Origin of the sequence: Streptomyces sp. NPDC005866, assembly GCF_040629895.1 — a bacterium.
In the GTDB taxonomy this organism is placed as follows: domain Bacteria; phylum Actinomycetota; class Actinomycetes; order Streptomycetales; family Streptomycetaceae; genus Streptomyces.
This window is the reverse complement of record NZ_JBEXWP010000013.1, coordinates 113,015-170,119: the sequence shown is the minus strand read 5'-3', so window position 1 is coordinate 170,119 and position 57,105 is coordinate 113,015. Positions and strand designations below refer to the sequence as shown.

Annotated in this window: 49 protein-coding genes, 1 tRNA gene and 6 pseudogenes (2 of these 56 only partly in view); 32 read left to right on the top strand and 24 right to left on the bottom strand. The window is 69.5% G+C overall.

The features are described from left to right. From ABZ396_RS21065 to ABZ396_RS21055, 3 genes are all read left to right on the top strand, one after another. Positions 1-56 carry the 3' end of a RidA family protein gene (locus tag ABZ396_RS21065; RefSeq protein WP_358917768.1) on the top strand. The gene continues 412 nt to the left of window position 1, outside the view, so only the last 56 of its 468 coding nucleotides appear in the window; its start codon lies off the left edge, out of view; it ends in the stop codon at positions 54-56. Positions 57-162: 106 nt separating this feature from the next. Beyond that, the gene (locus ABZ396_RS21060) at positions 163-1,053 is read left to right on the top strand and encodes an NUDIX hydrolase (RefSeq protein WP_358917770.1); all 891 of its coding nucleotides are present in this window, start codon (positions 163-165) and stop codon (positions 1,051-1,053) included. Then, positions 1,050-1,880 carry an MBL fold metallo-hydrolase gene (locus ABZ396_RS21055; RefSeq protein WP_358917772.1) on the top strand — a complete coding sequence of 277 codons (831 nt, stop codon included), beginning with the start codon at positions 1,050-1,052 and terminating at the stop codon, positions 1,878-1,880. The genes ABZ396_RS21060 and ABZ396_RS21055 overlap by 4 nt, the downstream gene beginning before the upstream one ends. A 20-nt stretch (positions 1,881-1,900) precedes the next feature. Here the strand turns inward: ABZ396_RS21055 and ABZ396_RS21050 are convergent, their stop codons facing one another. Further along, complete coding sequence (locus tag ABZ396_RS21050; protein WP_358917889.1) at positions 1,901-2,728, bottom strand: nucleotidyltransferase domain-containing protein; 828 nt, start codon at positions 2,726-2,728, stop codon at positions 1,901-1,903. A gap of 43 nt (positions 2,729-2,771) precedes the next feature. Further along, entirely contained in the window at positions 2,772-3,446 is a 675-nt protein-coding gene (locus tag ABZ396_RS21045; protein ID WP_358917774.1) for a Crp/Fnr family transcriptional regulator, read from the bottom strand. A gap of 393 nt (positions 3,447-3,839) precedes the next feature. Here ABZ396_RS21045 and nth point away from each other — a divergent pair, with 393 nt between their 5' ends. From nth to ABZ396_RS21030, 3 genes are all read left to right on the top strand, one after another. Next, complete coding sequence (nth, locus tag ABZ396_RS21040; RefSeq protein ID WP_358917776.1) at positions 3,840-4,811, top strand: endonuclease III; 972 nt, start codon at positions 3,840-3,842, stop codon at positions 4,809-4,811. Positions 4,812-4,908: 97 nt separating this feature from the next. Continuing rightward, positions 4,909-5,616 carry a CoA pyrophosphatase gene (locus ABZ396_RS21035; protein WP_358917778.1) on the top strand — a complete coding sequence of 236 codons (708 nt, stop codon included), beginning with the start codon at positions 4,909-4,911 and terminating at the stop codon, positions 5,614-5,616. Between the two features lie 13 nt (positions 5,617-5,629). Continuing rightward, positions 5,630-6,829: a MarP family serine protease gene (locus tag ABZ396_RS21030; RefSeq protein WP_358917891.1), complete on the top strand. Its 1,200-nt coding sequence runs from the start codon at positions 5,630-5,632 to the stop codon at positions 6,827-6,829. A gap of 4 nt (positions 6,830-6,833) precedes the next feature. On the opposite strand, the gene ABZ396_RS21025 is transcribed toward ABZ396_RS21030, so the two are convergent. The 6 genes and pseudogenes from ABZ396_RS21025 to ABZ396_RS21000 form a co-directional block, all read right to left on the bottom strand. Further along, positions 6,834-7,013 (bottom strand): hypothetical protein, encoded by a 180-nt coding sequence (locus ABZ396_RS21025; RefSeq protein ID WP_358917780.1) that lies wholly within the window; start codon positions 7,011-7,013, stop codon positions 6,834-6,836. A gap of 127 nt (positions 7,014-7,140) precedes the next feature. Beyond that, the gene (locus tag ABZ396_RS21020) at positions 7,141-8,061 is read right to left on the bottom strand and encodes an alpha/beta hydrolase (RefSeq protein ID WP_358917782.1); all 921 of its coding nucleotides are present in this window, start codon (positions 8,059-8,061) and stop codon (positions 7,141-7,143) included. Next, complete coding sequence (locus tag ABZ396_RS21015) at positions 8,058-8,543, bottom strand: phage holin family protein (RefSeq protein WP_358917784.1); 486 nt, start codon at positions 8,541-8,543, stop codon at positions 8,058-8,060. Before ABZ396_RS21015 ends, ABZ396_RS21020 begins: the two co-directional genes overlap by 4 nt. Before the next feature lie 51 nt (positions 8,544-8,594). Next, positions 8,595-10,066: pseudogene (gene nhaA / locus ABZ396_RS21010) on the bottom strand (Na+/H+ antiporter NhaA). Positions 10,067-10,269: 203 nt separating this feature from the next. Next, positions 10,270-12,228, bottom strand: coding sequence for an acetate--CoA ligase (gene acs / locus ABZ396_RS21005; RefSeq protein ID WP_358917786.1), 1,959 nt, complete (start codon positions 12,226-12,228; stop codon positions 10,270-10,272). Positions 12,229-12,413: 185 nt separating this feature from the next. Continuing rightward, positions 12,414-14,867, bottom strand: coding sequence for a SulP family inorganic anion transporter (locus tag ABZ396_RS21000; protein ID WP_358917788.1), 2,454 nt, complete (start codon positions 14,865-14,867; stop codon positions 12,414-12,416). A 338-nt stretch (positions 14,868-15,205) separates the two neighbouring features. On the opposite strand from ABZ396_RS21000, the gene ABZ396_RS20995 reads away from it, so the two are divergent. Continuing rightward, positions 15,206-16,468, top strand: coding sequence for a hypothetical protein (locus ABZ396_RS20995; RefSeq protein ID WP_358917790.1), 1,263 nt, complete (start codon positions 15,206-15,208; stop codon positions 16,466-16,468). 46 nt (positions 16,469-16,514) lie between these two features. Here ABZ396_RS20995 and ABZ396_RS20990 read toward each other — a convergent pair whose 3' ends face one another. Next, entirely contained in the window at positions 16,515-17,495 is a 981-nt protein-coding gene (locus ABZ396_RS20990; RefSeq protein ID WP_358917792.1) for an ATP-binding protein, read from the bottom strand. A 101-nt stretch (positions 17,496-17,596) separates the two neighbouring features. Between ABZ396_RS20990 and ABZ396_RS20985 the strand changes: the two genes are divergently transcribed. Beyond that, complete coding sequence (locus ABZ396_RS20985) at positions 17,597-18,421, top strand: oxidoreductase (protein ID WP_358917794.1); 825 nt, start codon at positions 17,597-17,599, stop codon at positions 18,419-18,421. 398 nt (positions 18,422-18,819) lie between these two features. Here ABZ396_RS20985 and ABZ396_RS20980 read toward each other — a convergent pair whose 3' ends face one another. Further along, a complete protein-coding gene (locus ABZ396_RS20980) occupies positions 18,820-19,656 on the bottom strand; it encodes an HAD-IB family hydrolase (RefSeq protein ID WP_358917796.1) in 837 nt (278 codons plus the stop codon). Positions 19,657-20,226: 570 nt separating this feature from the next. On the opposite strand from ABZ396_RS20980, the gene ssd reads away from it, so the two are divergent. Together ssd and ABZ396_RS20970 are read left to right on the top strand one after the other, a co-directional pair. After that, positions 20,227-21,324: a septum site-determining protein Ssd gene (gene ssd / locus ABZ396_RS20975; RefSeq protein WP_358917798.1), complete on the top strand. Its 1,098-nt coding sequence runs from the start codon at positions 20,227-20,229 to the stop codon at positions 21,322-21,324. Further along, positions 21,321-22,193, top strand: a pseudogene (locus ABZ396_RS20970) (TadA family conjugal transfer-associated ATPase); the annotation flags it as partial. The gene ssd and the pseudogene ABZ396_RS20970, both read left to right, overlap by 4 nt. Before the next feature lie 117 nt (positions 22,194-22,310). Here ABZ396_RS20970 and ABZ396_RS20965 read toward each other — a convergent pair. Next, positions 22,311-22,535 (bottom strand): winged helix-turn-helix domain-containing protein, encoded by a 225-nt coding sequence (locus ABZ396_RS20965; protein ID WP_358917800.1) that lies wholly within the window; start codon positions 22,533-22,535, stop codon positions 22,311-22,313. A 179-nt stretch (positions 22,536-22,714) separates the two neighbouring features. Here ABZ396_RS20965 and ABZ396_RS20960 point away from each other — a divergent pair, with 179 nt between their 5' ends. The 3 genes from ABZ396_RS20960 (at position 22,715) to ABZ396_RS20950 (ending at position 24,191) form a co-directional block, all read left to right on the top strand. Continuing rightward, positions 22,715-23,065 carry a hypothetical protein gene (locus tag ABZ396_RS20960; protein ID WP_358917802.1) on the top strand — a complete coding sequence of 117 codons (351 nt, stop codon included), beginning with the start codon at positions 22,715-22,717 and terminating at the stop codon, positions 23,063-23,065. Continuing rightward, entirely contained in the window at positions 23,058-23,297 is a 240-nt protein-coding gene (locus ABZ396_RS20955) for a hypothetical protein (RefSeq protein ID WP_358917803.1), read from the top strand. The genes ABZ396_RS20960 and ABZ396_RS20955 overlap by 8 nt, the downstream gene beginning before the upstream one ends. 150 nt (positions 23,298-23,447) lie before the next feature. Next, positions 23,448-24,191 (top strand): hypothetical protein, encoded by a 744-nt coding sequence (locus tag ABZ396_RS20950; RefSeq protein ID WP_358917805.1) that lies wholly within the window; start codon positions 23,448-23,450, stop codon positions 24,189-24,191. A 182-nt stretch (positions 24,192-24,373) separates the two neighbouring features. Here the strand turns inward: ABZ396_RS20950 and ABZ396_RS20945 are convergent, their stop codons facing one another. The 8 genes from ABZ396_RS20945 to ABZ396_RS20910 form a co-directional block, all read right to left on the bottom strand. Further along, positions 24,374-24,535: a hypothetical protein gene (locus ABZ396_RS20945; RefSeq protein WP_358917807.1), complete on the bottom strand. Its 162-nt coding sequence runs from the start codon at positions 24,533-24,535 to the stop codon at positions 24,374-24,376. A gap of 951 nt (positions 24,536-25,486) precedes the next feature. Continuing rightward, the gene (locus ABZ396_RS20940) at positions 25,487-25,684 is read right to left on the bottom strand and encodes a hypothetical protein (protein ID WP_358917809.1); all 198 of its coding nucleotides are present in this window, start codon (positions 25,682-25,684) and stop codon (positions 25,487-25,489) included. Between the two features lie 86 nt (positions 25,685-25,770). Then, the gene (locus tag ABZ396_RS20935; RefSeq protein WP_359185376.1) at positions 25,771-27,252 is read right to left on the bottom strand and encodes a phage major capsid protein; all 1,482 of its coding nucleotides are present in this window, start codon (positions 27,250-27,252) and stop codon (positions 25,771-25,773) included. A 122-nt stretch (positions 27,253-27,374) separates the two neighbouring features. Beyond that, positions 27,375-27,578, bottom strand: a complete 204-nt coding sequence (locus ABZ396_RS20930; protein ID WP_358917812.1) for a hypothetical protein — start codon at positions 27,576-27,578, stop codon at positions 27,375-27,377. A 5-nt stretch (positions 27,579-27,583) separates the two neighbouring features. Then, positions 27,584-27,898, bottom strand: a complete 315-nt coding sequence (locus ABZ396_RS20925) for a hypothetical protein (protein ID WP_358917814.1) — start codon at positions 27,896-27,898, stop codon at positions 27,584-27,586. Between the two features lie 755 nt (positions 27,899-28,653). Then, a complete protein-coding gene (locus ABZ396_RS20920) occupies positions 28,654-28,920 on the bottom strand; it encodes a hypothetical protein (RefSeq protein WP_358917816.1) in 267 nt (88 codons plus the stop codon). Between the two features lie 259 nt (positions 28,921-29,179). Beyond that, the gene (locus ABZ396_RS20915) at positions 29,180-29,374 is read right to left on the bottom strand and encodes a hypothetical protein (protein WP_358917818.1); all 195 of its coding nucleotides are present in this window, start codon (positions 29,372-29,374) and stop codon (positions 29,180-29,182) included. A gap of 212 nt (positions 29,375-29,586) precedes the next feature. Then, entirely contained in the window at positions 29,587-31,137 is a 1,551-nt protein-coding gene (locus ABZ396_RS20910) for a recombinase family protein (RefSeq protein WP_358917820.1), read from the bottom strand. Positions 31,138-31,197: 60 nt separating this feature from the next. Here ABZ396_RS20910 and ABZ396_RS20905 point away from each other — a divergent pair. The 6 genes and pseudogenes from ABZ396_RS20905 to ABZ396_RS20880 form a co-directional block, all read left to right on the top strand. Further along, positions 31,198-31,509: pseudogene (locus tag ABZ396_RS20905) on the top strand (ATPase, T2SS/T4P/T4SS family); the annotation flags it as partial. A gap of 104 nt (positions 31,510-31,613) precedes the next feature. Next, entirely contained in the window at positions 31,614-32,465 is an 852-nt protein-coding gene (locus tag ABZ396_RS20900) for a type II secretion system F family protein (RefSeq protein WP_358917893.1), read from the top strand. Further along, on the top strand, positions 32,462-33,241 hold the full coding sequence (locus ABZ396_RS20895; RefSeq protein WP_358917822.1) for a type II secretion system F family protein: 780 nt from the start codon (positions 32,462-32,464) through the stop codon (positions 33,239-33,241). Before ABZ396_RS20900 ends, ABZ396_RS20895 begins: the two co-directional genes overlap by 4 nt. 56 nt (positions 33,242-33,297) lie before the next feature. Then, the gene (locus tag ABZ396_RS20890; protein WP_358917824.1) at positions 33,298-33,477 is read left to right on the top strand and encodes a DUF4244 domain-containing protein; all 180 of its coding nucleotides are present in this window, start codon (positions 33,298-33,300) and stop codon (positions 33,475-33,477) included. Positions 33,478-33,505: 28 nt separating this feature from the next. Continuing rightward, entirely contained in the window at positions 33,506-33,826 is a 321-nt protein-coding gene (locus ABZ396_RS20885) for a TadE family type IV pilus minor pilin (RefSeq protein WP_358917826.1), read from the top strand. Further along, on the top strand, positions 33,823-34,209 hold the full coding sequence (locus ABZ396_RS20880) for an Rv3654c family TadE-like protein (RefSeq protein ID WP_358917828.1): 387 nt from the start codon (positions 33,823-33,825) through the stop codon (positions 34,207-34,209). Before ABZ396_RS20885 ends, ABZ396_RS20880 begins: the two co-directional genes overlap by 4 nt. On the opposite strand, the gene ABZ396_RS20875 is transcribed toward ABZ396_RS20880, so the two are convergent. Continuing rightward, the gene (locus ABZ396_RS20875) at positions 34,160-36,628 is read right to left on the bottom strand and encodes a DEAD/DEAH box helicase (RefSeq protein WP_358917829.1); all 2,469 of its coding nucleotides are present in this window, start codon (positions 36,626-36,628) and stop codon (positions 34,160-34,162) included. The two genes, ABZ396_RS20880 and ABZ396_RS20875, sit on opposite strands and share 50 nt — an antisense overlap. A gap of 83 nt (positions 36,629-36,711) precedes the next feature. Here ABZ396_RS20875 and bldG point away from each other — a divergent pair, with 83 nt between their 5' ends. From bldG to ABZ396_RS20820, 11 genes are all read left to right on the top strand, one after another. Further along, positions 36,712-37,053, top strand: a complete 342-nt coding sequence (gene bldG, locus ABZ396_RS20870) for an anti-sigma factor antagonist BldG (RefSeq protein ID WP_010986038.1) — start codon at positions 36,712-36,714, stop codon at positions 37,051-37,053. Between the two features lie 238 nt (positions 37,054-37,291). Continuing rightward, positions 37,292-37,726, top strand: a complete 435-nt coding sequence (locus tag ABZ396_RS20865; RefSeq protein WP_358917830.1) for an ATP-binding protein — start codon at positions 37,292-37,294, stop codon at positions 37,724-37,726. Between the two features lie 327 nt (positions 37,727-38,053). Continuing rightward, on the top strand, positions 38,054-40,462 hold the full coding sequence (locus ABZ396_RS20860; RefSeq protein ID WP_358917832.1) for a sodium-translocating pyrophosphatase: 2,409 nt from the start codon (positions 38,054-38,056) through the stop codon (positions 40,460-40,462). 242 nt (positions 40,463-40,704) lie between these two features. Beyond that, a complete protein-coding gene (locus tag ABZ396_RS20855) occupies positions 40,705-41,319 on the top strand; it encodes a small secreted protein (protein ID WP_358917833.1) in 615 nt (204 codons plus the stop codon). 53 nt (positions 41,320-41,372) lie between these two features. Then, a complete protein-coding gene (locus ABZ396_RS20850; protein WP_358917835.1) occupies positions 41,373-42,902 on the top strand; it encodes a class I SAM-dependent methyltransferase in 1,530 nt (509 codons plus the stop codon). 290 nt (positions 42,903-43,192) lie between these two features. Beyond that, entirely contained in the window at positions 43,193-43,390 is a 198-nt protein-coding gene (locus ABZ396_RS20845; protein ID WP_358917837.1) for a hypothetical protein, read from the top strand. A gap of 255 nt (positions 43,391-43,645) precedes the next feature. Then, on the top strand, positions 43,646-46,483 hold the full coding sequence (topA, locus tag ABZ396_RS20840; RefSeq protein ID WP_358917839.1) for a type I DNA topoisomerase: 2,838 nt from the start codon (positions 43,646-43,648) through the stop codon (positions 46,481-46,483). 160 nt (positions 46,484-46,643) lie between these two features. Then, a complete protein-coding gene (tmk, locus tag ABZ396_RS20835; protein WP_358917841.1) occupies positions 46,644-49,943 on the top strand; it encodes a dTMP kinase in 3,300 nt (1,099 codons plus the stop codon). A gap of 170 nt (positions 49,944-50,113) precedes the next feature. After that, a complete protein-coding gene (locus ABZ396_RS20830; RefSeq protein ID WP_358917843.1) occupies positions 50,114-51,319 on the top strand; it encodes a DNA polymerase III subunit delta' in 1,206 nt (401 codons plus the stop codon). 155 nt (positions 51,320-51,474) lie between these two features. Then, entirely contained in the window at positions 51,475-53,094 is a 1,620-nt protein-coding gene (locus ABZ396_RS20825; protein WP_358917845.1) for an alpha/beta hydrolase, read from the top strand. A gap of 108 nt (positions 53,095-53,202) precedes the next feature. Further along, positions 53,203-53,276 (top strand) — tRNA-Thr (locus ABZ396_RS20820). 46 nt (positions 53,277-53,322) lie between these two features. On the opposite strand, the pseudogene ABZ396_RS20815 reads toward ABZ396_RS20820, so the two are convergent. Beyond that, positions 53,323-53,635: pseudogene (locus ABZ396_RS20815) on the bottom strand (tyrosine-type recombinase/integrase); the annotation flags it as partial. A 164-nt stretch (positions 53,636-53,799) separates the two neighbouring features. On the opposite strand from ABZ396_RS20815, the pseudogene ABZ396_RS20810 reads away from it, so the two are divergent. Both ABZ396_RS20810 and ABZ396_RS20805 read left to right on the top strand, forming a co-directional pair. Beyond that, positions 53,800-53,988: pseudogene (locus ABZ396_RS20810) on the top strand (transposase); the annotation flags it as partial. Further along, positions 53,988-54,259 (top strand): annotated as a pseudogene (locus tag ABZ396_RS20805) (Uma2 family endonuclease); the annotation flags it as partial. The pseudogenes ABZ396_RS20810 and ABZ396_RS20805, both read left to right, overlap by 1 nt. A 97-nt stretch (positions 54,260-54,356) precedes the next feature. Here the strand turns inward: ABZ396_RS20805 and ABZ396_RS20800 are convergent. The 3 genes in view from ABZ396_RS20800 to ABZ396_RS20790 are tightly spaced (at most 45 nt apart) and all read right to left on the bottom strand, a layout consistent with a single transcriptional unit that may run on beyond the window. Next, positions 54,357-54,896: a sigma-70 family RNA polymerase sigma factor gene (locus tag ABZ396_RS20800; RefSeq protein WP_358917847.1), complete on the bottom strand. Its 540-nt coding sequence runs from the start codon at positions 54,894-54,896 to the stop codon at positions 54,357-54,359. A 45-nt stretch (positions 54,897-54,941) separates the two neighbouring features. Next, the gene (locus tag ABZ396_RS20795) at positions 54,942-56,084 is read right to left on the bottom strand and encodes a beta-ketoacyl synthase N-terminal-like domain-containing protein (protein WP_358917849.1); all 1,143 of its coding nucleotides are present in this window, start codon (positions 56,082-56,084) and stop codon (positions 54,942-54,944) included. Then, on the bottom strand, positions 56,081-57,105 hold the 3' portion of the coding sequence (locus tag ABZ396_RS20790; RefSeq protein WP_358917850.1) for a beta-ketoacyl-[acyl-carrier-protein] synthase family protein. Its footprint extends 199 nt past the window's final position; 1,025 of the gene's 1,224 nt are visible here — the last part of the coding sequence; its start codon lies beyond the right edge, outside the window; it ends in the stop codon at positions 56,081-56,083. The genes ABZ396_RS20795 and ABZ396_RS20790 overlap by 4 nt, the downstream gene beginning before the upstream one ends.

Here is a 57,105-nt window from a genome sequence, read left to right as displayed (position 1 = left end):
TCCTGCCGCTTGACGCGCCGGTCGAAGTCGAGGTCCAGGTCGAGCTGCTGCCGTAACGGGATCAGGCCGCTGCCGTAACGCCACCCGGCCGCCGCCGTGGCACCCCCGGGTGCCCCGCAAGCCCCTCTCGAACATTCGCTCCCCAAGGGATAGCCTCCGGTAATGGCCGATGGACAGTGGTATCCCCCGGAGTGGCCGGACCGCATCCGCGCGCACGCGGAGGGCACCCTCGTACCGGTGTCCCCGAAGCGCGCGGCGACCGTGCTGCTCCTGAAGGACACCCCAGGCGGTCCCGTCGTCCACATGCTGCGCAGACGCGCCTCCATGGCTTTCGCCGGAGGCGCGTACGCGTACCCGGGCGGCGGCGTCGACCCGCGCGACGACGACCACCAGATCCGCTGGGCGGGCCCCACGCGCGCGTGGTGGGGGCAACGGCTCGGTGTCGACGAGGCGGGCGCCCAGGCGATCGTCTGCGCGGCCGTGCGGGAGACGTACGAGGAGGCGGGCGTCCTGCTCGCGGGCCCGGCCGCCGACGCCGTGGTGGGGGACACCACCGGGGACGACTGGGAGGCCGACCGCGCCGCCCTGGTCGCCCGTGACCTGTCCTTCGCCCAGTTCCTGGACCGGCGGGGCCTGGTCCTCCGATCGGACCTGCTGGGCGCCTGGACGCGCTGGATCACCCCGGAGTTCGAGACCCGCCGCTACGACACATGGTTCTTCGTCGCCGCCCTCCCGGAGGGCCAGCGCACCCGGAACGCCTCCACGGAGGCCGACCGCACGGTGTGGATCCGCCCGGCGGAGGCGGCCGCCGGATACGACAAGGGCGAGCTGCTGATGATGCCGCCCACCATCGCGACCCTGCGCCAGCTGACGCCGTACTCAACGGCCGCCGCGACGCTCGCGGCGGCGCCCGCGCGGGACATGACGCCGGTGCTGGCCCGCGCCCGCCTGGAGGGCGGCGAGATCGTCCTGGCCTGGCCGGGCCACGACGAGTTCACCAAGCACATACCGACCGCCCCCGCCGCCGGACCCACCGCAGGAGGCTCCGCATGACCAACGCAGCAGCCCTGCCCGGCCGGCCGCGCGGCGGCGTCCTCTCGGGTCCCGCAACCCCGCGGGCCGTCAACGTGCTGGCGCCCAACGCCTCGGCGATGACCCTGGACGGCACCAACACCTGGATCGTCGCCGAGCCCGATTCCGACCTGGCCGTGGTGATCGACCCGGGCCCGCTGGACGAGGGCCACCTCAAGAACGTCGTCGACACGGCCGAGAAGGCCGGCAGACGCATCGCGCTCACCCTCCTGACCCACGGCCACCCGGACCACGCCGAGGGCGCTGTCCGTTTCGCCGGGCTGACCCGTACGCGCGTGCGTGCCCTCGACCCGGCGCTGCGCCTGGGCGACGAGGGACTGGCGGCCGGTGACGTGATCACGACCGGCGGCCTGGAGCTGCGGGTCGTACCCACCCCGGGCCACACCGCCGACTCCCTCAGCTTCCATCTCCCGGCCGACCGCGCGGTCCTGACCGGCGACACCATCCTGGGCCGCGGCACGACGGTCGTGGCCCACCCGGACGGCCGTCTGGGCGACTATCTGGACTCGCTACGACGGCTGCGCTCCCTGACGGTCGACGACGGCGTCCACACGGTCCTGCCGGGCCACGGACCCGTCCTGGACGACGCCCAGGGTGCCGTCGAGTTCTACCTGGCCCACCGCGCCCACCGGCTCGCCCAGGTGGAGACGGCCGTCGAGAACGGCCACCGCAACCCGGCCGAGGTCGTCGCCCACGTCTACGCCGACGTGGACCGCTCCCTGTGGCCGGCCGCGGAGCTGTCGGTACGGGCCCAGTTGGACTACCTCGGCGAGCACGGGCTGATCTAGTCCCGGCCCTCGGGTCTGGTCTAGTCCCAGCCCTCGGGTCTGGGGTGCTTCACGCCGTGCACGCGCGCGTACTCGTCCGCGAGCCATGGGCCGACCTCGTCGACGTACGACCGCAGGACCGCCCGGTCGCCGACCGGTTCGTACCCCAACTCGGCGGCGCGGCACAGCTGTTCGGCCCGCTCCGGGTAGTAGCCGGCGAACACCTCGGCCATCTCCCGCAGATCGCTGGTCCAGCCGTTCCAGCGGGGCATCACGAGAGTGAAGCCGGTGCGTACGAGATGCCGTGACATGAAGCGCACCAGGGGCCGCAGGGCCTCCTCGGTGTCGCCCGCGGCCGCTATCCGGTCGCGCCAGCGTGGCAGCCGGCGGGCGAGGTCGCCGTTGGTCTCGCGGGCGAGCAGGGAGTCGGGCCGGTAGCGGGGCAGGAACTCCGCGAGGTCCTCGCCGAGCAGCGGGGTGCACTGGCAGGCCACGAACCAGCCGATGTCGTACCGCTCCAGCTCGCTGAGCACCCGCGCGCGGGAGTAGAGCAGGGTCCCTACGCCGTCGATCTCCGGGAACTCCTTGTCGACGGCCTCGCCGAGGGCACGGGCCGCGTCCCGGTCGGCGTCGGCCGGCTCCTCGCGCAGGACGGCCACCAGGTCCAGGTCGCTGCGGCCCACGCGCGCGGTGCCGCGCGGGACCGATCCGTAGAGGTAGGCGCTGTCCAGCCGCGCACCGAAGACGTCCAGGAGCCGGTCACGGGCGGCCGCGACCACCGGGCGGAAAACATGCGGCACGCGTGCCTGCGAGCCCTCGCGCTCGATGAAGCCCAGGGTGTCGAGGCCTCGGGCCGGGGACCGTTTCAGGCATGAGCAACCACATATGAGCCCGGCCACCCCAGAACGGCGGCTACCGGGAACGCTTTGCCAGACGCTCGACGTCCAGCAGGATCACGGCCCTCGCCTCCAGGCGCAGCCAGCCACGCTGAGCGAAGTCCGCCAGCGCCTTGTTCACGGTCTCGCGGGACGCGCCGACCAGCTGGGCCAGCTCCTCCTGCGTGAGGTCGTGGACGACGTGGATGCCCTCCTCGGACTGCACACCGAAGCGGCGCGAGAGGTCCAGCAGGGCGCGCGCGACCCGGCCCGGCACATCGGAGAAGACCAGGTCGGACATGGCGTCGTTGGTCTTGCGCAGCCGGCGGGCGACGGCGCGCAGCAGGGCGGTGGCCACCTCCGGGCGGGCGTTCAGCCAGGGCTGGAGGTCACCGTGGCCCAGGCCCAGCATCTTGACCTCGGTCAGCGCGGTCGCCGTCGCCGTACGCGGGCCCGGGTCGAACAGCGACAGCTCGCCGATCAGCTCGCCGGGGCCGACGACGGCGAGCATGTTCTCGCGGCCGTCGGGGGAGGTGCGGTGGAGCTTGACCTTGCCCTCGGTGACGACATAGAGCCGGTCACCCGGGTCGCCCTCATGGAACAGGGAGTCGCCACGTGCGAGGGTCACCTCACTCATGGAGGCACGCAGTTCCGCGGACTGCTCGTCATCGAGCGCCGCGAAGAGCGGGTTGCGCCGCAGAACGTCGTCCACGAGTTCTCTCCTTGTCGACCTGCTCAGGGGATCTTGCTCCCCCTTGGTACCAGGGGACCGTGCTCCCCATCTTGCCGGACGATCCAAACAGTGTGATCTGTCACAAGGATGCCGCACAGGTGTCCCGAGGTAAGCGGCAGGGGTCCAATCGGGGGCCGATCTTCCGGGTCCGGGGCGGATGTCGGTGCCGGGCTTTAGGCTGGCCGGGTGTCCAAATCGCCGGTGAGAACACAGGCCAAGGGGGCTGGGCGGGTGGTTGAACGTCGTGATTCCGCTGTGGGCGAACAGGGGTCCGATACTGCCCCTGCCGAGCCGAAAAAAGCTTCAAAAGCGGCAAAAGCAGTAAAGAAGGGCGCTGCCGCGAAGACTCCGGCCGCGGCGGCCAAGAAGGCAGTGGCGAAGGAGGCCACGCCGAAGACGGCTGCGCCGAAGAAGGCGGCGGTAGCGAAGAAGACGGCACCGGCGAAGACAGCGGCGGGGCAGACGGCTTCCAAGCGGGCCGCGGCCGCGTCCAAGCAAGCCACCTCCAAGCACGCCGCCGCGGAGAAGGCCGCCGCCGAGGCGCCGCTGGTCGCCGGGAAGTCCGAGTCGCACGTCGCCCTGGTCCGCCGTGCCCGTCGGATCGACCGCGAGCTCGCCGAGGTGTATCCATACGCCCACCCCGAGTTGGACTTCGAGAACCCCTTCCAGCTCCTGGTCGCCACGGTGCTCTCCGCCCAGACCACCGACCTGCGCGTGAACCAGACGACCCCGACGCTGTTCGCGAAGTACCCCACCCCCGAGGACCTGGCCGCGGCCAACCCGGAGGAGGTCGAGGGGATCCTGCGGCCGTGCGGGTTCTTCCGGGCCAAGACCAAGTCGGTGATGGGGCTCTCCAAGGCACTGGTGGAGCAGTTCGGCGGCGAGGTGCCCGGCCGGCTCGAAGACCTCGTCAAGCTGCCCGGTGTCGGCCGCAAGACCGCGTTCGTTGTGCTCGGCAACGCCTTCGGCCGCCCTGGAATCACCGTGGACACGCACTTCCAGCGCCTGGTCCGCCGCTGGCAGTGGACCGCGGAGACCGACCCCGACAAGATCGAGGCGGCCGTCGGCGCGATGTTCCCCAAGAGCGACTGGACCGACCTCTCGCACCATGTGATCTGGCACGGCCGCCGGATGTGCCACGCGCGAAAGCCCGCCTGCGGGGTCTGCCCCATCGCGCCGCTCTGCCCGGCCTACGGCGAGGGCGAGACCGACCCGGAGAAGGCGAAGAAGCTGCTCAAGTACGAGAAGGGCGGCTTCCCGGGCCAGCGCCTCAAGCCCCCGCAGGCGTATCTGGACGCGGGTGGCAGGCCGGCGCCGCCGCTGGGTGCCGTATCAGAGACATGACCTAGGGACCTTCTGAGGGGCCAGGAACGGAACGATCAAGGAGTCTTCGGGCGTTGGAACGGGCAGGCGGGGGCAGCAGGGCAGGACGGGGGATGCCATGACACACAGCGGCAAGGCGCACACCGGGGATCCACGGGCGGGCGTGGCGCTCAGCAAGGACGGCCTGCCGGAGTGGCTGGACCCGGTGGTGCGGGCCGCCGAGACGGTCCAGCCGGTCCAGCTGAGCCGCTTCCTGCCGCCGGAGAACGGCGCGGGACGGCAGTCGGCCGTGCTGATCCTGTTCGGTGAGGGCGAGCACGGGCCCGAGCTGCTGCTCATGGAGCGGGCCGGCTCGCTGCGCTCGCACGCCGGGCAGCCGTCGTTCCCCGGTGGCGCCCTCGACCCCGAGGACGGCGACCCGAAGGCCGACGGGCCGCTGCGGGCCGCTCTCCGCGAGGCCGAGGAGGAGACCGGGCTCGACCCCGCCGGTGTGCAGCTGGTCGGGGTGCTGCCCAGGCTGTACATCCCGGTGAGCCACTTCGTGGTCACCCCGGTGCTGGGCTGGTGGCGGGAGCCGAGCCCGGTGGGGGTGGTCGACCCGAACGAGACGGCGAGGGTCTTCACGGTCCCCGTGGCGGATCTCACGAATCCGGCCAACCGGGCCACCGCCGTCCACCCCAGCGGCCACCGAGGCCCGGCATTCCTGGTCGAATCGACCTTGGTATGGGGGTTCACGGCCGGGGTGATCGACCGCTTGCTGCACTACGCGGGATGGGAGCGCTCCTGGGACCGCGAGAAGCTGGTCCCGCTCGACTGGCGGTCATGACAGGGTGTCCACCGTGAATGTGCTGGACATCCTGTTGCTGGTCGCCGCCGTGTGGTTCGCGATCGTCGGCTACCGCCAGGGATTCGTCGTCGGCATCCTGTCGGTGATCGGCTTCCTCGGCGGCGGACTCGTCGCCGTCTACGCCCTGCCCGTCATCTGGGACGCGGTGACCGACAACGCCGAGGTGGGCACGACCGCCGCGGTGGTCGCCGTGGTCGTCGTCATCGTCTGCGCCTCCGTCGGCCAGGCCCTGACCACGCACCTGGGCAACAAGCTGCGCCGGTACATCACATGGTCCCCGGCCCGCGCCCTGGACGCCACCGGCGGCGCGCTGGTCAACGTGCTGGCGATGCTGCTGGTGGCCTGGCTGATCGGTTCCGCCCTCGCGGGCACCACGCTGCCGACGCTCGGCAAGGAGGTCCGCAGCTCCAAGGTGCTCCTGGGGGTGTCCAGAGCGCTGCCCAACCAGGCCGACACCTGGTTCGCGGACTTCTCCAAGGTCCTCGCGCAGAACGGCTTCCCGCAGGTCTTCAGCCCCTTCGCCAACGAGCCGATCACCGATGTCTCACCGCCCGACCCCGCCCTCGCGAACAGCACGGTGGCCACCACCGCCAGGCGGTCCATCGTCAAGGTGACGGGCACCGCGCAGAGCTGCGGCAAGATCCTGGAGGGCACCGGCTTCGTCTTCGCCGACCGCCGCGTCATGACCAACGCGCACGTGGTCGGCGGCGTCGACGAGCCCACCGTCCAGATCGGCGGCGAGGGCCGCAGGTACGACGCCAAGGTCGTCCTCTACGACTGGCAGCGGGACATCGCCGTACTGGACGTGCCGGACCTGCCGGCCAAGGCCCTGAATTTCTCCGCCCAGGACGCGGAGACCAGCGACAGCGCGATCGTCGCCGGGTTCCCGGAGAACGGGTCGTACGACGTCCGTGCCGCCCGGGTGCGTGGCCGTATCACGGCCAACGGCCCGGACATCTACCACCGCGGCACCGTCCGCCGTGACGTCTACTCGCTGTACGCGACCGTCCGCCAGGGCAACTCAGGCGGCCCGCTGCTCACGCCCGAGGGCAAGGTGTACGGGGTCGTCTTCGCGAAGTCACTGGACGACGCCGACACCGGGTACGCCCTCACGGCCGACGAGATCCAGGCGGACATCACCCGGGGCCGTACCGCGAATCAGCAGGTCGGGACCGACAGCTGCGCCCTGTGAGGGGTCAGCCGCGAGTGTGGCGCAGACGTACCGAGACCCAGCGGGCCCGGCGGCGCAGGATGTGCGGAATCCCCACTCTGAGGTCCGTGCCCTGCAGTTGCGGGGCGGCTCCTCGGTGGGAGTTCAGACCGCCTGTCGTACGGCGGTTGCGGGGTGCGTCACTGTAGTCGTGCGTCCAGCCCATACCCCGACGTCTGCCCCTGCCCCAAGGTCGATAACCTCCCGCGTGGGCCTCAATTGGCCTATGCGCGGGGCATGTGGCCGTTCGTAGAACAGGTGTGCAGATCCGGATACCGGGCGCATCGGCGCGGTCACCGATCGGGCTCGGGATCCTTCAGCCAGTTGATCAGTTCGGTGGAGAACGCGACCGGGTCCTCCTCGTGCGGGAAGTGCCCGAGCCCGTCGAACAGCCGCCAGCGGTACGGGGCTTCGACGTACTCCCCGGAGCCGGCCGCACTGCGGGTACGGGCCACCGGGTCCAGTGAGCCGTGCAGATGCAGCGTCGGGACGCGCACCGGACGCTTCATCCGGCGGTTGAACTGGATTCCGTCCGGGCGTGCCAGCGAGCGCACCAGCCAGCGGTACGGCTCGATCGAACAGTGCGCGGTGGACGGGATGCACATGGCCCGCTGGTACGTCTCCACCGCCATGTCCTCCGGCAGCCGCGGCCCGGACCAGTCCCGGATCAGCCGGCCGACCAGCGCGCCGCCGTCGGCTGTGAGGTGCCGCTCGGGGATCCACGGCCGCTGGAAGCCCCAGATGTAGGAGGCGGCGGCGGACTGCCGGCGGTCCCGCAGCATCGCCGAGCGCCAGCGCCGCGGGTGCGGCATGGAGGCGACCGCGAGCCGTCGTACCAGCTTGGGGCGCATGGCGGCCGCCGTCCACGCCAGATAGCCGCCCAGGTCGTGGCCGACCAGCGCCGCGTCGGGCTCGCCGAGGGAGCGGATCACGCCGGTGATGTCGAGCGCGAGGTTGGCCGGGTCGTAGCCGCGTGGGGTGCGGTCGCTGCCGCCGACGCCCCTGAGGTCCATGGCGACGGCCCGGAAGCCCGCGTCGGCGAGCGCGACCAGCTGGTGCCGCCAGGCCCACCAGAACTCCGGGAAGCCGTGCACCAGCATGACCAGCGGGCCGTCACCGAGCTCGGCGATGTGGAAGCGCGCGCCGTTCGCGGCGACGTCCCGGTGTGTCCAGGGGCCTTCGAGCCGTACGGCCGAGGGGGCGGGGTCGGTCATGACGACGAGCGTCCCACAGCCTCGATGGCCGGCACGTCGTCCCTGGGGAGTTCCGGACGCGGATGCGGCTTGGCGTTCTGCAGCACACCCGCCGTCTCCTTCATCGACGCGGCCACCTTCTGCGGGCCCTGGCCCTTCTTGGCCTTCTTCGCGAACACCACGCCGATCAGGGCGAGGACGACGGCCACCAGGACGTTCGCCGCGAACGAGAGCAGGAAGCAGATCGCGAGGTTCCAGTGGCTCCAGGTCCGAATGCCGTACGCCAGCGCGAAGTTGAGCATCGGCAGGGAGAAGAGCAGCAGCACACCGGCCGCCGAGAAGGCGCCGCCGCTCGTCGCGCCCCGCTTGACGTCCTGCTTCAGCTGGGCCTTGGCCAGCGCGATCTCGTCGTGCACCAGCGCCGACATCTCGGCCGTGGCCGAGGCGAACAGCTGGCCGATGCTGCGTTCGGCACCGACCGGGCTGCCGTCGGGTGCGCTCATCGCGGTCTCCCTCTGCGTACGTGTCATCGTCTTTTGTACCGTCTCGTCAGATCATGCCGGACGGTTGCCCTGCTCGCCTGCCCCGTCCGGCACTTCGGCAAGCGCGTCGTGCCTGTGGGGCCCCTCTTCGGCCCCTACTGGGCGCCCTGCCCGGCTTTCTCGGCGGCTATACGGCGGTGTTCTGCGGCCTTGCGGTCGTAGATGTCCGCCATCCGCAGGTGGTACGCCGGGTCGTCCTGCTCGTAGACGTCCGGGATGCCGTCGAGGTCCTCGTCCCGCTCCTCGTCGGCGCAGAGCGCACGGTAGCGGGCGTTGCGTATCTTCAGCAGCACCGTGGCGCACACGGCCGATATCAGTGAGCCGGTGAGTACGGCGGCCTTGACCTCGTCCGTGAGCACGGCGTCGCCGTCGAACGCGAGTTCGCCGATGAGCAGCGACACGGTGAAGCCGATACCGGAGAGCGAGGCGACCGCGAAGACGTCGCCCCAGGCGAGGTCCTCGCTGAGCGAGGCCCGGGTGAAGCGGGCGGTCAGCCAGGTCCCGCCGAATATCCCCACGGTCTTGCCGACGACCAGTCCGAGGACCACCCCGAGCGTCTCGGGCCTGCCGAACACGTCCCCGAGCGAACCTCCGGACACCTTCACGCCGGCGCTGAAGAGGGCGAACAGGGGCACGGCGAGCCCCGCCGACAACGGCCGCACCAGATGCTCGATGTGCTCGCCGGGGGAGTGTTCCTCACCCTTGTGGGTGGTGCAGCGCAGCATCAGGCCCATGGCGACACCGGCGATGGTCGCGTGCACGCCGCTGTTGTACATCAGCGCCCAGATGACGACCGCGAGCGGCACGTACACGTACCAGCCGCGTACGCCCTTGCGCAGCAGCAGCCAGAAGACGGCGAGGCCGAGGACCGCGCCGCCGAGCGCGGCGAAGTCGATCCGGTCGGTGAAGAAGACCGCGATGATCAGGATCGCGAACAGGTCGTCCACGACCGCGAGGGTGAGCAGGAAGGCGCGCAGGGCGCTCGGCAGCGAGGTGCCGATGACCGCCAGCACGGCCAGCGCGAAGGCGATGTCGGTGGCCGTGGGCACCGCCCAGCCCTGCAGGGAGCCGCCGCCGGCGAGGTTGGTGAGGGTGTAGACGAGCGCCGGTACGGCCATCCCGCACAGCGCGGCGACCACCGGCAGCACCGCCGCCTTCGGGTCCCGCAGGTCGCCGGCCACCAGCTCGCGCTTGAGCTCGATGCCGGCGACGAAGAAGAAGACCGCGAGCAGGCCGTCGGCGGCCCAGTGGGCGACGGAGAGGTTCAGGCCCAGGGCGCCGGGGCCGAGGTGGAAGTCGCTGACGGTCTCGTAGCTGTGGTGCAGCGCCGGTATGTTCGCCCAGAGCAGCGCGGCTATCGCGGCGATCAGCAGCAGCACACCGCCGACGGTCTCGGTCCGCAGCGCGTCCCCGACGAAGGTCCGCTCGGGCAGCGAGAGCCGGCCGAGGGCCTTGCGGGCGGGGCTGGTGCGGGGCGCGGACACGGGGACCTCCGGTCGGTGGGCAGAACGGGACTACTTGCCGACCAGACTTCCCGGCACACCTTGAGGAACACAGCTACTTTGCTTAGTTTACCTAAGATGTGGCCGGAGTTGCCAGGTGAGTTTCACGGTAGGGGCAAAAAGGGCGCCCGGCGCGTTTCGCGCCGGGCGCCCCTTCGGGTGGGTCCCCCTCCCTGCGGCGGGGGTCAGTCCTCGCTCGGCGCCGCCGGGAGCTTCGCCTGGATGAAGTCCATCACCGTCGAGTCCGTCAGCGTCGTCACGTCACCGAGCTGGCGGTTCTCGGCGACATCGCGGAGCAGCCGGCGCATGATCTTGCCGGAGCGGGTCTTCGGCAGCTCCGCCACCGGCAGGACCCGCTTGGGCTTGGCGATCGGGCCGAGCGTGGCGCCGACGTGGTTGCGCAGGTCGTTGACCAGGCCCTCGTCCTCGGCGTTCGCCGTGCCGCGCAGGATCACGAAGGCGACGATCGCCTGCCCGGTCGTCTCGTCCGCCGCGCCGACCACGGCCGCCTCGGCGACCGACGGGTGGGACACCAGCGCCGACTCCACCTCGGTCGTCGAGATGTTGTGCCCGGAGACGAGCATGACGTCGTCCACGCGCCCGAGCAGCCAGATGTCGCCGTCGTCGTCCCTCTTCGCGCCGTCACCGGCAAAGTACTTGCCCTCGAAACGCGACCAGTAGGTGTTCAGGAACCGCTGGTCGTCGCCCCAGATCGTGCGCAGCATCGACGGCCACGGCTCGGTCAGCACCAGGTAGCCGCCACCGCCGTTCGGTACCTCGTGCGCCTCGTCGTCCACGACCGTGGCCGAGATACCGGGCAGCGGGGTCTGAGCGGAACCGGGCTTGGTCGCGGTGACGCCCGGCAGCGGCGAGATCATCATCGCACCGGTCTCGGTCTGCCACCAGGTGTCCACGATGGGCGTCCGGTCGGCGCCGATGTGCTTGCGGTACCACATCCATGCCTCGGGGTTGATGGGCTCACCCACCGAACCCAGCACGCGCAGGGAGGACAGGTCGAACTTCGCGGGGATGTCGTCGCCCCACTTCATGAACGTGCGGATCGCGGTGGGCGCCGTGTACAGGATCGTCACCCCGTACTTCTGCACGATCTCCCAGAACCGGCCCTGGTGCGGGGTGTCCGGGGTGCCCTCGTACATCACCTGCGTCGCGCCGTTGGCCAGCGGCCCGTACACGATGTACGAGTGGCCGGTGACCCAGCCGACGTCGGCCGTGCACCAGTACACGTCCGTCTCCGGCTTGAGGTCGAACACCGCCCAGTGCGTGTACGACGCCTGGGTGAGGTAGCCGCCCGAGGTGTGCAGGATGCCCTTCGGCTTACCCGTCGTACCGGACGTGTAGAGGATGAACAGCGGGTGCTCGGCGTCGAAGGCCTCGGGCGTGTGCTCGGCCGGCTGCCGCTCGACGATCTCGTGCCACCACACGTCCCGGGTGTCGTCCCAGGCCACTTCCTGTCCGGTGCGCCGTACGACCAGCACATGCTCGACGTTGCCGGCCTTGCCGACCGCCTCGTCCACGGCCGGCTTGAGCGCGGACGGCTTGCCGCGCCGGTAGCCACCGTCGGAGGTGATGACCACCCTGGCGTCCGCGTCCTGGATACGGGTGGCGAGCGCGTCCGCCGAGAAGCCGCCGAAGACCACGGAGTGCGCGGCGCCGATCCGGGCGCAGGCGAGCATCGCGATCGCCGTCTCCGGGATCATCGGCATGTAGACCGCGACCCGGTCGCCCTTCTGGACTCCCAGCTCCAGCAGGGCGTTCGCCGCCCTGGAGACCTCGTCCTTCAGCTCGGCGTAGGTGATCGCACGGCTGTCGCCGGGCTCGCCCTCGAAGTGGATGGCGACCCGGTCGCCGTTGCCGGCCTCCACATGCCGGTCCACGCAGTTGTACGCGACGTTGAGCTCGCCGTCCTTGAACCACTTCGCGAACGGCGGGTTCGACCAGTCCAGCGTCTCGGTCGGCTCCTTGGCCCAGGTCAGCCGACGGGCCTGCTCGGCCCAGAAGCCGAGCCTGTCAGCCTGGGCCTGTTCGTACGCCTCGGCCCTGACATTGGCGTTCTCGGCCAGGTCAGCAGGCGGCGCGAAGCGTCGCTCCTCCTTCAAGAGGTTGGCCAGGCTTTCGTTGCTCACGACATCTCCCTTTCCAAGGGTGTCCGTTGTGTCCCAGGCCACAGCTCATCAGAACTGGGGGCCTGGTGACAAGGGCCGCCCCAAAATTGGTTTAGACCTCTAGGGCGCGGCAGAGTGTGGCAGGGGCGTGCCCGGCCCGCCGGTGCCGGCCTGGACGGCGCCGACGGGTCCCTGCCGCCCTTTCCTCAGGCCGGGCTGCGCAGTTCCTCCGCGCCCGGCACCCCCTCGAACACCTCTCCCTGTCCATCATCTTCGGCCCGGCTCAGCAGATACGCCTGCGCCTCGCCCACATGGAAGTACATGCCGTGCAGCTCCAGCTCGCCGGCCGCCAGCGCCCGCGCCACCGAGTCGTGCGCCCGCAGATGCTCCAGCTGCTGGACCACATTGGTCAGACAGAGCCGCTCCCCCGTGTCCGCCGGCGCCCGCCCGGACAGCCGGACCCCCGGACGGCCGTCTTCGGCCAGCTGTGCCAGGCTCGGCAGCCCGTGCCGCAGCCACCGGCCGAGCGGAGTGGTGCCGTCCCCGGACCCGGAACTCAGCAGCGCCTGCATCGCCCCGCACCCGGAGTGCCCGCACACCGTGATGGACCGCACCTTCAGCACGTCCACCGCGTACTCGATAGCGGCCGCCACCGAGTCATCGCCGTTCTCCTCACCCGGAAGGGGGACCAGGTTGCCGACGTTGCGCACCACGAAAAGATCACCCGGACCACTGGCGGTGATCATCGACGTGACGAGACGGGAATCGGCGCAGGTGAGGAAGAGCTGCGACGGCCGCTGTCCCTCGCGTGCCAGCCTGGCCAGCTCTTCCCGCACCAGGGGCGCGGTGTCGCGCTGGAACACGCTGATCCCGCGGGCGAGTTCATGACCGGCACCGGCCGGTCTGCCGCCGCCCCACCGGGCGAGGCCCGACCTGACGAGGCCCGGTCTGTGGCCGTGACGCACGCGCGGCTCGGGTTGCTGCCCTTGCTCCGATCCGTGGCCGTGCTCGGGTTCGTGGCCTTGCTCCGGTGAGCGCAAGCCCACGCGGTAGCCGGTCAGCTCGGCTGAGCCGCCCTGCGCGGTGTGGGCCCTGCGCCAGTCCCGCAGTGACTCGTACGCCGCGTGGTCCATGAACGAACCGGCCAACTTCACCACGGCATGGGCGCCTTGGGGTACGAGATGCAGGGCTCTGCTGAGCCGGGGCACCGCCAGGAACGTCAGCTGCCCTCTTACGTGTACGTGATGGACTCCTCCCTTCTCTTCATGGGTGATGCTGGTGCGGGCGAGGCGGTGCAGGGCGACGGCGACGGCCACGGCGACCCCGAGGACCACACCCTCCAGGACGCCGAGGAGCGCCACGCCGAGGGTGGTGACGGCGTACACCACGACTTCGCGGTGGCGGGTCACCGCGCGGATGTGGTGCAGGGACACCATCTGGATGCCGACGGCCATCACCAGGGCGGCGAGCGAGGCGAGCGGGATGAGATCCAGGACCGGGACCATCAGCAGCGCGGCGACTACTACGAAAACGCCGTGCAGCATCGTGGAGTTCCGGCTGACGGCACCGGATTGCACATTCGCCGAACTGCGCACGGCGACCCCCGCGACCGGCAGTCCGCCGAGCGACCCGGAGACGATGTTGGCCGCGCCCTGACCGAGCAGCTCGCGGTCCAGGTCGGACCGGCCGACCCTGGACTGGGGTCCGGGGCGGCCGGCCACCAGCTTGTCCACGGCGACCGCGCCCAGCAGCGACTGCACGCTGCACACCAGCGTGGTGGTGAGCACGGCGGCGACGATGCCGAGCACCGGCCCCTCGGGCAGGCCCGCCAGGGCATGGCTGCTCCAGGACGGCAGGTCGACCCGGGGCAGGGTGAGCCCGGTGAGCCAGGCGGTCGCGGTGGCACCGGCGACGGCGACCAGGGCTGCCGGGACCGTGCGCAGCAGACGGCCCGCTCTGCCGGGGATCCGGGGCCAGCCGAACAGCAGGGCCAGGGTCAGCGCGCTCATCGTCACGGCGGCCGGTTGCAGGTTGGCCAACTGGGCGGGCAGCGCGCGGACATTGGCGAGGACCGAGCTCTGCGGGTTGCCGCCGAGGACGATGTGGAGCTGGGCGACGGCGATGGTGACGCCGATGCCGGCGAGCATGCCGTGCACCACGGCCGGGCTGACGGCGAGCGCGGTGCGGGCCACGCGCAGGCAGCCCAGGCCCAGTTGGGCCAGTCCGGCGAGGACGGTGATGCCGCAGGTGGCCCGCCAGCCGTAATGGTGGATCAGATCGGCGGTCACCACGGTGAGCCCGGCGGCCGGGCCGCTGACCTGGAGTGGGCAGCCGCCGAGCCGCCCGGCGACCAGTCCGCCGACGGCCGCCGCGACCAGCCCGGCCTGGAGCGGTGCGCCGGTGGCGAGGGCGATGCCGAGGGAGAGCGGCAGGGCGATCAGGAACACCGAGACGGACGCGGACAGGTCGGCGCCCTGCACCCGGAAGCGGCGGCGCGGGGGTGTGGGTGGGCTCTGCGGCCGGTCGGCGCTCTTGGTGCGCTGGGGACTTGTGGCTCCGGCTCGGTCTCCGGTCCGGGCCCCAGCTCGGGCTCGGGCTCGGGCTCCGACTCGGGCGAGGCCGAGGCTCTCGGGGTGGGCGGGTACGCAGGCTGATGACATGTTTCCCGTCTCCTCCGGGCAGCGCGGTCGCGGATCAGGGGGTCCCCTCGCCAGAGGGCTGGGGCTCGGTCGCGGCCGTGGGTCACGGCGTGCAGCAGCGGGATGAATCAACACTCAGTAAACGAATCGTAATGCAGGGTAAAGGTCAAGCATGGATTTTCTGTGCAAATGGGGCACTTCTTCACCTTCATGGGTGAAGTGAGCAGTTCATCGGCTTGTCGTATTAATCCCTCTCTCGGGCCTATGCGATCTTTGCGGCGCTGTCGGCGCATACCCGGCACACCGCCATAAAACGCCGTGAGCGGCGTTTGCCGAGAGAAGGAAGAAGGTGGGCGGAATTGGCCGCCACCCAGAGGATCGCCGTCGGCGCCGTGGCCGCCGCGGCCTGTGCCGCGTCGCTGGCGGGTTGCGCGACTGGCACCAACTCCAAGGAAGGGGCGTCCGGGCCGCAGAAGGGAGCGCCGGCGCCCCAGAGCGTGGTCCGTCTGATCGGCGACGGTTCCACCGCGTACACCGGGGCGCAGCCGCATCTGCCCCGGCCGGAGAAGCTCCAGCCCGGTGAGAAGCCCCCGCAGTTCGTGGTGTTCTCCTGGGACGGTGCGGGCGAGGACAGCCAGAAGCTGTTCTCGCACTTCCGCAAGGTCTCCAAGGAGAACAACGCGACCATGACGTACTTCCTCAGCGGCGTCTACATGCTGCCTGAGGAGAAACGTGACCTCTACCGTCCGCCGCAGCACTCGCCCGGCCGCTCCGAGATCGGCTTCAACGACGAGCAGGGCATCGCCGACACCGTCAAGCAGCTGCGGCTGGCGTGGCTGGAGGGCAACGAGATCGGCACCCACTTCAACGGGCACTTCTGCGGCCCCGACGGGGGTGTCGGCGAGTGGTCGGTGGCGGAGTGGAAGAGCGAGATCGCCCAGGCCAAGCAGTTCGTCAAGAACTGGAAGACCAACACGGGCAGGAAGAACGCCTCACCGCTGCCCTTCGACTACGACAAGGAGCTCATCGGCGCCCGCACCCCCTGCCTGGAGGGTCAGAAGAACTTCACCAAGGCGGCGAGCCAGTTGGGCTTCCGCTACGACACCAGCGGTGTCAACGACCAGGTCTGGCCCAAGAAGAGGGAAGGGCTGTGGGACCTGTCCATGCAGCTCGTCCCCTTCCCCGGCCACTCCTTCGAGCAGCTGACCATGGACTACAACTTCATGGTCAACCAGTCCGGCACCTCCACCCAGGGCGACCCCGACAAGTACGACTACTGGGGCGACCAGATGCGCGACGGACTGCTCCAGGGCTTCAACCGGGCGTACAACGGCAACCGCGCGCCGCTCGTCATCGGCAACCACTTCGAGTCCTGGAACGGCGGCACCTATATGCGTGCCATCGACGAGGTCGTCGGGAACGTCTGCAACAAGCCCGAGGTGCGCTGTGTCTCCTTCCGGCAGCTGGCCGACTGGCTGGACGCCCAGGACCCGCAGGTCCTGGCGAGACTGCGCACCCTGAACGTGGGCGAGGCCCCGCGTCAGGGCTGGGCGTCCTTCCTCTCCGGGCATCCCGCCCCGGCCCCGAAGGGGGTGCCCGGGGCGCCGGCGATCAAGCAGTAGGCGGCGGGCCGGGGCCGACGCCCCGCCGGCGGAGTGCTTACCTCCGTCAGACGGGTGCCGCCACTTCCTCGCCGAGCACGAAGCCGGGGTCGATCTGCGCCGCCAGGTCGACCCCGGTGCGCTCATTGCCCCACGACTCGGCGTTCTTCAGATGGAAGTGGACCATCTGTCGGGTGTAGCGCTCCCAGTCCCGCAGCTCGTACGTCGCGTCGGCGGCGACCTTGAGGGTGCGCAGGGCACGGGAGTTGGCGTCCTCCAGGAGCTGGAACCGGGGCGGGCGGCCCTTCTCCATGGCGCGTACCCAGTCCGAGTACCCGACCGTGACCAGCAGGTCGTCCCCGACCTCCGCGCGGAGGAAGTCGATGTCGTCCTGCCCCTGCACCTTGTTGCCGACGACCTTCAGCACGACGCCGAAGTCCCGGGCGTACTCCTTGTACTGGCGATAGACGGAGACCCCCTTCCGGGTCGGCTCGGCGACGAGGAACGTGATGTCGAAGCGGGTGAACATGCCGGAGGCGAAGGAGTCCGAACCCGCCGTCATGTCGACCACGACGTACTCGTCGGGGCCGTCGACGAGGTGGTTCAGGAACAGCTCCACCGCTCCCGTCTTGGAGTGGTAGCAGGAGACCCCCAGGTCGGCGTCCGTGAAGGGCCCGGTGACCATCAAACGGACGGCGCCGCCGTCGAGTTCCACCGGGCGCGCACAGGCGTCGTACACCGGATTGGGCTCCCGCACCCGGACCAGCCGCGAGCCCGCACCGGGCGGGGTGGTCTTGATCATCGTCGCGGCGGAGGCGATGCGCGGGTTGTGTCCGCGCAGATAGTCCTTGATCACGGAGAGCTGCTCGCCCATCGCGGGCAGCGCCGCCGACTCCGTCTCATCGAGGCCGAGCGCGGGGCCCAGGTGCTGGTTGATGTCGGCGTCGATGGCGACGACCGGCGCGCCGGCGGCCGCGAGATGGCGGATGAGCAGGGAGGAGAGCGTTGTCTTGCCGCTGCCGCCCTTCCCGACGAAAGCAATTCTCATGTGCACGAAGAGTAGTCAAGTGATAGCGGCATGTGTCGGCCTAAGTGAAGAAGACCACTCCTTCGTGGAGGGGCGGGCATGAGGTTTGTAGGGTCGTACTCATGAGTACGACAGGTGCGACCGCCGATCCGCTCGCGGCCCTGGGCTCGCTGCCCGGTGTGGCCGAGTCCGTGGAGTCCGTGCGCAAGGCCGTGGACCGGGTCTACGGGCACCGGGTCATGCGACGCCGCAGCAACGCCGTCACTTCCGAGGCCGCGCTGCGCGCCGCCCGGGGCAGCGCGGCGCTGTCCGGCGCCGACTGGGCACTGGAGGAGGTCCGGCGGCGCACAGACTTCGGTGTCGACGACGACGCGCGTGTGGTGGGCGCGGCCCTGCGGCTGACCGCCGAGGCGGGCCAGCTGCTGTCCATCTGGCGGCAGTCACCCCTGCGCGTGCTGGCCCGGCTGCACCTGGTGGCGGCCGCGACCGATGACGACGAGGTGGGCCGGCCGCGCCGTGCCGCTGAAGGCGTCGACGAGCCGCTGATCGAGCTGCCGCTGCCGGACGCCGACGAGGTGTCGGGGCGCCTCGACGGGCTCTCTGGGCTGATCATCGCCGGGAGCTCCGCGCCCGCGCTGGTGACGGCCGCCGTGGTGCACGGCGAACTGCTCGCGCTGCGGCCCTTCACCTCGCACAACGGGCTGGTCGCGCGTGCCGCCGAGCGGATCGTGCTGATCGGTAGCGGCCTCGACCCCAAGTCGGTCTGCCCCGCCGAGGTGGGCCACGCCGAACTGGGGCGCGCGTCCTATCTGGCGGCCCTGGACGGCTATGTCTCGGGCACTCCGGAGGGCATGGCGGCCTGGATCGCGCACTGCGGCCGCGCGGTCGAACTGGGGGTGCGGGAGTCGACCGCGGTGTGCGAGGCGCTCCAGCGCGGGGCGGCGTAAGGGGCTCGCAAGGCTGCGGAAAAGGGTTGCGGCGGTACGAGTCCTCGTACCGCCGCTGGCATGTTCACCCGGTTACCAGGCGTCCTCGAAATGTCGCCCATCAGGTCGGGTACTTTGCCCGTCACCTGGTGCGGCTGGCCCGTAATCGACGGGTCGACGTCGCGTGGGTGCCCGATGTCCATGCTCGGTCCGTGGGGCCAGATGCGTTTTAAAGGTGATCCTCGCGGATGTCCTTTGGTCTCGCGGGCCGCTAACCCCTTTGTACTGCAAGACTGGAGCAAGCGGAACCCCTGCCTGCAGTTCTTTACTTTTGGGTTCAAAGACGTACTAAGTCGAACTAAAGGTGCCAATGGGCCGTCTATGGGCCGAACGGGTGAAAGTCGGGGCGGGTTGCCGGTTCAGACGATCGAGTTCCGGCGCCGGCTCGCGTACCAGACCAGGCCCGCGGTGGCGGCCGCCGCTCCTATCGCTGCCGCGGCGACCAGGGCCGGGCGCGGGGGAGCGGAGATTCGCTGCTTGAGCCGTACCGGACGGTGGAAGTCCAGGATCGGCCAGTCCCGCGCGAGGGCCTCACGGCGCAGCGCCCGGTCCGGGTTCACGGTGTGCGGATGTCCGACGGCCTGGAGCATCGGGAGGTCGGTCACCGAGTCGCTGTACGCGTAGCAGCGTTCGAGGTCGTACCCCTCGGAGGCGGCCAGCTCCCGGACCGCCTCGGCCTTCGTCGGACCGTACGCGTAGTACTCCACCTCGCCGGTGTAGCAGCCGTCGTCGCCGACGACCATGCGGGTGGCCACCACCCGGTCGGCGCCCAGCAGTTCGCCGATCGGCTCGACGACCTCGGCGCCCGAGGTGGACACGATGACGACGTCCCGGCCGGCCCGGTGATGCGCCTCGATGAGGGAGGCGGCCTCGTCGTAGATGATCGGGTCGATCAGGTCGTGCAGGGTCTCGGCGACGATCTCCTTGACCTGCTGGACATTCCAGCCACGGACCAGACCGGACAGGTATGCGCGCGTGCGCTCCATCTGGTCGTGGTCCATACCGCCGACCAGGAACACGAACTGGGAGTACGCGTTGCGCAGCGCCGCCCTGCGGTTGATCAGACCGCCTTGGTAGAAGGACTTGCTGAAGGTGAGCGTGCTCGACTTCGCAATGACCGTCTTGTCCAGGTCAAAGAAGGCCGCTGTGCGGGGCAAGGAGTGGTTTTCCACCCCCTGAGCATAGGGGCCCACCATTCGGCGTAAGGTGCGGCGCGTGGGTTTGCCTGAGAGGGCTCTCGGGTACACCATGGAAGTCACGGATCGTTCGCGACCGTGCTAACCCGGTCCGGCTCCTCCCCCCCCGAGTCGGCCGTGGAGACGACCCCCACTCTCCCCCCCGGTGGGGGTCGTCGCATGTCCGGACGCATTTTTCCTCTCCTCTCCGGGCCCTGAGACCTTGGTTGGGCGGCTGCGGCCGCCCGTCTCGCATACCCGCGATCCGTCACGTTGGGTAACCGTAGTGCTGCTCTGTGGAAGTCGCACAGAGCCCAGAACGGGCCTCACCGGTATGGGTGACAGCGATATTCACAACCATCGAGTTGTCCACAGTTTTGGACCAAGATCCACACGATTTCCGGGTTCGCTGCACCGTGATTCCAGCGCGCTCCGGCGGCGGCGAGTTCATGGCCGGTTCCGATTGTCGGGCGCCAATGGCCGGTTTCTGTCGGCCGTGCATATGGAGGCCGCCTGCCGGCTCTTCACACGTATGGGAATCGCGTGGCCGCCGAGGCCCCGCGCGAGAACGCAGCCAAGGGGGAAGCTCACGTGGCCGGAACTGTCACCCACGAACCACCGTCCGCCGCCTCGGGACGGCCCGGACGCCCGATGATCGTCACCGAGGACGCCGAACTCCTCGATGACCTGTTGCGCCTGTGCGCGGCGGCCGGCGCCAAACCCGAGGTCCACCACGGGCTACCGGAACGCGGCGGCGGCTGGGAGTCCGCCCCGCTCGTCCTGGTCGGCGACGACGCCGCCCGCCGGGTGCGCGGGGCCGCGCGCCGGCGCGGGGTGGTGCTGGTCGGCCAGGACCAGGACGACCCCGATGTGTGGAAACACGCCGTGGAGATCGGCGCGGACCACGTCCTGATGCTGCCCGACGGCGAGCAGTGGCTCGTGGACCGGATCGCCGACGTCGTCGAGGGCGTGGGCCGCCCGGCCCTCACCGTCGGGGTGATCGGCGGCCGGGGCGGGGCTGGTGCCTCCACGCTGGCCTGCGCGCTGGCCGTCACCTCCGCGCGGGAGGGACTGCGCACCCTCCTCGTGGACGCGGATCCACTGGGCGGCGGAATCGACGTACTCCTCGGCGCCGAGACGGCCGAGGGCCTGCGCTGGCCCGCGTTCGCCGCCTCACGCGGCCGGCTCGGCAGCGGCGCCCTGGAGGAGTCGCTGCCGGAACTGCACTCGCTGAGGATCCTCAGCTGGGATCGCGGCGACAGCGTGGCGATCCCGCCGCCCGCCGTGCGCGCGGTGCTCGCCGCCGTCCGCCGGCGCGGCGGCACGGTCGTCGTCGACCTGCCGCGCCGCCTGGACGACGAGGTCGCCGAGGTCCTCACCCAACTCGACCTCGCCGTCCTGGTGGTCCCCGCCGAACTCCGCGCGATCGCCGCCGCCGGGCGGGTGGCGGCCACCGTCGGCATGGTCGTGCGCGACCTGCGGGTGGCGGTACGAGGCCCGTACGCACCGGGACTGGACGACCGCGAGGTGGCCCGGCTGCTCGGCCTGCCCCTGGCGGGCGAAGTTCCCGTCGAACCGGGCCTGTCCCGCCCGCACCGGAAACCGCCGGGATCCGCCGCACGCGGACCGCTGGCCCGCTTCTGCAAGGGCTTCTTGGAGCGCACGCTGGTCGAAGCGGGTGGCGTATGAGGCCCGGCAGCGCGGGCACGGACGGCCCGGCCCTGCTCGACGGGGTCCGGCGCTGGCTCGCCGAGAGCGGAGCCGAACCGACCCCGGCGCGCGTGGCGCAGGCGCTGCGCGCCCAGGGCAGGGTGCTCGGCGACGCGGAAGTCCTCGGCGCGGCCGAGCGGTTGCGCTCCGAACTGGTCGGCAGCGGCCCCCTGGAACCGCTGCTCGCCGATCCCACGGTCACCGACGTCCTGGTGTCCGCCCCGGACCGGGTCTGGGTGGACCGCGGCGGCGGACTGGAACTGACCCCGGTCGCCTTCCCGGACGCGGCGGCCGTACGACGCCTCGCGCAGCGGCTGGCCGCGGTGGCCGGGCGGCGCCTGGACGACGCACGGCCCTGGGCGGACGCCCGGCTGCCCGACGGCACCCGCCTGCACGCGGTCCTGCCCCCGGTGGCGGTCGGCTGCACCTGCCTGTCCCTGCGGGTGGTGCGACCGCGGGCGTTCACGCTCGACGAACTGGTAGCGGCCGGGACCGTGCCACCCGGCGGCGACCGGGTCCTGCGCGCGCTTGTGGCGGCCCGGCTCTCGTTCCTGGTCAGCGGTGGCACCGGCACCGGGAAGACGACCCTGCTGAGCGCGCTGCTCGGCCTGGTGGGCCCGGGGGAGCGGATCGTGCTCGCCGAGGACTCGGCGGAGCTCAGGCCGGAACACCCGCACGTCGTGCGGCTGGAGACCAGACCCGCCAACCAGGAGGGGGCCGGCCTGGTCACCCTGGAGGACCTGGTCCGGCAGGCGCTGCGGATGCGCCCCGACCGGCTGGTCGTCGGCGAGGTGCGCGGCCCCGAAGTGGTGCATCTGCTGGCCGCGCTCAACACCGGGCACGAGGGCGAGTGCCTGCCCTAAGCGTACATGAGAGAGGCGGCTCAGCGAAGAAGCGTGGACACGCCCAACTCCGCTGGTCACAGCCCTAGTTGGCCTCAGTCCCAGCGCCCTTGCGGCACGGGCTCAGCCAGCCACGAAGTACCCACGGCCGCTGACGACGTACACCAGCCCCTCAGCGCGCAGGCTGGCCAGGGCGCGGGTAGCGGTCGACTGCGACACGTCGAATTCAGCAGCAAGCGCCACAGTGCCCGGCAGTCGCTCACCGGGGCGATAGGTGCCAGCGCGAATGCGTCGCCTGATCTCTGCCGCTAGCTGTGGCCAGTGCGGCTCAGCCCTATTGATCTCCACCTAGTCAGCCTGCGAGCAATTCACCCAACGCGCTATCGAGGTAGTCAGGTACCGAGGTAGTCTGAGCAGGACAAAAAGGCGCCCCGGCGGGAAGGGTGGAAGCTTCCGCGCCGGGGCTTACCGACTGGATTGGAGTCGGCATGGCTGAGCCTATCGACGGACAGCGTGGAGCCAACCCCGTGGAGATGCACGAGCGCTTGCGGCGCCTGCCGTGGACGAGCCTGGACGGCAAGGCGGAGTACGTGACACCGGGCGGCGGCGTGATCAACCAGATTGCCGACAGCACCGAAGCCCACATCATCAGCATGGCGCGCGAGGATGCAGCCAGCGCGCTGGTCATATTGGAGCGCCCGGAAGCGAGCCGCGCTGAACTCGCCGAAGTCGTAGGCAAGTTGGCCAGCGCAGTGAATGACGTTGCCCACGTGGCGGAGCTGCGCGGCGAACGGCTCAATGAGCCTGCGTATGACGTGGCGACACGAGCGCTGGCGGCAGCGTTGCGCAAATCGCTCCCAGGGTGGGGACATGAGTGAGCGCACCGTTCCGGAATCAGCTGTCATTTGGTACACGCTGGCAAGCGGCATGCTGGAAACCCCTCTCAGCGCGGACGAGGCAAATTACGTCCTGGCACGCGTAGTTGAGTCGCTGGGAGAGGTGTTGCCGCTAGCGATTGCTGCCGTCGACCCCAGCCGGACCGCTGATCTTCAGTCATGGCGAGAGGCGGCGGCAGAAATCAGCGCGGCAATGCAGCAGATGCGAACATAGGCACGCGCCAGAGAAGCCCCGTAGCGGCTCCAGGAAATATCCAGGGGCACTACGGGGCTTCGTCGTGTGCTCAGCGGCAATTTCGGGCGCTTAAGGCTGGGCTTGCAGAAACGCGTCACACAGCGACGGCATAGGATGCATCATCGTCCTATGCTTGCGAATCTGTTGCCAGGGTTGCGCCACTTCCGTACGCCGTTCGCTGTTGGGGCGTTGCTAGCGTTCCAAATTTGGCTAATCTTCGGAAATTCGTTGCCTGCACGCGGTCAGGCACACGGGATCTTGCACCGCATGTATTCGCTAGGAGAGACAGCGGGAAGGCCGATCGTTACCGCCGTTATTGCTTTCCTGCTTTACCTTATCGGCGACATTGCGAAACTGACATCAGATCAATTCGCGAAAATCACCAAACAACTGCACAAGAAATTCGACCTTCTGTCTTACGAATCGGGCCTCAGACTCGTTCTCTTCGCGATTACGGCTTACCCAATCGTCGCAAACGCGATCCCAACTGAAGAAGTTAATGACTTGGCGCGTAAAATGAGGACGGAGTTCCCTGCGTTGCGTGTACGTCTCATTGCGAGTCATGGAGACATTTACCTAGAACAGGATCGTCTGAACTCGGAGGCCGAGTTTCGGTTGAACGTGGCTCTATTTTCGATTAGTAGTTGGTTCGTTCTAGCCGCCGCCTGGTCACCCTGGTTTCTCTTTGGCCTGGTTGCTTCAGGAATCTTGTACCGAAATGGTCTCCGCGCACTACGCGAGGCTAACTCCCTCATCGTAGAAGCTGTTGTTGGACGACTTATCACATCAGACTTTTACGAGGGTGCGGCACAGCATGCCCAGGGGGGTGACCGAAGTGTACGCGCCCAAGGCAGTGATGATGTGGCGCGCTGAAAACAGCAGACACGTTGCCGACGCGTAGCAGAAGTGCCGGGAGTCAATCGAGCGCCAACCTGTATTCCGCGCTGTAGCTCAAGAACATGGCAGCGAGCAGGGCCGACCATTTCAGGATGGAATCGGTTTTCAATGTCTCATTTTCCAATTTATGGGCCGGAGCCGGCTGAAAATTGGCCCCTCTACGCGGAATCGCCGTCGATTTTCGCCGCGTAGCGTTTCGCCGCATCCGCTGTAAGGAATTCATGAGTGGCATTCTCGGCAGCCACGCGCCGGATCATGTCCGCTTCCGCCTCGCTGAGCATGACGTGCGCCAGCAGGAACGGGATTCCAAGCTGAGGCAACAGCGCCAGCGAATCGGCCAGACCGCCGTACGGGAACGCCTCGCGGGGGCTAGGAGCGTTCTTAGTGTGACGGCGTAGGGCAATGCCCCTGGAAAGCCTCTCGACGAGGCGGTACGATCCTGCGTTATGGACGCAGGACTAGCAGCCGTATGCGGTGCGCTGGCGGGCTCGCTTGGCACAATTGGCGCAGCGCTAGCTTCCGGGCGCGCGCAAAGGGCAGGTGTCGAAATTGCTGCACGCGCAGATCATCGAAAGTCCCGGCGTGAGCCGCGAGAAGCCGTGTACAAGAAGTTCATAGCTTCCGTTGTTGTCTTATTCGACTGGGAGTACTACGACGACGAGCCCAACCAGGATGACGAGCTACACCAGCTATTGCTAGTCATCAGGGATGCATGGTCAGACGTCGCTCTCGCTGGACCGACAAAGATCACAGCTCCGTCTGAACGTGTCGTGGATGCGTGCGTCGCCTTTCGCAGAGCGGTACGAGAGAGAGCCGGGAATGATTTCCGGACACCCAGGACATGGGTGTCCAATGCACGCGACGAAATATCAGCGCAACTTGCCCTATTCGTGGATGCTGCCCAGATAGCACTGGACGATGACGGGTCGCGTCGCCGATTCAGGGGGTAGGCGGTTTCCGCTATTAAAATGGCCGGTCGGCTCGACTAGCGTGCCAGGAAAGCGCCATGAACCGACCGACCAACCAGGCCCGCACAAACCCGAGGTCAATTACGCTAAGTTTGCTGACGGGGCGTCAGGTATGGGCTCGCCGGCCCGGATTTCGCATCTTTATGCAGAAATCGACGGCTATTTAACTAGACCCCCCGGGTCAGAATTTCGCAGTGATGTTTCTCGCCATGGGGGCCGGGTCCCTGGGGCGCAGGCCGCTGGAGTCTCGATGGCGCCCCCCCCTCTCGCATACATATGCGGAATTACCGCATATCCGGTGGCCTAACCCGACTGCGTAGCGTCACCATTCCCGCTGATGGAATGGTCAGCGGTGGCGCCGGTCGGCGCTCCCTGGTGGGTCAGTCGATAGAGCGCCTTGAATGCGCCGAGTACCGCCATGCGCTCGTAAGGATCTCTCGGCGTAACGGTGGTGCTTTCCAGCGTCCGCAGCGCCGAAAGGGCAGCAATGTTTGTTGTCATCGGTGTTCCCCTTCCTAAGAAAGAGAGCCACTGTGTCAGAGCGTTACCCCAACACAGTGGCTCTCAGTTCATGTGTGCGTCAGCGCTTAGGCAAGGACCTGGTTAAGGCCCGTGCCGCTGATAACGCTGATGGACTGCGGGTAACGCGCAGCCTGAAACGCCGCATAGTTGTGCAGTCGCAGGAACAGCGAGAGCTGGTTCGCATAAGTCTGCTGGAAAGCACCCGGCTGAATAACGCCTTCCCACGCATAGACGTCATCGGCCTTAAGGACAATGATCCGGTCCTCGTCGCTGCCCGTGCCCTTGTTGGTCGGAATGTTCGGGTCCAGATAAACCGGCAGACCAGCAAACGTGCCCACCGGGCCCTCAGCGTTCAGATCCGGGCCGAGCAGACCAGGCGCGTTAAAGGCACCGCCAGCCGCAGGCACGATAACCGGCCGGTTGCTGGTGTCGACCTGCGCCAGCGCCCATGCCCAACGGCGAGGGTGCATGACGATTGCCGTGGGCGCTGCGAATCGCGTAGACCAAATCTTGGAAATTGCGCTAGCCACAGCGGTGTAAAGGCTTCCGGTTCCCGTCAGCGTCGTACCGGTGAACGTCACGGAGTTAGTACCGGCCACCGTCAGAATGCCGGTCGGCTGGCCAGCGGAGCCGGAGCCAGTCAGGTACAGCGAATCGAGATTCTGAGCGTACGCGGCGGCCAGATCCGAAAGGATTACCTCATCCGTCCGAATGGGGCTCTGCTCAATCATCTGAAGAGACGCCACCTGCCCACCGGCCACGGTGAAAACCGGGGCGCTGATAGACGTGGTCTGCATGTCAGTGACCTGAATTTGCGTATTCTGCGTGCCCTGAACAGCCGTCGCAGTTCCGCCGGAAACCTTCGGAATATTGATCACGTCCGTGCCAGCGGGCAGCGGATTGGTGGTCACCAGGTCGGCAAAGGTCCGGTGAGGTCGGGCGTAGCGGACGTACTGGTCAACGATCCACGCGGGAGGCACGAATTCGCCGCCGCTACCGTCGGTCGTGTTGATACCGACCGACGATCGCTGTTCGGCGTTGTTCCGCTCCAGCCGCTTACGCGCCTCGCTGTCGCCGGTCTGCGCAACGCGCGCAAGGTCGAGGAAATAGGAATTCCGGCCCTCGCGGGGATAGGTGGTCGGCTCGGTAACGCGGGCGGAAGCGGTCAGCATAGATGCTCCAGAGTGGTTGTTACGGGCGGCAGGGGCGTAGCGGACAGCCATAGGGGCGGCGGCATCGTCAGCGCGCTGCTGCTCTTCAAGTTCGGTAATGCGCTCATCGAAAGCGCGTATTTCAGCCTCGATGCCGTCGAACATCGTGCGCTGACCGGTTGTCATTCCCTTGCTGCGCTTAGCGTCAGCGAGAATGGCGTCCAGGGCATCGCGCTTGTCGCTGCGGCGTGCCTTGATCTGAGCAATCATCGTTGCTCGGTCCATACTTAGTCTCGTTTCTTCGCGAAGAAAGCCGGTACGCCTCGCTACGGCCAGCGGCAGTGTGTGGATTCGCACGGTGCGGCTACGCAGTGCGGCGCCGTAGCTCACGCTCATAAGCGGCACGGCACGGCTTACAGCGGTAGTGGTGCTGGCGTTCCCGATGCTTTCGGGGCGCTGGCGTGAATTCGCTGACGTGCTTGTAGCGTTCGCATGCTGCACAGCGCAGGAGCGGCCAGCTATGCGCGTCGGAATTCGAGGACATTGGAGATCTCCGCGCGCGCAGCGCTGTGCTCGGCAGGCGTAACGCTGCTCAGCTTGTCCACCAGCGTGCGGGCATCATCACGCGAAAGCCCACGACGCATAAGCGCGTCGACAAAATCGCTCTTGGCGTCTTCGCTGCGCTGGTGCATATCGCGGGTGCCGGTCTCAAGATTGGTCATCAGGTTCACCCCCCTGCGGCCGGTCGACGTGCGCGATAGGCCATTACGGCACCGCCCAACTGGCGCTCTACCGTCGCGCGGCGCAGCTCCGTTCCGGCGTTGATCAACATGCAGAGGAATTCGACGTCCGGATTTACCGCACCGTCGACAACAGCGCCGGTTTCCTCGATGTGGTCAATGACCTGATTGGTGAGCCGGTTTAGTTTCTGACGGAGCGTCAGGCTGTATTCCACCGTTTCATCGTCCGGCTGACCAGCGCGCGGAGTCTGTGACGGACCAGGCTTAGGAGAAAAATGGCGCCGCTCAATCTCTTCACTCATATGGGTTGGTTTTCTTTGTTAGTTGGGTGCGGCGCCGCTCAGCAGCGAGCCGGAAAAGAAAAATGCCCGGCGCGGGAATCCCCACTAGGCGGCAACCTGGGGACTCCTGCACCGGGCAAGATCTAGGGTGCGAGGGTTGCCGCTCTCGCTGTCGGGTGGGCAGTGCTCAAGCCCCGGGGAAAAGGAAGCCGTAGGCATCTCTCCCGGGGGCGAGCAATGCGCACCCTCAATGCCACTGGAGCGCAAGCACTTCGCGCGCTGGGCACTTTTGGTACCCAATCCGAAGATCACCGAGAGACTTTACTCAGAGATTGCAAATGCATTGCCTAAACATGGGAATTGCAGCGTGCCAGCGGATAGGGGGTGCAGTGCCGGAAGCGCTGAGAGGCTTTGTGGGCGGCTTGGAGAGGCTGGCCGGAGGCATTGACCGGAGGGGCTGTCAGCGGGCCGGAGAACGGCGCACAGGGCCTCTGCGGGCCACCTCTTGGCATTCCGCCAGTTCCCCGGTTGGTCGGCTGCACAGCGCGGGTGGCCGCTGAGTGGCGAAGTGGTGTTTGTGGTCCTCAGTTTGGGTCCTCTATAGAGTTTCTTATGTCTTATTGATTACACGTCTCAAAACACCACTACATCACTAGGGCACCACTCTGCGCTGTCTGAGCTGGGAAGATAGGAACGTAGATGATGGTGCGTCAGGGGTCGCTTTCGTGTAGCTGCAATTTCCCCGGCTTTAATTCCAGGGATGCTCGGCCCGCCCCTCAGCGGCGCCGGAGATACGCAGCGCGGAAACGGCATGCGTCGCTGTGATACTTCGCCGGTCGGCCGGTCGCGCTGATTACAACGGTCTCCGAGCAATCCGGGTTTCCGCACTCTCGGCCCTTAACCTGCCCGCTGACCAGTACCTTTATCTTCAGGATGGTGTCCCATAGCTCTGCGGCGCTGGCATCCTTAGTGACCAGCGGCCAAGTCATTTCTTCGGCCTGGTCCAGCAGCCGGACAATCTCAGTGGCAGTCGCTTGGTTCATGGCGGGGTCCTTTCTCGGGTTTTCTGCGCTGTTGGCGTACACGAAAGGTGGTCCACGTAAAGCCGTGTGATTCCACGTTGTGCCGTGTGTTCCCACACCGGTTCGTGCAATTGCACGCTTGGGGCGTGTACTGCACGGCATTCCGTGTACATCGGTACTGGAGCGCAAACACTTCCTCGGATTAACGTGGAGAGCGGCCACTGCGACACATGCAAAAAGGGCCCTTCCCGGTTTCCCAGGAAGAGCCCTAACACGTTGATCAGGCAGCCACAGTGCGACGCTTCCGGCGCCTCTCGCCGTTGCGGATATCGGCATTGGCCACGATGTTGCGCGCGATCCTCACCAGATCGTATGCGCGCTCAGCGGCCAGCGGACCGCCCGTAATTGCGCTGTGGGCGCCTTGCTCGGCGCTGTCCAGCAAGCTGCGAAGTGCCTTGATTTCCTCGGCGCTCATGTGGACCCCTCTCCCGTTGGATGCGCCTTGCCCCCTCGCTGGAGCGCAGGCACTTCCTCGTAACTCCGTGGCGCTCTGCGGGCATGAGAGAGCCCCGGACGGGCGCCAGGGTCCATCCGGGGCTGTAAGCGGCTCAGCGAGGCGCACAGGGCATGAGAAAGCCCCGCCGGGCCGGAGGGACCCAACGGGGCTGAAAGAGGCTCAGGGGGCGCCTAGTCGAGTAGGCCGCTTTCCTCCATGGCTACGGCTGCAAGCGCGCCTGTCGCCGGGTCATCGCGCCACCATGCCGGACCCTCGAATTGGACGGAGACCCGCGACGGGTCGAATCGCTTAGGTGCGCCGGGAGTTGCCGGACGGACCACCACGCGCGTTCCCAAGTCGGCCAGCAAGCCCCGGCGCCCTTCCTCGTCGCGCCGCTCCCATTCGTCGGCCACGGTGCCGCCAGCGTCCACCCAACGGCCCTTAGCGTGAGCGGCTTCCGCCTGTAGTTCGGTCTCCCGCTTTTCCAGCGCGGTTAGCTGTCCGATGACTGCCCGTGCCGCAGCGCCGTTCGGGGTGAGACCCGCGAGGTTTCCCGCCAGCCGTTCAATCTGGCCGGATACTTCGGAGAGCTGGAGTACCGCGCTGCCGTCAGCTTCAGCCCAGCGCATAAGTGCCAGGCTGCCGAACCGCTCCAGATAATCGGCGGTCACCAACTCTTCGAGATTCCGGGCAATGATGACGTTCGGCCGGTGAATTCCTCGCTTACCCACGCCTGCCCGGCATACGTAGGTCGAGTAATCCTTGCCCTTCACCTCTCGCCGTTGCCGGTACATCGGCCCGTCACACTCCGAGCATTGCGCAATGTGCAGCAACAGGGCCTTGCCCGTCCGCTCACTGCCACGACCCTTGGCCTTACCGTCGAGAATGGCGCGTACGGCGGACCAGGTTTCAGCGCTGAGGATTTCCGGTCCCGCTGATACCGGCTTGCCCTCAGCATCCAATACCGGCTGATTCGTAAGCGCGCTCCGCTTTTCTCCGGGAACGGACTGCACAAGCCAGCCACGGACGGCGGGGGTATAGAGAACATCCCGTAGCGTCGTTGAGTGCCAGCGCTGCCCGCGCAGCTTCCGCCCGTCCCGCTGTCGGGCATGGTCAGCCGGAGGCAGAATTCCCCGGTCATTCAGGTCACGGGTAAGGCTGGTCAGTGATGCGCCGTGATTGATGAGCTTGTCTGCACAGTCCCGCAGAATTGCCGCCGCTGGCTCATCAATGGTCCATCGCTTGTTGTTGATCGGCCCGCTGACCGTGTAGCCGTACGGTGCGAGTCCCCCCAGGTGGTTTCCGCGTGAGCGGAAATGCTTCTTGCTGTCCGTGATCCGGGCCTTAATCATGTCCCGCTCGTACTCAGCGAAAGCGGCGAGAACATTGATGATGATGGAGGCGTTCTCCGGGGACACCACGCCATCGGCCGTGACAATCGTTGTCTTGGTCGAATTGGCAGCGCGCAAAAGTCGCTGGAATTCCAAGACGCTGCGCGCGTATCGGTCAAGCTTTGCGGCGAGCACGAAATCAGCGCGCGGAAGCCAGGAAAGAACCTCGCGCATTCCGGGCCGGTCTTCCAGGCGGCTTGCTCCGCTGACGTTTGTGTCCGTGGCGATGTGCACCACTTCCCATCCGCGCTGTTCGGCGTATGCCTTACAGGCGGCAATTCGGTGGTCTGGGGCTTCCTCTGCGAACAGGCGGGAGAGTCGGTCGTATATGACGCAGGTGGGCTTTCTCATGGTGTTGTCCCTGGAGCGCAACGGCTTCCCAACCCCGTGGAGGGTTAGGCGAGGCACTCGGGCGGCTGCGGCACGGTGCACGCCAACGCGGCCGCGGACGTCCCCGCGCGCCTGGAGGCACTCGGTACGGCCGCCGGGCTCGACCGGGCCGCCCTGCACAGCCAGTTGGCAGCCGCGCTGTCGGTGGTGCTGCACCTCGTGCGAGACCGCGCGGGCCGGAGGCGGATCGCCGAGGTGCATGTGCTGGAGCGGGATCCCTCCGGGCTGGTGCGGACGGTACCGGCGCTGCGCTGGGGCGCGGAGGCCTTTGTGCGTGAGCCGGGGTGGGAGCGGCTGCGGGGGCTGCTGCGAAGTGACCTGAGTGATCTGTGAGTCCGAAGTGACCGACTGGTCTGTGAGGCCGAGGTGACTGAGTCATCCGGTCTGAAGTGGCCCGAGTTGTCTGTGAGTTGAAAGGGGTTTGTGCGATGGGTGAGATGACGGTGAGCGCGGCCGTGGTGTGCGGTGGGGTCATGGCGTGGCTCCTGGCCGAACGGCAGCGCGAGGTACGGCGGGCGCGGCTGCTGCTAGCCGGAGGCGGGGCGGTGGCGGCCGGACCACCCTCCTGGGAGCAGACGGTCGGGGAACTGCGCCGACTGCGGGGCCGTTGGCGGGGTGAGTGGTGGGCCCTGACCGTCGGCATCGCGCTCGCCCTTCTTGCCGCGTCGGTGCTTCCGGTCCTCGCGGGGGCGGCCGGCGTGCCGGTGCTGCGCCGGCTGCGACTGGCCCGTCGGGCGAGGCGGATCCGTCAGGCGCACGCCGACGCGGTGATCGCGCTGTGCGGGGCGCTCGCCGGCGAGGTGCGCGCGGGACGGCAGCCCGGTGAGGCGCTGGTGCGGGCCGCCCGGGACTCCGGCGGGCTCGGCGAGGCCCAGGCGGCCGTGGTCGCGGCGGCACGCTTCGGCGGGGACGTGCCGGCCGCGCTCGCGATGGCCGCACGCCAGCCGGGCGCCGACGGCCTGCTGGGGCTCGCGGCCTGCTGGCGGGTGGCCGTCGACCAGGGCGCCGGGCTCGCGGCCGGCCTCGACCGCCTGGAGGCGGCCCTGCGCGCCGAGCGGGACCAACGCGCCGACCTGCGAGCCCAGTTGTCCGGCGCCCGGGCCACCGCGGTGCTGCTCGCCGCGCTCCCCGCCCTCGGGCTCCTGCTCGGCTCGGCCATGGGCGCCGACCCGCTGCGCGTACTGCTGCACACCGGGGCCGGGCTGGGCTGTCTGGCCGTCGGAGCGGTGTTCGAGGGCGCCGGGATGTGGTGGGCGGCCCGGATCGTGCGGGGAGCTGAGGCGGCATGAGCGCGGAGGTAGTCCACAGGCTGGGGGTGACGGTCGCGGCGCTGCTGGCCCTGGGCTGGTCGGCGTGGCGGCTGGAGACGGCCAGGCGCCGGCGCTGGGCCCGGCGCAGGGTGGCCGGACTGCTGGCCGTGGAGATGGCGGAGCGGCGATCCGACGTCAGCGGTGCCGTCCGCAGGTGGCTGCCGGCGGCCGGGGTGGTGTGCGGCGGCTGGGTGCTGGTCGGTGGGGTCGCCGGGGTTCTGCTGGGGCTGGGCGTCGCCGTGGGGCTGTGGCAGTGGCGGCTCCGGGAGGGAGACGCGGGACGAGTGGCGCAGGCCGAAGCGTCCCAGGCCGCTCGCCAACTCCCGCTCGCCTCCGACCTGCTGGCCGCCTGCATCGCCGCCGGGGCGGGCCCGGTGGTGGCAGCCCAGGCCGTCGGCGAGGCACTCGGTGGACCTGTCGGGGAAGGCCTCGCGCGGGGTGCGGCGGAGGTCCGGCTGGGCGGTGAACCGGCCGAGGCCTGGCGGCGGTTGGCGGCACTGCCCGGAGCCGCTGCCCTCGCCCGGTTGCTGGAGCGCGCGGACGAGTCCGGGCTGCCGGCGGCCACCCCGGTCGCCCGGCTCGCCGCGGACGCCCGCGCGGAGTGGGCCAGGAGCGCGACCGTACGGGCGCGACGGGCAGCCGTGCTGATCTCCGCACCGGTGGGGCTCTGCTTCCTGCCCGCGTTCATCGCGGTCGGCGTCCTGCCCGTGGTGATCGGGCTGGCGGGCGGGGTGATGCGAGGGGGTGGTGGATGAAGGGGGCGATAGCGGGCCGTCAACAGGAACTTGTTACTGAATTCAAGGGAGTCGAGATGTACCAGAAAATGAGGAAGTTGCTGCGCCGGGACGCGGGAATGGTCACGTCCGAGTACGCGATGGGGATCATCGCCGCCGTCGGGTTCGCGGCGGTTCTCTATGCGGTCGTGACCAGCGGGCAGGTCAGCGCGGAGCTCCAGAACATCGTGAAACGAGCCCTCAGTGCGCGGATGTGAGCCGGGACGCGGGACCGACCGCGGGTTCGTGACCGCGGAGGCGGCCGTGGTGCTGCCGGTGCTGGTGGCGTTCACGATGGCGCTGGTGTGGGGGCTGCTCGTGGTGGCCGCCCAGATCCGGTGCGTGGACGCCGCCCGCACCGGGGCGCGGGCCGCCGCGCGGCAGGACGCCGAGGACGCGGTGGTCGCCGTGACGAAGCAGGCGGCTCCGGAAGGAGCGAGGGTGACCGTCGGCCGGGAGGGCGACCGGGTGCGGGTGACGGTGGTGGCGAGGCCGCCGGTGCTGAACGGGTTGCCGTTCGAGGTGCGGGAGTCGGCGGTGGCGTTGGCTGAGGAGGCCGGGCCGTGAAACACCGGTATGCGGACCGGGGGTCCGCCACCGTCTGGAGCGTGGGGGCGATCGCCGTCCTGTGTGTGGTGTTCGGCGTCGTGCTCGGGCTGGGACAGGCCGTCGTGGTCCGGCATCGCACGGCCGGTGGTGCCGATATGGCGGCGCTCGCGGCGGCGGACCACTGGGCGGAGGGAACCGCGGCGGCCTGTGCCCGGGCGGACCGCGTCGCACGAGCACAGGGCACCCCGCTGACACGGTGCGTGATCGTGGGCGACGTCTCGGATGTGACGGCGGCGTCGGGTGGTGGGCCGTTCACGGCAGAGGTCCGGGCCAGAGCGGGCCCCTCCGCCGCTAGCCCTCCTCCGGTTTCTCCTCCGGTGCCCCCTTCAGCAGCACCGTGAGGAGCCGCACCGCGCCCCTCTTGTGCAACGGATCGTTCCCGTTCCCGCACTTGGGCGACTGGATGCAGGAGGGGCACCCCGCGTCGCACTCACACGCGGCGATCGCCTCCCGGGTGGCCGTGAGCCACGCGCGGGCCGTGTGGAACGCACGCTCCGCGAAGCCCGCGCCGCCCGGGTGGCCGTCGTAGACGAAGACCGTAGGCAGGAGCGTGTCGGGGTGCAGGGGGATCGACACGCCGCCGATGTCCCAGCGGTCGCAGGTCGCGAAGAGCGGGAGCAGGCCGATGGAGGCGTGTTCGGCGGCGTGCAGGGCGCCGCCGAGGATCTCCGGGCTGATCCGGGCCTCGTCGAGCTGGTCCTCGGTGACGGTCCACCACACCGCTCGGGTACGCAGGGTTCGAGGAGGGAGGTCGAGTTTCGTCTCGCCCAGCACCTCGCCGGTGATGAGCCGGCGGCGGAGGAAGGAGACCACCTGGTTGGTCACTTCGACGGAGCCGTAGCAGAGGCGGCCGTCGCCCCAGGGGACCTCGATGTCGGTGTCCAGGACGGAGATGGCCGTGGTGTCGCGGGCCACCGTGGAGTACGGCGGCTCGGCCTGTTCGACCAGCGCGACCGAGTCCTCCAGGTCCAGGGAGCGCACGAGGTAGGTGCGGCCCTGGTGAAGGTGGACCGCGCCCTCGTGGACCGTGGAGTGCGCGGCGCTCGCGTCCACCGTGCCGAGCAGACGGCCCGTGCCCGCCTCGACGACCTGCACCGGGCGGCCGCCCTCGCCGCGGATGTCGGTCAGCTCGGCGGCCCGCTCCCGCCGGGTCCAGTGCCAGGCCTTGGTACGGCGGCGCAGCAGTTTTGCGGCCTCCAGCTGCGGCAGCAGCTCCTCGCAGGCGGGACCGAACAGGTCGAGGTCGTCGTCGGTGAGCGGGATCTCGGCCGCGGCGGCGCACAGGTGCGGGGCCAGGACGTACGGGTTGTCGGGGTCGAGGACCGTCGATTCCACCGGTTGGTCGAACAGGGCCTCCGGATGATGGACGAGGAAGGTGTCCAGCGGGTCGTCGCGGGCGACCAGGACGGCGAGGGCGCCCTGCCCGGAGCGGCCCGCGCGGCCCGCCTGCTGCCACACAGAGGCCCTCGTACCCGGGTACCCGGCGATCAGTACGGCGTCCAGTCCGGAAACGTCCACGCCCAGCTCCAGGGCCGTGGTGGCGGCAAGTCCGAGGAGTTCCCCGGAGTGCAGGGCGCGTTCCAGGGCGCGCCGCTCCTCGGGGAGGTAGCCACCGCGATAGGCCGCGACACGCCGGGCCAGGGAACGGTCGACCTCGGCCAGCCGTTCCTGGGCGATGACGGCGATCAGTTCGGCGCCGCGCCGGGAGCGCACGAAGGCGACCGACCGCACGCCCTGCACGGCGAGGTCGGTCAGCAGATCGGCGGTCTCGGCGGTGGCGGTACGGCGGACCGGGGCGCCCTTCTCGCCGTGCAGCTCGGTCAGCGGGGGCTCCCAGAGGGCGAAGACCAGCTCGCCGCGCGGGGAGGCGTCGTCGGCGATCTCCACTACCGGCAGGCCGGTGAGCCGGCGGGCGGCGACGGCCGGCTCGGCGGCGGTCGCGGAGGCCAGCAGGAAGACGGGGGAGGCGCCGTAGCGGGCGCACAGACGGCGCAGCCGACGCAGCACCTGGGCGACGTGCGAGCCGAAGACACCCCGGTAGGTGTGGCACTCGTCGACGACGACGTACTTCAGGGATTTCAGGAAGGAGGACCAGCGGGGATGCCCGGGAAGTATCCCGCGGTGCAGCATGTCCGGATTGGTGAGCACGTAGTTGGCGTACTGGCGGATCCATTCCCGTTCCTCGTACGGGGTGTCGCCGTCGTACACCGCGGGGCGCACCGCGGTGCCCAGCGGTTGTGAAAGTTCCTTCACCGATCGGCACTGATCTGCCGCGAGTGCCTTGGTGGGCGCCAGGTAGAGGGCGGTGGCGCCGCGGCCGTTGGGCGCCTCGGAGCCTTCCAGGAGGGTGGAGAGGACCGGCACGAGATAGGCCAGGGACTTGCCGGAGGCGGTGCCGGTGGCGACCACCACCGAATCGCCGTCCAGGGCGTGCTCGGCGGCCAGGGCCTGGTGCTCCCAGGGATGCTCGATGCCGCACGCCTGCACCGCCGCGACGACCTCCGAACGAATCCGGTCAGGCCAGACGGCATGCCGACCCGCGCGCGGGGGCAAGTGCTCCGTATGAGTGATGCGCGAAGCCCGGCTCGGCCCGGAGGCGAGCCGGTCCAGGACCGTCCCCGGAGAGAACCCGGACGCGGCCGGAGCCGAGGGTCGATCGGATCGGTGATTTATGGCCATCGGGACCGAGTGTGTCACTGGCGTGACGGACAATGGGGCCAAGGCGTCGTGCACGCCTGCCGGTAAGTGATTGAATGCCATCGCGGCTGGCGTACCGTCCCGGGGGCCGCAAGACGAAGTGTCCCAAGGGGCGACCCGCTCGATAGCAAGGTGCTGGAGGATCCGTGGACCTGTCCCTGTCGACCCGTACCGTCGGCGATCGCACGGTCGTCGAGGTCGGTGGCGAAATCGACGTATATACCGCGCCCAAGTTGCGCGAGCAGTTGGTCGAGCTGGTGAACGACGGGAATTTCCACCTCGTCGTTGACATGGAGGGCGTGGACTTCCTCGACTCCACCGGGCTCGGCGTGCTGGTCGGCGGCCTGAAGCGGGTGCGTGCCCATGAGGGCTCGCTGCGCCTGGTCTGCAACCAGGAGCGCATTTTGAAGATCTTCCGCATCACCGGTCTCACCAAGGTGTTCCCGATCCACACCTCGGTCGAGGAAGCGGTGGCGGCCACCGACTGATCCGGGGCCGGCCGACGTCTCCCGGACCGCCGATCGGTCCGCGCCGTCCGGCCGGCCTCCGACACGGGCGCGTACAGAGCCGTACGCATGCCCGTGTCACCCCCGCCCGCTCGGGCTCGCGTGCCCGTGCAGGCAGCCGTTCGCGGGCCACAGGCCCGCAGCGGACGCAAGTCATCGGGGGGCCGGGTTTTCGGCGGCCCGGCCCCCTACCGCACGCCCGTAGCTCCGAGGGGGACGTATGGCCACCGTTGAACTCCGCTTCAGCGCGCTGCCCGAGCACGTCCGCACCGCCCGACTGGTGGCGGCCGCGGTGGCACGCAGGGCCGGAGTGGACGAGGCCGTCCTGGACGAGGTCCGGCTGGCCGTTGGCGAGGCCTGTTCCCGCGCCGTGGGTCTGCACCAGAGCGCCGGCATCACCGAGCCGGTGCGGGTGGCGCTGATCGAGGAGGAGAAACAGTTCTCCATCGAGGTCGGCGACGATGCGCCCCGTTCGGTTCCCGTCGACCGGGCGACCGGTGCGGCGCCGGACGCGGACGTGGAGACCGAGGAGGACGAGATGGGCCTCGCGGTCATCAGCGGTCTCGTCGACGACGTGGAGGTCACCGCCGGGGAGAACGGCGGCCTGATCCGCATGACCTGGCCGACCACCCCGCCTGGAGTCGCGCTCACCTGAGAGTCACCCGATCATGAGAAGGGCCCTCCTGAGCAGGGCCCTTCTTGTTATTTTCCGGCGGATGTCATCCGGTCGCCGAATTAGTGAAGGAATTCACGATCAATGCCCGGGAAGATCGCCCGATAATTTGATCAAGGGCTAAATGCGCCCGATGTGATCGTCAATGCTTTTAGGGCGTTACCACTTTCGGGTTCGTCGGAGTGGCCTCGATCATTTGCTGAAGAGCACGAGAAGGCCAATTCCGTTTACCGTCCCCTGTTGAGATCACTCGGGGGTACCTACAATCCGTCCACATCTTGAGCTCAGCCCAAGCGTCAAGGAGGACGAATGGCGGGGCTTCCTACCCCTCATCAGTTGGGCCACCACACAACCTTCGCGGCCGCGGTCCTGACCGACGACAACCGGGTCCTGGTGGCGGTGATCGCCGCTGTGGCGCTGGCCGCGCTCGTGGTCGCCTGGATCCTGGTGCGCCAGGTGCTCGCGGCCGGCGAAGGCACCGACAGCATGAAGAAGATCGCAGCGGCGGTCCAGGAAGGTGCGAACGCCTATCTGGCCCGGCAACTGCGCACCCTTGGCGTATTCGCCGTCGTGGTGTTCTTCCTGCTCCTGCTGCTGCCCGCGGACGACTGGAATCAACGCGCAGGCCGATCGATCTTCTTCTTGATCGGCGCGGCGTTCTCGGCGGCCACCGGCTATATCGGCATGTGGCTCGCCGTACGCAGCAATGTCCGCGTCGCCGCGGCGGCCCGGGAAGCCACCCCGGCCGAAGGCGAACCGGAAAAGGATCTCACCACCGTCTCGCACAAGGCCATGAAGATCGCTTTCCGCACGGGCGGCGTCGTCGGCATGTTCACGGTGGGGCTCGGCCTGCTCGGCGCCTCCTGTGTGGTGCTGGTGTACGCGGCCGACGCGCCTAAGGTGCTCGAAGGCTTCGGACTCGGCGCCGCCCTGATCGCCATGTTCATGCGTGTCGGCGGCGGCATCTTCACCAAGGCCGCCGACGTCGGCGCCGACCTGGTCGGCAAGGTCGAAAAGGGCATTCCGGAGGACGACCCGCGCAATGCCGCGACCATCGCCGACAACGTGGGCGACAACGTCGGAGACTGCGCGGGCATGGCGGCCGACCTCTTCGAGTCGTACGCCGTGACCCTGGTCGCCGCGCTGATCCTCGGCAAGGCGGCCTTCGGCGACGCGGGTCTCGCCTTCCCGCTCCTGGTGCCGGCGATCGGTGTGCTCACCGCCATGATCGGCATCTTCGCGGTCGCCCCGCGCCGGAGCGACCGCAGCGGCATGAGCGCCATCAACCGCGGCTTCTTCATCTCCGCGGTGATCTCGCTCGCGCTGGTCGCGATCGCGGTCTTCGTGTACCTGCCGGGGAAGTACGCCGATCTCGACGGCATCTCCGACGCGGCCATCAGGGCCAAGGACGGCGATCCGCGGATCCTCGCGCTCGTCGCGGTCGCCATCGGCATCCTGCTGGCGGCCGTCATCCAGCAGCTGACCGGCTACTTCACCGAGACCAATCGGCGTCCGGTCATGGACATCGGCAAGTCCTCGCTGACCGGCCCGGCCACCGTGGTCCTCGCCGGTATCTCGATCGGCCTCGAATCGGCCGTCTACACCGCCCTGTTGATCGGCCTCGGCGTCTACGGGGCGTTCCTGCTCGGCGGTACGTCGATCATGCTGGCGCTGTTCGCGGTGGCGCTGGCCGGCACCGGCCTGCTCACCACGGTGGGTGTGATCGTCGCCATGGACACCTTCGGGCCGGTCTCCGACAACGCCCAGGGCATCGCCGAGATGTCCGGCGACGTCGAGGGCGCGGGCGCGCAGGTGCTCACCAACCTGGACGCCGTCGGCAACACCACCAAGGCCATCACCAAGGGCATCGCCATCGCCACCGCCGTCCTCGCGGCGTCGGCGCTCTTCGGGTCCTACCGGGACGCGATCACCACGAACGTGCAGGACGTGGGGGCGCAACTGACCGGTACGGGCGCGCCGTTGAGCCTGTCGATGGACATCTCGCAGCCCAACAACCTCGTCGGCCTCATCGCCGGCGCGGCGGTCGTCTTCCTCTTCTCCGGACTCGCCATCAACGCGGTGTCGAGGTCGGCGGGTTCGGTGGTCTACGAGGTGCGGCGGCAGTTCCGCGAGCACCCCGGGATCATGGACTACACGGAGACGCCCGAGTACGGCAAGGTCGTCGACATCTGCACCAAGGACGCCTTGCGAGAGCTCACCACGCCGGGTCTGCTCGCCGTGATGGCGCCGATCTTCATCGGGTTCACGCTCGGCGTGGGCGCGCTCGGCTCGTTCCTCGCGGGCGCGATCGGCGCGGGCACCCTGATGGCCGTCTTCCTGGCCAACTCGGGCGGTGCCTGGGACAACGCCAAGAAGCTCGTCGAGGACGGCCACCACGGCGGCAAGGGCAGCGAGGCCCACGCCGCCACGGTGATCGGCGACACGGTCGGCGACCCCTTCAAGGACACCGCGGGACCCGCGATCAACCCGCTGCTCAAGGTCATGAACCTGGTCTCGCTGCTCATCGCACCAGCGGTGATCAAGTTCTCGTACGGCCACGACAAGAGCATCGGCATCCGGATCCTGATCGCGATCCTTGCGCTCGTCGTGATCGTCGGCGCGGTGTACATCTCCAAGCGGCGCGGTATCACCGTCGGCGACGACGAGGACGGCGCCGAACGAGTGGCCAAGTCAGCGGACCCCGCGGTGGTTTCGTAGGCGGTCTTACGGCGAACGCCGGGGCTCTCGCGAGGGGGTCCCGGCAACGACCGGGCGGACGGCGCGTGTTGACGCGTCGTCCGCCCTTTCGTGTGCCGGTGTGCCGTCCGTTTCGTGGCCGTGTGCACCGTCTCGCCGTGAGGCTTCTCTCGCGGGTGCAAACCTTCCTAAAACCGTACTTAGTGGGTGCCGCTCGTGGGGGTGTGGTCCGTTCGCCGTGTAGATTCCGGGAGCCGAGGGCCATGGAAGGGACCGATCCGGTGAACAAGAAGCTCGCGGCCGCACTGTCCGGCGGTGCGGTACTGGTAGTGGCACTGTCCGGGTGCAGCGGCAACAAGGGCACCGACCCCAAGCTGATCGCCTGGGCCAAGACCGTGTGCGACGCGGTGCCGGCGCAGGACGCGAAGATCAAGGCGGCCAACGAGGCCATCGCGCAGACGGCCTCGGACACCACGAGCTCGCCCGCGACCATCCAGAAGACCGACTCCCAGGCCTTCCAGGACATGGCCGACGGCTACAAGGCGCTCGCCGCGGCCATCAGCAGCGCCGGCGCGCCCCCCGGGGTCGGCGACGGCGCCAAGCGCCAGCAGGACGTCGTCAAGAACCTCAACAGCCTCTCCGCGTCCTATGCAGCCCTGAAGAAGAAGGTCGACGCGCTCAACACCAAGGACCAGGCGAAGTTCGCCTCCGGTCTGCACGACGTCGCCTCCCAGATGGCGCACCTGGAGACGCAGAACAAAAGCGGCACCGCGGCGCTGCAGGCCCTGGAGCAGGGCGAGGTCAAAAACGCGATCGCCGAGCAGGCCAGCTGCAAGAAGGTCTCCGTGACGTCGTCGGCCTCGTCGACCGCGAGCTGACGGCGCCGGCCACCGCGAGCTGAGGCGGGGTCCGGAAGCGCGCGCGGGCCACAATGGAGGGCGTGACTGACTCCGGCCTCGCCACCCTGCCCGCCTCCGACCGCCCCGACGTCGCCGCGCGGCTGCGCACCGCCCTGCTGGGCGCCTCCTTCACCGCCGACGGGCTCCTGGAACTGCTCGGCGCGCCCGCGTACGCGGCGCTGGCCCGCAGCGAGACCGTGCCCGCCCTCCGGGCCACCCGCGGGGACACACCGCTGGAGACGCTCGTCCGGCTGTTCCTGCTCCAGCAGCCCGTGCCGCACGCGCGCGTGGCCGACGTGCTGCCCGTCGACGACCTTCTGGAGAGCGGCTGGCTGATCCGCGCGCGCGGCGACGAGGTCGCGGCCGCCGTGGACGTACGGCCGTACGGCGGGCCCGACGGCGAGGACTGGTTCATCGTCTCCGACCTCGGCTGCGCGGTCGGCGGCGTCGGCGGCATCGGGCAGCGCCACGAGGGTGTCGTCCTGGGCGTCGGCGGCGCGTCCATGACGCTGGCCGGCATCACCGTCCGTACGCCCGTCTCCGCCGCCCTCGACCTCGGCACCGGCTCCGGCATCCAGGCCCTGCACGCCGCCCAGCACGCCACGCGGGTGACGGCGACCGACCTCAACCCGCGCGCGCTGCACATCACGGCGCTCACGCTGGCGCTGTCCGGCGCCCCGGCGGCCGACCTGCGCGAGGGCTCGCTGTTCGAGCCGGTCAAGGACGGGGAGACGTACGACCTCATCGTCTCGAACCCGCCGTTCGTGATCTCGCCGGGAGCCCGGCTGACGTACCGGGACGGCGGGATGAGCGGGGACGATCTGTGCCGCTCGCTCGTTCAACAGGCCGGGGAGCGGCTGGCCGAGGGCGGGTTCGCGCAGTTCCTCGCCAACTGGCAGCACGTCGCGGGGGAGGACTGGCAGGACAGGGTCAGGTCGTGGGTGCCGCGGGGCTGCGACGCGTGGATCGTGCAGCGCGAGGTGCAGGACGTGAACCAGTACGCCGAGCTGTGGCTCAGGGACTCCGGCGACCACCGCGGGGACTCGGTGGAGTACCAGGCGCGCTACGACGCGTGGCTCGACGAGTTCGAGGCGCGCAAGGTGAAGGGGGTGGGCTTCGGCTGGATCACGCTGCGAAAGACGGGCACCGCCGTGCCCTCGATCACCGCGGAGGAGTGGCCGCATCCGATCGAACAGCCGCTCGGCGAAACGATCCGCGCGCACTTCGACCGCCTCGACTATCTCCGTGACCACGACGACGCGGATCTGCTCGAAGACCACTTCAGGCTCGCCGTCGAGGTGGTCCAGGAGCAGGTCGGGCTGCCCGGCGCCGAGGACCCGGAGCACGTGGTGCTGCGCCAGCACCGCGGGATGCGCCGCGCGACCAAGGTGGACACGGTCGGCGCCGGGTTCGCCGGCGTGTGCGACGGCAGGCTGAGCGCGGGGCGGATTCTCGACGCCATCGCCCAGCTGATGGGCGAGGACCCGGTGTTGCTGCGCGACCGCACGCCCGCGCAGATCCGGCTGCTGGTGGAGCAGGGGTTCCTGGAGCCGGCGAGCTGACGGACCGGGCTGACGGACCGGGCTGACGGACCGGGCGGGCGGGCGGCGGAGCGGCTCCGCCGCACGCTGCGGTCCGGGGCTGGTCCGCGTGTGGACACGCCGTGAGAAGAAAAAGGCCGGAAAAATGTGGCCGGGATGTTCGCCCCGTAGTCCGTCGGTCGTATGTTCGAGATTGTTACGGGAGCCCCGTTCACCCCGATTTCGCCCGCCTGCCTCCCGTCCGCCGTCCGTACGTGTCAGTCTCCCGGCGCTGGGCATTCACGGACGGCAGGGAAGGGGCGCCGCGGGCCATGGAGAACGGGCCGGCGATCTTCGGGGGCATGGTGTTCGCCCTGTTCGGAGGCGCGCTGCTGGTGTGGACCGGCATTCGGGTCCGTCGTGGCGAACCGGTCGCCCAGGGTGTGAGTCAGGTCGCATCGGCGACCCTCGCGAGTGTCGCCGCGGTGGTCTCCCTGAGCCTCGGGGTGTACTGCCTGACCCGCATGTGAGGATGCCCATCCGGTAATCGCAGCATCACGCTCCGGACAGGGCCGGAAGAGCGGCCAGGGACTCCGGGCGGCAGGAATGGCGGTAGTCGGGTTACCGTTCGAGTGGCCGTTGTGGGCTTTTCCCGTTTGACACGGGGGCGGGATGTACCGTCACACTCCGCAGCGTCACCAAGTGAGCGGGCATCCGTGTCCGTGCCGCGACCCCGGGAACAAGGCCTGGGGAGGCCCCAGCGTCGACCGGAGAGAAGAGCGAAGTTGTCCCCGACCAGCGAGACCGCACAGGGCGGCCGCCGACTCGTCATCGTCGAGTCGCCTGCCAAGGCGAAGACGATCAAGGGCTATCTGGGCCCCGGATACGTCGTCGAAGCGAGCGTCGGGCACATCCGTGACCTTCCCAACGGCGCCGCGGAGGTGCCCGAGAAGTACACCGGCGAGGTCCGGCGGCTCGGCGTGGACGTCGAGCACGACTTCCAGCCCATCTATGTGATCAACGCGGACAAGAGGGCCCAGGTCAAGAAGCTCAAGGACCTGCTGAAGGACTCCGACGAGCTCTTCCTCGCCACCGATGAGGACCGCGAGGGCGAGGCGATCGCCTGGCACCTCCAGGAGGTCCTCAAGCCGAAGATCCCCGTCAAGCGGATGGTCTTCCACGAGATCACCAAGGACGCGATCCGCGAGGCCGTCGCCAACCCGCGCGACCTCAACCAGAAGCTCGTCGACGCCCAGGAGACCCGCCGTATCCTCGACCGCCTCTACGGCTACGAGGTCTCGCCGGTCCTGTGGAAGAAGGTCATGCCGCGCCTGTCGGCCGGCCGTGTCCAGTCCGTCGCGACCCGGCTCGTGGTCGAGCGGGAACGCGACCGCATCGCGTTTCGCTCCGCTGACTACTGGGACCTGACGGGCACCTTCGCGACCGGCCGCGCGGGCGATCCGTCGGACCCGTCGTCGCTCGTCGCCCGTCTGCAGGCCGTCGACGGCAGGCGAGTCGCCCAGGGCCGTGACTTCGACTCGCTCGGGCAACTCAAGAGCGCGAACATCCTCCACCTCGACGAGGCGAACGCCCGCGCCCTCGCCGCCGGCCTGGAGAACACCCGGTTCTCGGTCCGCTCGGTCGAGTCCAAGCCGTACCGTCGCTCGCCGTACGCCCCCTTCCGTACGACGACGCTGCAGCAGGAGGCCAGCCGCAAGCTCGGCTTCGGCGCCAAGGCCACCATGCAGGTCGCGCAGAAGCTGTACGAGAACGGCTACATCACGTACATGCGTACGGACTCCACGACGCTGAGCGACACCGCGGTCTCGGCCGCCCGCGCCCAGGTCACGCAGCTGTACGGCGCCGACTACCTGCCGTCGTCCCCGCGCGTGTACGCCGGGAAGGTCAAGAACGCCCAGGAGGCGCACGAGGCGATCCGCCCCTCGGGTGATCGTTTCCGCACCCCGGCGGAGACCGGGCTGACCGGCGACCAGTTCAGGCTCTACGAGCTGATCTGGAAGCGGACCGTCGCCTCCCAGATGAAGGACGCGACCGGCAACAGCGTCACCGTGAAGATCGGTGGCAGCGCCGCCGACGGCCGGGACGTCGAGTTGAGCGCCTCCGGCAAGACGATCACCTTCCACGGCTTCCTGAAGGCCTACGTCGAGGGCGCCGACGACCCGAACGCCGAGCTGGACGACCGCGAGCGCCGGCTGCCCCAGGTCAGCGAGGGTGACGCGCTCTCCGCCGAGGAGATCACGGTCGACGGGCACTCCACCAAGCCCCCGGCCCGCTACACCGAGGCCTCGCTGGTCAAGGAACTGGAAGAGCGCGAGATCGGCCGCCCGTCGACCTACGCGTCGATCATCGGCACGATCCTCGACCGCGGCTATGTCTTCAAGAAGGGCACGGCCCTCGTGCCGTCCTTCCTCTCCTTCGCCGTGGTCAACCTGCTGGAGAAGCACTTCGGCCGGCTGGTCGACTACGACTTCACCGCCAGGATGGAGGACGACCTCGACCGCATCGCGGCCGGTCAGGCACAGGCCGTGCCGTGGCTGCGGCGCTTCTACTTCGGCGAGGGCACCGCGACGGGCGGTGCGGCCGACGCCGGCAACGGCGACGGCGACCACCTCGGCGGCCTCAAGGAGCTGGTGACCGACCTGGGCGCGATCGACGCGCGCGAGGTCTCGTCGTTCCCCGTGGGCAACGACATCGTGCTGCGGGTCGGCCGCTACGGCCCCTACGTCGAGCGCGGCGAGAAGGACTCCGAGGGCCACCAGCGCGCGGACGTGCCCGAGGACCTGGCCCCCGACGAGCTGTCCGTCGAGCTCGCGGAGGAGCTGCTCGCGAAGCCGAGCGGTGACTTCGAGCTGGGCGCCGACCCGGAGACCGGCCACCAGATCATCGCCCGTGACGGCCGCTACGGCCCCTACGTCACCGAGGTGCTCCCCGAGGGCACCCCGAAGACCGGCAAGAACGCCGTCAAGCCGCGTACGGCCTCGCTGTTCAAGTCGATGTCGCTGGACACGGTCACGCTTGAGGACGCGCTCAAGCTGATGTCCCTCCCGCGCGTCGTCGGCACCGACGCCGACGGCCAGGAGATCACCGCGCAGAACGGGCGCTACGGGCCGTACCTGAAGAAGGGCACGGACTCGCGCTCGCTCACCTCCGAGGACCAGCTCTTCACGATCACCCTCGAAGAGGCGCTGGCGATCTACGCCCAGCCCAAGCAGCGGGGCCGGGCCGCCGCCAAGCCGCCGCTGAAGGAGCTGGGCGTTGACCCGGTCAGCGAGAAGCCGGTCGTGGTGAAGGACGGCCGCTTCGGGCCGTACGTCACCGACGGGGAGACCAACGCGACCCTGCGCTCCGGCGACAGCGTCGAGGAGATCACCCCGGAGCGCGGCTTCGAGTTGCTCGCCGAGAAGCGGGCGAAGGCGCCCGCCAAGAAGACGGCGAAGAAGGCGCCCGCGAAGAAGACGGCTGCCGCCAAGAAGGCCGCGCCCGCCAAGAAGACGGCTGCCAAGAAGACCGCCGCCAAGACGACGACTGCCGCGAAGAAGACGCCGGCCAAGAAGACGGCTGCCAAGAAGGCGACGGCTTCCAGGGCGGCCGCGGAGGACTGAGCCACCCTCAGGTGCTCAGCCGGCCACACCGGTTCATACCCGCTACACCGGTTCATACCGGCTTCGCATGACGAACCCCCCGGCATCAACTTGGTGTCGGGGTGTGCGTACCTGTGGACGGCCGCGCCTGGCTGTCGGTGGCTGCCGATAGGCTGAAAGCATGACGCCAGCCGAGCAGCCAACGGCCCCCCAGACAGAACCGGACGACGCGCTGGTAGCGGATTCCCGCGAACGCGCCGTCCGCTCACTGCTGCGCCGCCCCGAGCTGAGGCGGTTGTGGAGCGCCCAGCTCGTCAGCGGTGTCGGCGACACGCTGGCGCTCCTTGTGCTTGTCGTGCTCACGCTCCAAGCGGCGATCACGCAGGGTTCGTTCGGCGGTGGCTACCGCGGTGCGGCCTTCGCGGTGGCGACCGTCTTCGGGGCGCGCATCCTGGCCACCCTGCTCTTCGGCGCGGTACTGCTGGGCCCGCTGACCACGCTGACCACGCTGACCGCTCAGGACGGCCCGCTGGACCGCCGCTGGACCATGGTCGGCGCCGACGGCCTGCGCGCGGTCCTGCTGATCATCGCGCCCCTGTGGATCGACTGGACGCAGAACGCCCCGGCGCTGCTTCTGGTGACGGCCTTCGTCACCGGAGTCACCGAGCGCTTCTGGACGGTCTGCCGGGAGAGCGCGGCCCCCGCACTGCTGCCCGCCCCGCCCCCGGAGGGCGCGACGGTACGACCGCTGCCCGACCACCTGGACGCACTGCGCCGCCTGTCGCTGCGTACGACCTTCCTGGCGGTCCCGCTCGCGGCCGCCGCGCTCGTCGTCGCCTCCCTGATCAACAACCTGCTGGGCACGGGCATCGAGTGGTTCGCCCAGCACCAGGCGGCCCTCGCGTCGTATGTGGCGGCGGGTCTGTTCGCCGCCTCCCTCTCGGTGCTGGTCTACCTGGAGGTGCCCGGCACAAGCACCCCCCGCGCGCGGTCGCCGCTGCAGGGCCTGCGCCGTCCCAAGACCGGCACCGACACCGACCGGGGCCGTACCGGCGCCATCCCGCTGCTGGTGACCGCCTGCGCCGCCGTCGCCGGTGCGATCTCCGCCGCGGTCGCCGTCTCCGTGCTGCACGCCAAGGACCTCGGCGGCGGCCCGGTGCTCTACGGCATGCTGGTGCTCGCGCTGACCGGCGGCGTCGCCGTCGGCATCCGTACGGCCCCTTCGCTGCTGCCGACGCTCTCCCGCCGCCGGCTGCTGTCACTGGCCATCGCCTTCACGGGGATCGCACTGCTCGCCGCCGGCCTGGTCCCGGACGTCACCACCGTGGTGCTGATCGTCGCGCTGGCCGGCATCGGCGCGGGTGTGGCCGCCAACACCGGGCACACCCTGCTCGACCAGGAGACCGAGGACTACCGCAAGGCCCGCACCACCGGGCATCTGCACGCGGTGGTCCGGGTCGCCATAGCGCTCGGCGCGCTGATCGCGCCCCTGGTGGCCGCGCTGATCGGACCGCACCGGCTGGACAACGGCAAGTTCGTGTTCGCGCACGGCGGCGCCGCGTTCACGCTGATGCTGGTCGGCGCGCTGCTGCTGCCGGTGGCCGCGCTGGTGCTGGCCAAGGTCGACGACCGCGCGGGCGTACCGCTCCGCCACGATCTGCGGGACGCGCTGCTCGGCGGCGACGACCCGGCGCAGGCACCCACGACCAACGGTTTCTTCATCGCCCTTGAGGGCGGCGACGGCGCCGGGAAGTCCACCCAGGCCGAGGCCCTCGCCGAGTGGATCCGCGCCAAGGGCCACGAGGTCGTGCTCACCCGCGAGCCGGGCGCCACCCCGGTCGGCAAGCGGCTGCGCTCGATCCTCCTGGACGTCTCGTCCGCCGGTCTGTCACACCGCGCGGAGGCACTGCTGTACGCCGCCGACCGCGCGGAGCACGTCGACACCGTCGTCCGGCCCGCCCTGGAGCGCGGTGCGGTCGTCATCTCCGACCGGTACATCGACTCCTCCGTCGCCTACCAGGGCGCCGGCCGCGACCTGTCCCCGACCGAGGTCGCCCGCATCAACCGCTGGGCGACCGCCGGGCTGGTCCCGCATCTGACGGTCCTGCTGGACGTGGAGCCGGAGACCGCCCGCGAGCGGTTCACCGAGGCACCCGACCGGCTGGAGTCCGAGCCCGCCGAGTTCCACGCGCGCGTACGGGCCGGCTTCCTGACGCTGGCCGCCTCCGACCCCGGCCGCTACCTGGTCGTCGACGCCGGCCAGGAGCCCGAGTCGGTGACCACCGTCATCCGGGCCCGGCTCGACACCGTGCTGCCGCTGTCCGAGGCCGAGATCAAGGCCGCCGAGGAGGCCCGCAAGGCCGCCGAGGAAGAGGCCCGCCGCAAGGCCGAGGAAGAGGCCGCGCGCAAGGCCGAGGAGGAGCGCCAGGAGCGGGAGCGCCAGGAGCGGCTCGCCAAACTCCGTGCCGAGGAGGAGGAGCGCAAGCGCCGCGAGCTGGAGGAGGCGCAGCGCCGCGAGGCCGAACGGCAGGCGGAGGAGGCCCGGCTGCGCGCCGAGGAGGCCCGCAGGCGTGCCGAGGAGGAGCAGGCCCGGCTGCTCGCCGAGGAGAAGGCCCGCGCGGAGGCGGAGTCCCGCCGCAAGGTCGAGGAGGAGCGGCGCCGCAAGCAGGCCGAGGAGGAGGCCCGGCTGCACGCCGAGGCCGAGGAACGGCGCCTGGAGAAGCAGCGCAAGGCCGAGGAGGCCCTGCTCAAGGCCGAGCAGGCGCGGCGCGCCGCGGCGGAGGCGGCGGCAGCGGCCGACATGGCCGCCCGGCAGTCCTCCGCGCCGCGGCCGACGGCGCCCGGTGTCACCCCGGAGGCGACGACCCTGCCGACGCCGGTCGTGAGGCCGGACGACGAGCCTCCGGCGGCGCCGACGCGCGCGGCGGACGGGACGACGGTGCTGCGCCCGGTTCGTGCGGACCGCGAGCCCGCGGCCCAGGAGCCCGAATCCGAGGTGACGGCGCAACTGCCGCAGCCGCCGGCGGGCGCGTCCGACGAGACGGCGGTGCTGCCTCCGGTGGTGCCGGGGGCCGCGGATGAGACCGCGGTGCTGCCCCCCGTTGGTGCGTCCGACGAGACCGCGGTGCTGCCCCCCGTTGGTGCGTCCGACGAGACCGCGGTGCTGCCCCCCGTTGGTGCGTCCGACGAGACGGCGTTGCTGCCTCCGGTGTCCGGCGACGCCCCGGCGGACCGGGTGCCGTCCGGCTACTTCCGGGACGAGCGGTCCGGCGGGAGCCCCGACGGTTCCGACGACCGCACGCGTGAGCTGCCGCAGGTCGACGACGAGGGTACGGCCCGGCGCGACCGCCCCCGGCCCGACTGGGCCGAGGAGACCCCGCTGGACGACCTGCCCTCACTTGCGGACGAGCTGCTGGGGTCGTACGAGGACGAGGAGTTCGGTGACGAGCGGGGCCGCCGGGGTCGCGGGCGGCGCGGCTGAATCGTGAGGGTGCGGGGGCGGTGCGGGCCGGGGGACGGGCCGGCGCCGCCCCTGTCTCGTCTCCGGCACCCGCCCTCGTTGTCAGTGGGCGCCCGCACAATGGAGGCCGGACCACGGAAGTGGTGGACTCCGGATCAGGACGCATCACGGACGGAAGGGCGGCGTGACCCATGACCGTATGGGACGACCTCGTCGGGCAGGAGCGGGTGAGTGAGGTGCTCACCGCCGCCGCCCGGGACGCCGATGCCCTAGTCACCGCCGCCGCGGCCGACCAGCCGCTGCCGGAGACGTCGAAGATGACCCACGCCTGGCTGTTCACGGGCCCGCCCGGCGCCGGCCGGAACCAGACGGCACGGGCCTTCGCCGCCGCCCTCCAGTGCGTGAGCCCCGACCGCGCCCTCGGCGGAGCCCCCGGCTGCGGCTTCTGCGACGGCTGCCACACCGCGCTGATCGGCACCCACGCGGATGTCACCACGGTCGCCGCCGTCGGCTCCGAGATCCTGGTCAAGGACATGCGCGACACGGTCCGCAAGTCCTACACGTCCCCGGCGACCGGCCGCTGGCAGATCATCCTCGTCGAGGACGCCGAGCGGCTGAACGAGAAGTCGGCCAACGCCGTCCTCAAGGCCGTCGAGGAGCCCGCCCCCCGCACGGTCTGGCTGCTGTGCGCGCCGTCGGTCGAGGACGTGCTGCCCACGATCCGCTCCCGCTGCCGTCACCTGAACCTCAGCACCCCCTCGGTGGAGGCGGTCGCCGACATGCTCGTACGGCGCGAGGGCATCGAGCCCGAAGTGGCCGCGGCGGCGGCCCGCGCCACCCAGGGGCATGTCGACCGGGCCCGCCGGCTGGCCACAGATCCGGCCGCCCGTGCGCGCCGGGCCGCCGTGCTGAAGCTGCCGTTGCGGCTCGACGAGATCGGCGCATGTCTGAAGGCCGCCCAGGAGCTGGTGGACGCGGCGGCGGAGGACTCCAAGCAGCTCGCCGAGGAGATGGACGGCAAGGAGACCGAGGAGCTGAAGGCGGCGCTCGGCGCGGCCCAGGGCGGGCGGCTGCCGCGCGGCACGGCGGGTGTGATGAAGGACCTGGAGGACATGCAGAAGCGCCGTCGCACCAGAACCCAGCGGGACAGCCTCGACGTCGCCCTCACCGACCTCACCGGCTTCTACCGTGACGTCCTCGCCCTCCAGCTGGGCTCCAGGGTCGCGATCGCCAACGGGGACGCCGAGGACGCCCTGGATCGGCTGGCCCGCGCTGGCTCGCCGGAGTCCACGCTGCGCCGGATCGAGGCCATCGCCGCCTGCCGGGACGCCCTCGACCGCAATGTGGCGCCGCTGCTGGCGGTGGAGGCGATGACGATGGCGCTCAGAGCGGGCTGAGCGGGCGGAGCGGGCCCTCCGGGGGCCCGGCGGATATGCCGGATGGCGGACCGGGGACGGCGGTCCACGGTCGGTGTGGTTGACCGGGGTCACCCGTACGAGCCACAGTCAACACACACCGCACGTAGATCATCTCCCAGCGTTACGCTCGATTGATGCACACCAGGCGAACCCTCCGCCGTACCCGGACTCGGCCTCAGACTCAGACCCGGACTCGCAGCAGCGCCCTGACCGCGGCGGCTCTGCTGTCGGCCGCCGCCCTGCTCGTCTCCGCCTGCTCCTCCTTCGGGAGCGCGTCGACATCGGCCTCGGCCGGCACCGCCCAGCTGGCCGCTCTGCCCCGCGCGACCCCGTCCGCGCTGGCGCCGTACTACGACCAGAAGCTCAGCTGGCGCAGCTGCGGCGCCCCCGGCTTCCAGTGCGCGACGATGAAGGCCCCGCTCGAGTACGCCAAGCCCGGCGCGGGTGACGTCCGGCTGGCGGTCGCCCGGAAGAAGGCGACAGGCAAGGCGAAGCCGCTCGGTTCGTTGCTGGTCAACCCGGGTGGCCCGGGCGGCTCGGCGGTGGACTACCTCCAGCAGTACGCCGGCATCGGCTACCCCGCCGAGGTGCGGGCGCGCTATGAAATGGTCGCGATGGACCCGCGCGGGGTCGCCCGCAGCGAGCCCGTCGAGTGCCTGAACGGGCGGCAGATGGACGCGTACACCGAGACCGACGTGACGCCCGACGACCAGAAGGAGACGGACCAACTCGTCGGGGAGTACAAGAAGTTCGCGGAGGCGTGCGGGGCGCACTCGGCGCAGCTGCTGCGCCATGTGTCCACCGTCGACTCGTCGCGTGACATGGACATCCTGCGGGCGGTGCTCGGCGACCAGAAGCTGAACTACGTGGGGGCGTCGTACGGGACGTTCCTCGGCGCGACCTACGCGGGGCTGTTCCCGGAGCGAGTCGGCCGGATGGTCCTGGATGGTGCGATGGACCCGTCCCTGTCCGCGCGCCAGATGAACCTGGAGCAGACGGCGGGATTCGAGACGGCCTTCCAGTCCTTCGCGAAGGACTGTGCGAAGCGCACCGACTGCCCGCTCGGCGACAAGGGCAGCACGCCGACGCAGATCGCCGACAACCTGAAGACGTTCTTCCAGAAGCTCGACGCGCACCCGATCCCGACCGGCGACGCGGACGGCCGCAAGCTCACCGAGTCCCTCGGTACGACCGGCGTGATCGCGGCGATGTACGACCAGGCGGAGTGGGAGCGACTGCGTGAGGCGCTGCACGCGGCGACGAAGGAGAACGACGGCGCGGGACTGCTCGCCCTCTCCGACAGCTACTACGAGCGCGGCCCCGACGGCCGTTACTCGAACCTGATGTTCGCCAACGCCGCGGTGAACTGCCTCGACCTACCGCCCGCCTTCACCAGCCCCGAGCAGGTCGAGAAGGCGCTGCCCGAGTTCGAGAAGGCGTCGCCGGTGTTCGGGGCCAACCTGGCGTGGGCCTCGCTGAACTGCGCGTACTGGCCGGTGAGGGCCACGGGGGAGCCGCACCGCATCGAGGCGAAGGGCGCCGCCCCGATCGTCGTGGTCGGCACCACCCGCGACCCGGCGACGCCGTACCCCTGGGCCCGGTCCCTGGCCCGCCAGCTCACCTCGGCCCGTCTCCTCACCTACGTCGGCGACGGCCACACCGCGTACGGCCGGGGCAGCACCTGCATCGACTCGGCGATCGACACCTACCTCCTCAAAGGCACCCCGCCGGCGAAGGGAAAGCGCTGCTCATAGCCCTTGCCGCCCGCTCCGGAGCCCCCGCGCCGGGGCGGGTACGGAGCACCCCCGGAAACTGTGTAGACTTTCGGACGTCGCCGAACGCACCATGAGTGCGGACAGCGCGCCGCCTTAGCTCAGATGGCCAGAGCAACGCACTCGTAATGCGTAGGTCTCGGGTTCGAATCCCGAAGGCGGCTCTACCGGAACCCCAGCCCAGAGCGAATCCGAGCTGGGGTTTTTCGTTCAGTGGATGCGGCGACGCCGCCGCGCACGGGCCGCGCGGGTGTCGGCGGTCTCAGTTTTGGTCTCAGTGGGGCCCGGACGGCACCCTGTCGGTGCGGGTACGAAGAACTCGCCCATGCGCCGCATGGCGTCCCTGGACAGGTGCGATCTGCCCTTTACGTACCGGCGAGTCTGGCTGATCTGGGTGCCGCAGGATCTCCATGATCGTGGGCATGTCCACGCCCAGCTCGTTCAGGATCGTGCCCGCCGTGTGACGGCTCCCGTCGTACAGCCGGCGGTCATCGATCCCGGCTTCCTTGAGCAGCTCCTTGAACGGGACTGTCCTAAAGATTGTGTATGCCCCGGTGTGACCCAGATGGCATGAGGTGTGGCCTCTGCCGGGAAGGATCACCGATGGGGATCAAGGACAAGTCACCCCGCGAGAGCACCGTACGGACGGGGGCTGAGTTGGCGAGAGCGGCCGAACTGGACCGGGACATGGCCGAGCAGCTGGTGGAGCGGGCCCGGCGTGAGGGGCTGAATCTGATGGGCGAGGGCGGGCTGTTGTCCGGCCTGGTCAAGCTGGTTCTGGAGGGCGCGCTTGAGGCTGAGATGAGTGAACACCTCGGCTACGAGGAGGGGGACAAGACCGGGGCGGGCTCGGGGAATTCGCGCAACGGGACTTCACGCCGAGCGCGTCCAAGCGTCACAACCGTCTGGCCCGGATTCCGGTGAACGCGCTGGATGAGGCTGCGGGACCGGAGTGGAACGCCAATACGCACTTCGATGTGCGGTTGCAGGATGTTCCGCTGACCAACCGTCGTCCGGATGTGGTGGTGTACCGCGCGGACACGATCGACGTCACGCCGACGCGTCAGGAGCATGTGCTGCTGGTGTTGATGGAAGTGTCTCGCCGGGTTCGGAGACCACGGACCGGATCGTGAAGGTCGACGAGCACCCGGTCGGCGATATGGATCCTCCCGTCCTGCGTCAGGTACAGAGACGACGAAATACCCTGCTCAGCCGGCACCTTGCAGGTCGGCTGAGCAGGGCATTCACTGGATGGGCTGGGCGAGCAGCCCCCGCAGTCGGCCGAGGGCGCGCTGCCGCAGCGGGCCAAGTGACCCGCGCGGCAGCCCGAGCAGTTGGCTGGCCTTGTCGTAGCTCGGTGGTGGATCGGCCATCAGGACGCCCAGCAGTTCTTGGTCACGGCTGGGCAACCGGCGGAAAGCGGCCAGGACTTCGGAGGCGTCGGCACGCCGCAGCGCCTGCTCGTCGGGATGTTCCGCCTCTCGTGCACAGGTGTCGAACAGAGAACTGTCGCCGACCGGAACGAGACGCTGATTGCGGTCGATGTGCTTGAGACACTCCCGGCGGGCTGTTGTCGCGAGCCAGGCCGCCACTTGCTTGCGGTCGCGCAGTTGCGGAAGGTACTGAACGGCCCGCAGCCACGTCAGTTGGTAGACGTCCTGGCAATCGGCGGCGGAGAGGCGATGCGAGCGGGCGATCGTCCACACCAGCGGTGTGAAGTGGTCGACGAGCCGGACCCAAGCCTGCTGATCCCCTCGCAGGCAAGTGGTCACCAGTTCGGCCACGTCGGCGTCAGCAGGTGCAGTATGTGCCACGTCCGGCTCCCCGGATCAGCCGGACAGACGGGCGGATGGGCTGCGTACGACCAGACAGCCGACGTTCCCATCCGTGCCGACCGAGGTCACCAGGGCAACCTCGCCGTCCCCCGGCCCCTCCTGCCAGGCCGCCAGCAGCGCGGCGAGCTGGAGGGAACCGCTGGCGCTGAAGGTCTCGCCCAGCCGCTGGGTGATGCGCAACGTACGGGCCGGCAGTGCTCCCAGAGCTCCGGCCACGCCCCGTTCCTCGATGCGCTCGAGACCGACATGGCCGCTGCATCCCAGTGACACGGAGCTCACCTGGTCGGCGGACACCTCACTGCGCCGTAGGGCACGTTCGATGCACTGTGACAAGGCCGCGGCGAGGCTGCCCTGGTGCACGCCGGTCCCCGCTGACGAGACTTCACAGGCCAGCACCTGTGCCAGCGCCGGGCGGCCGGCCGTGGCCGCGTCCTCGGGCCGTTCGACCATGAACACGGCACAGCCCTCGCCCACGGCGGCTCCGCTCGACAGGGCCTTGGACAGGTGCCATCCCCAGGCGGACTGCGGGCAGAGTTCCTCCACGGCCCCCACCAGCGCTCGGTCGACGTGGCCGCCCGCGATGGCGTTGCGGGCGTAACGGATCGCGTTGAGGCTCGACAACCGGCCCCCGGCGATCGTCGCGTTGACCCCGCGCAGCTTGGAGCGGATGGCAATCTGCCCGGCGCAGCAGTTCATGACCGAGTTGGGGAAGAGGTTGGCCCGCACCAGGTACGGCTTGTCCTGGACGAGCGTGTCCCGGGAGAACTCACTGGAACTACGGATGCTGCCCGTGCTCGTGCCGATCACCACGCCGGTGCGCGGCTTGTCGTCATCGGCCAGCGGTACGGGTAGCCCGGCCAGCGCCCGGGCACACGCCACGAGAGCGAGCTTGGTCGTGCGGTCCAGGTGGCGGATGCCCTTGCCGCCGAGGTACTCCTCGGCATTGAGATCGGCTACGGCGTGCAGTGCGATCGGCGGCAGATCGTCGGAGATCTGTGAAAGGTCCGCCCGCGGCGCATCGCCCGAGGGCAGGGACGGCTGCAGGGTGCCAAGCCCCTGCCCGGCCGAGGACAGCACCCCGGTACCGGTGATGAGCAGCGGCGCCACGGTGGTCACTGGTGCAGTCAGGGTGCTCATGCCGCCCTTCCCAGGATGGTGATGGCGTTGTTCCCGCCGAAGGCGAATCCGTGGTTCTGCACGATGCGGGGGGCAGCCGGCCGCGCCGTGCCCGGAACCGGATCCACTCCCGGACCCAGGGCAGGGTCGGTCTCCGTGACGTTCGCTGTCGGCGGCAAGAACCCCTCGTACAGCGCGAGGCAGCACATCAGCGCACCGAAACCACTGGCCGCACCCATGGTGTGACCGATCGCCGACTTGATCGAACTGATCGGCGGCAGACGGTCCCCGAACACCTCCCGCACGGCCTTGACCTCGGTGGCATCGTTGGTGGGCGTCCCCGTGCCGTGCGCGCAGATGTAGTCGATCTGTTCCGGCTCCACGTTCGCGTTGCGGTGCGCGGCGCGGATGCACTCGGCGATGCTGCTCGGATCGGGGGACACCGGGTGCTGCGCATCGCAGTTGACGCCGTACCCCAGCACTTCGGCGTAGATCCTGGCGCCCCGGGCCACCGCATGGTCGTAAGGTTCGAGGAAGAGCGCGACGCCTCCCTCGGCGGTCAGGATTCCGCTGCGGTGCGCATCGAACGGACGGCAGACCGACTCGGCGAGTGCGCCGAGCCGGAAGAACCCGGCGTGCGCCCACCGGTTGATGGAGTCCGCACCGCCACTGAACATGAAGTCGGCTTCACCGCTGCGCACCATGTCATAGGCGTATCCGAGCGCGTAGTTGCTCGCGGAGCAGGCTGTGGCAATGGTCTGGGCCTCCCCGGACAGGCCCAGCTCGGCGTTGACAGCGGTGGCGATCTGGCTTGCCGGTACTTTACGAATGGCAGTGGGGTCCAGCCGTTTGAAGCTGTCCTTGACCCACTGCTCGGTGAGCTGCTCGATGACGGCGGACTCACCGCTGGTCGTGCCGATGGCCGAGCCGGTGTGCGCCTTGGCCACCAGACCGGGGTCGAGGTCCGCGTCCTCGAGGGCCAGCCGGGCGGCGGATGCGGCGAACAGCCCGCTACGGCCCCACTGTTCGGGGTCCAGGTGAC

Bases quoted from the DNA above. Each gene is read 5' to 3' on its own strand.
- ABZ396_RS21060 (WP_358917770.1), top strand. From the start codon at position 163: ATGGCCGATGGACAGTGGTATCCCCCGGAGTGGCCGGACCGCATCCGC.
- ABZ396_RS21055 (WP_358917772.1), top strand. From the start codon at position 1,050: ATGACCAACGCAGCAGCCCTGCCCGGCCGGCCGCGCGGCGGCGTCCTC.
- ABZ396_RS21035 (WP_358917778.1), top strand. From the start codon at position 4,909: ATGACACACAGCGGCAAGGCGCACACCGGGGATCCACGGGCGGGCGTG.
- ABZ396_RS21025 (WP_358917780.1), bottom strand. From the start codon at position 7,013: ATGGGCTGGACGCACGACTACAGTGACGCACCCCGCAACCGCCGTACG.
- ABZ396_RS21020 (WP_358917782.1), bottom strand. From the start codon at position 8,061: ATGACCGACCCCGCCCCCTCGGCCGTACGGCTCGAAGGCCCCTGGACA.
- ABZ396_RS21015 (WP_358917784.1), bottom strand. From the start codon at position 8,543: ATGAGCGCACCCGACGGCAGCCCGGTCGGTGCCGAACGCAGCATCGGC.
- ABZ396_RS21000 (WP_358917788.1), bottom strand. From the start codon at position 14,867: ATGTCATCAGCCTGCGTACCCGCCCACCCCGAGAGCCTCGGCCTCGCC.
- ABZ396_RS20990 (WP_358917792.1), bottom strand. From the start codon at position 17,495: ATGAGAATTGCTTTCGTCGGGAAGGGCGGCAGCGGCAAGACAACGCTC.
- ABZ396_RS20985 (WP_358917794.1), top strand. From the start codon at position 17,597: ATGAGTACGACAGGTGCGACCGCCGATCCGCTCGCGGCCCTGGGCTCG.
- ABZ396_RS20980 (WP_358917796.1), bottom strand. From the start codon at position 19,656: ATGGTGGGCCCCTATGCTCAGGGGGTGGAAAACCACTCCTTGCCCCGC.
- ABZ396_RS20955 (WP_358917803.1), top strand. From the start codon at position 23,058: ATGAGTGAGCGCACCGTTCCGGAATCAGCTGTCATTTGGTACACGCTG.
- ABZ396_RS20950 (WP_358917805.1), top strand. From the start codon at position 23,448: ATGCTTGCGAATCTGTTGCCAGGGTTGCGCCACTTCCGTACGCCGTTC.
- ABZ396_RS20940 (WP_358917809.1), bottom strand. From the start codon at position 25,684: ATGACAACAAACATTGCTGCCCTTTCGGCGCTGCGGACGCTGGAAAGC.
- ABZ396_RS20935 (WP_359185376.1), bottom strand. From the start codon at position 27,252: ATGAGCGTGAGCTACGGCGCCGCACTGCGTAGCCGCACCGTGCGAATC.
- ABZ396_RS20930 (WP_358917812.1), bottom strand. From the start codon at position 27,578: ATGACCAATCTTGAGACCGGCACCCGCGATATGCACCAGCGCAGCGAA.
- ABZ396_RS20925 (WP_358917814.1), bottom strand. From the start codon at position 27,898: ATGAGTGAAGAGATTGAGCGGCGCCATTTTTCTCCTAAGCCTGGTCCG.
- ABZ396_RS20920 (WP_358917816.1), bottom strand. From the start codon at position 28,920: ATGAACCAAGCGACTGCCACTGAGATTGTCCGGCTGCTGGACCAGGCC.
- ABZ396_RS20915 (WP_358917818.1), bottom strand. From the start codon at position 29,374: ATGAGCGCCGAGGAAATCAAGGCACTTCGCAGCTTGCTGGACAGCGCC.
- ABZ396_RS20910 (WP_358917820.1), bottom strand. From the start codon at position 31,137: ATGAGAAAGCCCACCTGCGTCATATACGACCGACTCTCCCGCCTGTTC.
- ABZ396_RS20900 (WP_358917893.1), top strand. From the start codon at position 31,614: ATGACGGTGAGCGCGGCCGTGGTGTGCGGTGGGGTCATGGCGTGGCTC.
- ABZ396_RS20895 (WP_358917822.1), top strand. From the start codon at position 32,462: ATGAGCGCGGAGGTAGTCCACAGGCTGGGGGTGACGGTCGCGGCGCTG.
- ABZ396_RS20890 (WP_358917824.1), top strand. From the start codon at position 33,298: ATGTACCAGAAAATGAGGAAGTTGCTGCGCCGGGACGCGGGAATGGTC.
- ABZ396_RS20875 (WP_358917829.1), bottom strand. From the start codon at position 36,628: ATGGCATTCAATCACTTACCGGCAGGCGTGCACGACGCCTTGGCCCCA.
- ABZ396_RS20865 (WP_358917830.1), top strand. From the start codon at position 37,292: ATGGCCACCGTTGAACTCCGCTTCAGCGCGCTGCCCGAGCACGTCCGC.
- ABZ396_RS20860 (WP_358917832.1), top strand. From the start codon at position 38,054: ATGGCGGGGCTTCCTACCCCTCATCAGTTGGGCCACCACACAACCTTC.
- ABZ396_RS20855 (WP_358917833.1), top strand. From the start codon at position 40,705: ATGGAAGGGACCGATCCGGTGAACAAGAAGCTCGCGGCCGCACTGTCC.
- ABZ396_RS20850 (WP_358917835.1), top strand. From the start codon at position 41,373: ATGGAGGGCGTGACTGACTCCGGCCTCGCCACCCTGCCCGCCTCCGAC.
- ABZ396_RS20845 (WP_358917837.1), top strand. From the start codon at position 43,193: ATGGAGAACGGGCCGGCGATCTTCGGGGGCATGGTGTTCGCCCTGTTC.
- tmk (WP_358917841.1), top strand. From the start codon at position 46,644: ATGACGCCAGCCGAGCAGCCAACGGCCCCCCAGACAGAACCGGACGAC.
- ABZ396_RS20830 (WP_358917843.1), top strand. From the start codon at position 50,114: ATGACCGTATGGGACGACCTCGTCGGGCAGGAGCGGGTGAGTGAGGTG.
- ABZ396_RS20825 (WP_358917845.1), top strand. From the start codon at position 51,475: ATGCACACCAGGCGAACCCTCCGCCGTACCCGGACTCGGCCTCAGACT.
- ABZ396_RS20795 (WP_358917849.1), bottom strand. From the start codon at position 56,084: ATGAGCACCCTGACTGCACCAGTGACCACCGTGGCGCCGCTGCTCATC.